We start from the raw sequence: 55,271 nt of genomic DNA, 5'->3' as shown, positions 1-55,271 counted from the left end.
TGCAGCGGCCGATGCCGCTGCTGCCGGGCTCGAACATGCTCGACAGCTACAAGGGCGCGCTCTTCGGCCGCGCGAGCAGCGCAGGCTCCAACGCCCCGGTGGCCCACATGATGTGGGTCAGCCTGGTGACGGCACTGGTCATCGCCATCGGCAAGATCGCCATCTCGCTGCTGTCAGCCTTCGCCATCGTCTACTTCCGCTTCCCCTTCAAGAAGATCTGCTTCTGGGCGATCTTCGTGACACTGATGCTGCCGGTGGAAGTGCGCATCCTGCCCACCTACAAGGTGCTGTCGGACCTGAGCATGCTGAACAGCTACGCGGGCCTCACGGTGCCGCTGATCGCGTCGGCCACGGCCACCTTCCTGTTCCGCCAATTCTTCCTGACCGTGCCCGAGGAACTCACCGAGGCATCGCGAATGGATGGCGCGAGCCCGATGCGCTTCTTCTTCGACGTGCTGCTGCCACTGTCGAAGACCAGCATTGCCGCGCTCTTCGTGATCCAGTTCATCTACGGCTGGAACCAGTACCTGTGGCCGCTGCTGGCGGTCACCAACGAGGACATGTACCCGATCGTGGTCGGTATCAAGCGGCTCATCGCCGGCGGTGACGGCCAGAACGAATGGAACGTCGTGATGGCCACCGCCATCCTCGCCATGCTGCCGCCCGCGCTGGTGGTTGTGCTGATGCAAAAGTGGTTCGTCAAGGGCCTTGTTGATACAGAGAAATAGGCTCGCCCCCAGGCTTCGCGCACTTCGTGTCGCTACGCCTTCCCCCCTACCGGGGGCACCACCAGCGGCCCGGCAAAGCCGGTTCCGCGGTGGTTTTGGAAATAACAGCGCCTCGTGGTCGAGGCCGAAATCGAGAAGAACATGGCTGCACTTTCCCTACGCAACGTCATCAAGCGCTACGGCCACGGGCCGAAAGCCAACCAGGTCATCCACGGCGTGAGCGCCGAGATCGCCAACCATGAATTCATCGTGATCGTCGGCCCCTCGGGATGCGGCAAGTCCACGCTGCTGCGCATGGTGGCCGGCCTGGAGGAAATCTCGGCCGGCGAGATCGCCATCGGCGGCAAGGTGGTGAACCAGCTCGAACCCTCCGAGCGCGACATCGCCATGGTGTTCCAGAACTACGCGCTGTACCCGCACATGAGCGTGTTCGCGAACATGGCCTACGGCCTGAAGATCGCCAAGGTACCGGTCGATGAGATCAAGGTGCGCGTCGACAAGGCCGCGAAGATCCTCGAACTCGGCCACCTGCTGGAGCGCAAGCCGCGCGAACTCTCCGGCGGCCAGCGCCAGCGCGTGGCCATGGGCCGCGCCATCGTGCGCCAGCCGCAGGTTTTCCTGTTCGACGAACCGCTGTCGAACCTCGACGCCAAGCTGCGCGCGCAGACGCGCCTCGAAATCCAGAAGCTGCACCGCGAACTCGGCATCACCTCGCTGTTCGTCACGCACGACCAGGTCGAGGCGATGACGCTGGCGCAGCGCATCATCGTGATGAACGGCGGCGTGATGGACCAGTTCGCGACGCCCGAAGAGGTGTACTCGCGTCCGGCGACCACCTTCGTGGCGAGCTTCATCGGCTCGCCGCCGATGAACCTGCTCAAGCATGCGCCGGGCGTGCGGCCCGGCCAGATCCTGGGCATCCGCCCCGAACACCTGAAGCTCGACGAGAGCGGCTGGACGGTGCAGGTCGAGCAGGTCGAGCTGCTGGGCGCCGAGCGCCTGGTGTACGGCCGCATCGGCGATGAGCAGATCATCATGCGCACTGACGAAGGCGACCATCCGCCGGTGGCAGGCGACACGGTGAAGATCGCCGCACGCGAAGACAAGCTGCACTGGTTCGACGCCGGCTCCGGCAAGCGCGCTGATTGATGCTCGCCCCCAGGCTGCGCGCACTTCGTGTCGCTTCGCCAACCCCCTACCGGGGGCGGCACCAGCGGCCCGGCAAAGCCGGTTCCGCGGTGCCCCACGAAGAAACCGGGGCCTCACTCAAAGAATGATCATGAATTCCTGGCCCTACCCCCGCTGGGTCGCGCATCGCGGCGCCGGCAAGCTGGCCCCCGAGAACACGCTGGCCGCGTTCCGGTTAGGCGCCTCGCACGGCTACCGCATGTTCGAGTGCGACGCCAAGCTCAGCGCCGACGGCGTGCCCTTCCTGATGCACGACGCCACACTGGACCGCACCACCAGCGGCCACGGCACCGGCGGCGCCCAGCCCTGGAGCGCACTGGCGCAGCTCGATGCGGGCAGCTGGCACTCACGCGCCCATGCGGGCGAACCGCTGCCCACGCTGGAGAACCTCGCGCGCTACTGCCTGGCGAACGGCCACCTGCTGAACATCGAGATCAAGCCGACGCCGGGCGTCGAGCGCGAAACCGGCGAGGTGGTGGCGCGTGAGGCTGCGCGCCTGTGGCAAGGCGCGGCCGTACCGCCGCTGCTCACGTCCTTCCAGGTCGAATCGCTGAAAGGCGCGCAAGCGGTGCAGCCAGAGCTGCCGCGCGGTCTGCTGCTCGACACGCTGTGGAACGGCTGGCTCGAAGCCGCGCAACAGTTGGGTTGCGTGGCCATCGTCTGCAATCACGCGCTGTGGGACGCCGCAGTAGTCGCGCAGGTGCACGGCGCCGGCATGCGCGCGCTGAGCTACACGGTGAACGACGAATGGGCGGCGCAGCGGCTGATCGGCCTGGGTACCGATGGCATCATCACTGACCGGGTCGACCTGTTCAGCCCGACCGGCTGAGGCGCACGTTTCTTACAGGCTCTTACCTCATGGCCGCTTCTATGATGCGGCCATGAATCGGACCTCTCGCCTGGCGGGCTTCGGCCTCGCCATCCTGCTGGCCCTGTCGGTGTGCGGCGCGTTCGCGCAGCCCGATGCCAGCATGAACGCCGGCACCGGCAATCCCAACAACAGCGCCAACACCGCCGCCGCGGCAGCCCCCGCGCCCACCGTGGCTGAACTGCGGGCGCAATTCAACAAGCTCACCGCCGACCCGGGCAAGGGCGGCGACGCCGAGGACGACCCGCGCAAGCAGATCGGGCAGATCAACGACATCGGCGCGCAGGCGGACAAATTCGTCGCCGCGCGCACCGGCGACCTCGCAGACCTCAACGCACGCCTGGGCGAGCTCGGCAACCCGCCCGCTGCCGGCAGCACCGAAGACCCCGGCATCACGCGCCAGCGCGCGCAGCTGACGAAGGAGCGCAACGCGCTCGACGCCGACATCCGGCTTGCGAAGCTTCTGTCCATCGACGTGCGCCAGCGCGGCGCCGACCTGGTCACGCAGCGGCGCGCACTGTTCGAGGCCCAGCTCACCGAGCGCGCGGCCTCGCCGCTCACCGAGGCCTTCTGGAACGACCTGCAGGAGGCCTGGCCCGACGACCTGGCACGGCTGCAGGCCATGGGCACGGCCCTCGGCAACGGCATCGAACAGGCGCTGGCACCCGCATCGCGCACGGCGGTGATCGCCGCGCTGATAGGCGCGCTGCTGTTGGCCTTCCTGGGCGTCTGGGGTGCCGAGCACCTGCTGGCGCGGCTCTCCATGCGGGTGCTGCCGGCCGGCAGGCTGCGCCGCTCGTTGCTGGTGATCGCCATCGTCGCGAGCCACGTGCTGCTGGTGGCGGTAGCCGCGCACGGCTTCGTGGAAGTGCTCAAGACCTACGCCACCTGGGACCCGCAGGCGCGCAAGGCGCTGCAATCGGCGGCGCAGGCGCTGACCTTCATGGCCTTCGTCATCGGCCTGGGCCGCGCGCTGCTGGCCACTTCGCGCCCCTCATGGCGGCTGCCGCCGATCCCCGACGCCACGGCCAGCCGGCTTGCCGCGCTGCCCTGGCTGGTGGCGCTGGTGGCGGCACTGGCCTGGACGCCGGCCGAGATCAATGCGCTGATCGACGCCAGCTTCGCCGCCGTGGTGACCACGCATGTGCTGACGGCGCTGGTGCTGACGGCCCTGGTGGGCACGGTGATCTACCGGCTCAAGGCGCTGCGCGCCGATGCGCCCGAGGCCGGCCTGCCCGAGCGGCCGATGTGGGTCGGCCTGCTGGTGGCGCTGATCGGCATGCTGATGATCGCCATCTGGGTGCTGGTGGCGCTGGGCTACGTGGCGCTGGGCAGCTTCCTGGCCTCGCAGCTGACCTGGAGCGGCATCGTGGCCGCTGCCTTCTACGTGCTGTTCAAGTTCGCCGACGACGTGTTCATGGCCAGCGTAGCCTCGCGCAGCACCTTCGGCCAGAAGCTGCAGAAGAGCTTCAGCCTCGCACCGCAGACGCTGGACCAGGCGGCCACGGTGCTGTCGGGCATCAGCCGCGTGGCGCTGTTCGTCTACATGCTGATCGCGCTGGCCGCGCCGCTGGGCACATCTCCGAGCGAAGTGTTCCAGCGCAGCGGCAAGCTCGGCACCGGCGTGAAGGTAGGCGAATTCCAACTGGTGCCGGGCGCGATCCTGAGCGCGGTGGCGGTGGCGGTGTTGGGCTTCATCGTCCTGCGCATCTTCAAGCGCTGGCTCACGCGCAGCTACCTGCCGAACACGCAGTTCGAGCCGGGCATGCAGAACTCGATCACCACGCTGCTGGGCTACGTGGGCGGCATCATGGTGATTGCGTTCTCCCTGTCGGCGCTGGGCATCGGCATCGAGCGCATCGCGTGGGTGGCGAGCGCGCTGTCGGTGGGCATCGGCTTCGGGCTGCAGGCGATCGTGCAGAACTTCATCTCCGGGCTGATCCTGCTGGCGGAGCAGCCGGTGAAGGTGGGCGACTGGGTGGTACTGGGCACGGCCGAGGGCGACGTGCGGCGCATCAACGTGCGCGCCACCGAGATCCAGCTTGGCGACCGTTCGACACTCATCGTGCCGAACTCGGAGTTCATCACCAAGACGGTTCGCAACATGACGCTGGCCAATGCCGAGGGCCGCGTGCTGATCCGCCTGCCGATGCCGCTGACCACCGACGCGCAGCGCGTGCGCGATCTGATCCTCGCGGCCTGCAGGGGGCACGAAGGCGTGCTGGAAACGCCGGCGCCGTCGCTCACGCTCGAGGGTATCGAGAACGGGCTGCTGATCTTCCAGGCGATCGCCTATGTGGCGAGCCCCCGGCTCGCGGGCGGCGTGCGCAGCGACCTGCTGTTCGTGATCCTCGACGAGCTCAGGAAAGCCGCGTTGCCGATGGCGACGCCGACCACCTTCATGATGGCGCCCTCCGAGCCGGCCGCGGCGGCGCCGGCACCCGCGACGTCCAACTCGCCGATCCCCGGCATGCCGACCTGAGCCTCGCTGCGGCGGCGGCGCCGCGGTGCACGCCGCCGCAGCCCGGAGTCGATCGGCCCTATCGGCGCCAGCCGCGCATCGCCAGCCACTGGACGGTGCCGCAGGCCACCACAAGCGCAGCGTAGGTCGCCATCATCCCGTCGCGCCCGAACACCACGAGGCCGATCACCGACACGCCGACACCCACGGCAAAGGTCAGCGCCCACTGCACCCACCAGCGCGGGACGCCGGCGCGCCCGCCGCCCAGGAACCGGCCGGCAAGAGCCAGCACCAGGGCCAGGAAGGCCGCCGGAGCGACGAAATTGAACAGGTGATCGAGGAGGGCCAGCAGGTCCATCGGAGGGAATTGCGCGTGCGCCGGGACATGCGGCGAAGGATATGGCTGTCATAGGGAAAGCCATTTGTCCCTCCGCAAGGCTCATGCGGCTGCTGATTTTATAATCACGGCCATGTCAGTCTGGGCTCTCGGCTTGAACCACACGACCGCGCCGCTCGACCTGCGCGGTCGTTTCGCGTTCGCGCTCGACCAAATCGCCCCCACGCTGCAGAGCCTGCGCAGTTCCTTTGCCTCCGGCCGCCACCCCCAGGTCGAGGCCGCGATCATCTCCACCTGCAATCGCACCGAGATCTATTGCGCCTCGGAACAGGCCGCACTCGACCACACCTTCGGCTGGCTGGCGCAAAGCGGCGGCGTGGCCCCGGCCCTGCTGCGATCGCACGCCTACACGCTTCAGGACGACGAAGCCGCCCGCCATGCCTTCCGCGTGGCCAGCGGGCTCGACTCGATGGTGCTCGGCGAAGCTCAGATCCTCGGCCAGATGAAAGATGCCGTGCGCGCGGCCGAAACCGCCGGCGCGCTCGGCAGCACGCTGAACCAGCTGTTCCAGCGCTCTTTCGCGGTGGCGAAGGAAGTCCGCACCGCCACCGAGATCGGCGCGCACTCCATCAGCATGGCCGCCGCGGCGGTCCGGCTCGCTGGCCAGCTCTTCGAAGACCTTCATCAAACGCGCGTGCTGTTCGTCGGCGCGGGCGAGATGATCGACCTCGCGGCCACGCACTTCGCAGCCAAGGAACCCAGGTCGATCGCCATTGCCAACCGCACGCTCGAGCGCGGCGAAAAACTGGCTTCGCGCTTCGGCGCCGAAGCGATGCGCCTGGCCGACCTGCCGGCGCGACTCGCCGAGTTCGACATCATCGTGAGCTGCACGGCGAGCACGCTGCCGATCATCGGCCTGGGCGCCGTGGAGCGCGCGCTCAAGGCACGCAAGCACCGCCCGATGTTCATGGTCGACCTGGCCGTGCCGCGCGACATCGAGCCCGAAGTGAAGGCGCTCGAGGACATCTACCTCTACACCGTCGACGACCTCGCACAGGTCGTGCAACAGGGCCAGGCCAACCGCCAGGCGGCTGTCGCGCAGGCCGAAGTCATCATCGACGCCGGCGTGCAGAGCTTCATGCACTGGCTGGGCCAGCGCGGCACCGTGCCGCTGATCCAGCAGCTCAATGCGCAGGCCGACGAATGGCGTGCCGCCGAGATGGCGCGCGCACGCAAGCTGCTGGCCAGGGGCGAATCGGTCGATGCCGTGCTCGAGGCCATGTCGCGCGGGCTCACGCAGAAGATCATGCACGGCGCCATGGCCGAACTGCACGCGGGCGATGCTGCCTCGCGCGAGCAGACGGCGCAGGCCATCTCGCGCCTGTTCCTGCGCAAAGAGCGTTAGCGACGCTCGTCGTCGCCAGGCCCGATCGGCCGCGGTCTTCATGCGCGCTGCCCTTTTGCGGCAGCACCTCCATATTTTTCGAGTCCCGTTCCTCCGTGAAATCCTTTCTGCGCCACCAACTCGAACGCTACGCCCAACGCCTCGGCGAGCTCGACTTCCTGCTCTCGCGCGAAGACATCATGAGCGACATGGCGCAGTACCGCACCATCTCGCGCGAGCATGCCGAAGTCACGCAGATCGCCGGCCGCTACGAGCGCTACAGGCAGCGCGAGGCCGACATCGCCGGTGCCAGGGAGATGCTCGACGACCCCGACATGGCCGAGATGGCAAAGGAAGAAATCGCGGGCGCCGAAGCCGAGCTGGTGCAGCTCGAAGAAGAACTGCAGCGCCTGCTGCTGCCGAAGGACCCCGACGACGCGCGCAACGCCTTCCTCGAAATCCGCGCCGGTACCGGCGGCGACGAATCGGCCCTGTTCGCGGGCGACCTGCTGCGCATGTACACGCGCTACTGCGAGCGCGCCGGCTGGCGCTGCGAGGTGGTGAGCGAGAGCGAAAGCGAGCTCGGCGGCTACAAGGAAGTGGTGATCCGCATCGTCGGCGACGAGGTGTTCGGCCACCTGCGCTTCGAGTCGGGCGGCCACCGCGTTCAGCGCGTGCCGGCGACCGAAACACAAGGCCGCATCCACACCAGCGCCTGCACGGTCGCCGTGCTGGCCGAGCCCGACGAAACCGTGGCCGTGCAGATCAACCCGGCCGACCTGCGCATCGACACCTACCGCGCAAGCGGCGCGGGCGGACAGCACATCAACAAGACCGACTCGGCCGTGCGCATCACGCACATCCCGACCGGCATCGTGGCCGAGTGCCAGGACGACCGCAGCCAGCACCGCAACAAGGCGAAGGCGCTGCAGGTGCTGTCGGCGCGCATCCAGGAGAAGGACCGCAGCGAGCGAGCGGCCAAGGACGCGGCCATGCGCAAGGGCCTGATCGGCAGCGGCGACCGCTCGGACCGCATCCGCACCTACAACTTTCCGCAGGGCCGGCTCACCGACCACCGCATCAACCTCACGCTCTACAAGCTGCTCGCGATCATGGAAGGCGACCTTGGCGACGTGCTCGACGCGCTGCGCGCCGCGCGTGAGGCCGAACAGCTGGCCGAGCTGGAATCGAGCCTGCCAGCGTGATGACCGCCGACGACCCGAAGCCGTCCACCGTGGCGCAGGCACTGGCCGCGGCCGTCGCGCTGGGCGTGGAGCGGCTCGACGCGCAGTTGCTGCTGCTGCACGCGCTGGGCCGGGCGCCGCATGACCGCGCCTGGCTGCTGGCGCACGACACCGATGCGATGCCCGACGCGGCGTGGGCCGCGCTCTGCGCGCAGTTGTCGCGCCGCCTCGCGGGCGAGCCGATCGCGTATCTGCTCGGCGAGAAGGAGTTCCACGGCCTCGCCCTGCACGTCGATCCACGCGTGCTGGTGCCGCGGCCCGACACCGAGACGCTGGTCGAATGGGCGCTGCAGTGCCTCGAAGGCCGTGTCGCCCCGCGCGTGCTTGATCTCGGCACGGGCAGCGGTGCGATCGCACTGGCCCTGCAACATGCCCGCCGCGATGCACAAGTCGACGCGGTCGACGCCAGCGCCGACGCATTGGCGGTCGCCCAGGCCAACGCGCAGCGCCTCGGCCTGCCGGTGTGCTTCACCGAAGCGAACTGGCTCGACGGCGCCAGCAGCGGCTACACGGTGATCGCGAGCAACCCGCCGTACATCGCCGCCGGCGACCCGCACCTGCCCGCCCTGCGCCACGAACCCGTTTCCGCATTGGTCGCGGGCGCCGACGGCCTCGACGACATCCGCCAGATCGTGCAGAACGCTCCCGGCCACCTCGCCGAAGGCGGCTGGCTGCTGCTCGAACACGGCCACGACCAGGCTGCGGCCGTGCGTCAACTGCTCGCCGCGCGCGGTTTCGCCGAAGTGCAAAGCCGCGACGACCTCGCCGGCATCCAGCGCTGCTCCGGCGGAATCTGGCGCACGGTGAAATAATCCCCCCAGCCCACTTTTCAGGAGTCCCCATGTCCGACGCCCAGCAACGCATCGACGACCTCGTCAAAACCAACGACCTCGTGCTCTTCATGAAGGGCAACGCCAGCTTCCCGATGTGCGGCTTCTCGGGCCGCGCGATCCAGATCCTGAAGGCGGTCGGCGTCGACACCCGAACGCTCAAGACCGTCAACGTGCTCGAAGACGACGGCATCCGCCAGGGCATCAAGGAATACAGCAACTGGCCCACGATTCCGCAGCTCTACGTGAAGGGCGAGTTCGTCGGCGGCTCGGACATCATGATGGAGATGTACGAATCAGGCGAACTGCAGCAGGTCATCGGCGGCGGCGCAGCCTGATTCCACGGGACCCGCAATGAGCCACGATCACGCGGATCACGGCCATTCGCATGAAGAAGGCGAGTCGGCCTGGAAGCACGATGGCGTGCGCGTGATCGCGGCCAACCAGCTCGACGCCAACACCGCCCAGACGCCCGGCATGAACCGGGCAGCGGCCATCAACTTCGCCCGCGTGGGCGCGCAGAAGCTCTGGGCCGGCACCGTGACCATCCACGCCGACGCCAAGACCGGCGCCCATCACCATGGGCATCTCGAATCGGTGATCTACGTCGTGCGCGGCCGGGCCCGCATGCGCTGGGGGGAAAAGCTCGAGTTCACGGCCGAGGCCGGACCGGGCGACTTCATCTACGTGCCGCCCTACGTGCCGCACCAGGAGATCAACGCCAGCGCGACCGAGACGCTCGAATGCGTGCTGTGCCGCAGCGATGGCGAAGCGGTGGCGGTCAACCTCGACATCGAACCCGTCGAAAAGCCCGAATCGGTACTCTGGGTCGACCCCACGCATCCGCAGGGCGGGGTCTGAGCACTTTTCGGGTGTCGAGTCATGGCACCATGGTGGCCGTCTTCGACGTGCCACCATGACCCTGACCCAAAGCCTGCTCATCATCGCCATGCTGATCGCGATGAGCGCGTTCTTCTCACTTGCCGAAATCACCCTGGCCGCCTCGCGCCGCCTGCGCCTGCGCCAGATGGCCGACGAGGGCGACCCCCGGGCCGAGAAGGTGCTGCGCGTGCAGGAGCAACCCGGCCACTACTTCACCGTGGTGCAGATCGGCCTGAACGCGGTGGCGATCCTCGGCGGCGTGGTCGGCGAGGGCTCGCTCAGCCCCTACTTCGCGGTGTTCTTCGAGAAATGGCTGAGCGTCGAGGCCTCCGCCAACGCGGCCTTCCTGTGCTCGTTCGTCATCATCATCGCGGTGTTCCTGGTGTTCGCCGACCTGTTCCCCAAGCGGCTGGGCATGAGCAACCCCGAGCAGTTGGCGGTGCGCATGGTCGGGCCGATGCAGGTGCTGATCACCACCTTCAAGCCTCTGGTGTGGTTCTTCACGCGCTGCACCGACCTGCTTTTCAAAGTGCTCGGCATGCCGATGGCGCGCGACGACAAGATCACCTCGGCCGACATCCTCGCGATGACCGAGGCCGGCGCACGGGCCGGCGTGCTCGCGGTGCGCGAGCAACAGGTGATCGCCAACGTGTTCGAACTGGAGACGCGCCTGGTCAGCAGCGTGATGACGGCGCGCGACAGCATCGCCTGGTTCCTGCACGACGACCCCGAGACGGTGCTGCGTGCGCGCATCGTGGCCGAGCCCTACTCGGCGTATCCGGTGTGCGACGGCGACATCGACCACGTGCTCGGCTACGTCGATGCCAAGGACATGTTCCAGCGTGTGCTGAGCGGCCAGCCGCTGGCCTTCGACCAGGGCCTGCCGCTGCACAAGGCGCTGGTGATTCCCGATCGCCTGTCGCTCACCGAGGTGCTCGAACAGTTCCAGCAGGCGCACGAGGACTTCGCGATCATCGTCAACGAATACAGCCTCGTGGTGGGCGTGATCACGCTCAACGACGTGATGAGCACGGTGATGGGCGACCTCGTCTCCATGCCCGACGAGGAGCAGATCGTGCAGCGCGACGAGAACTCGTGGCTGATCGATGGCATCACGCCCATCCAGGACGTGCAGCGCGCACTGCACATCGACGAACTGCCTCACTCGGAGGAGTACGAGACGCTGGCCGGCTTCCTGATGGTGATGCTGCGCCGCGTACCCAAGCGCACCGACAGCGTGACCTGGGGCGGCTACACCTTCGAGGTGATGGACGTGGACAGCTACCGCATTGACCAGGTGATGGTCACGAAGGGCTCGGCCACTGCCAAGGCGCCGGCCGGCTGACGGAGGCTCAGCCTGCGGAGGCGGGGTCCTTCTCGCGCTCGCGCTCCCTGTCGTTGAACACCCAGAGCCGCTGGTTGGCAAATACCGCGTTCGGGTACGGCGACTTGCCGCGGCTGCCGTTGTAGCGACCCAGCGTCATGTACAGGTCGCCGTTCTCGCGGTCGAGGTAGTGGCGAAGAATGACGCAGCCGAAGCGCAGGTTGGTCTGCATGTGAAACAGCTTGGCCGGGTCGGCGTCGCCGATCACGCGCGTCCAGAACGGCATGACCTGCATGTAGCCACGCGCACCGGCGCTCGACACCGCGAACTTGCGGAAATTGCTCTCGACCTGGACGAGCCCGAGCACCAGGCTCACGTCGAGCCCCGAGCGCTTGGCTTCGTACCAGGCGGTCTGCAGGAATTCGATGCGCGATGGCGCGTCGGCAACCTTCTTGCGCAGCCGCTCGCTCATCTCGCCCAACCAGCGCAGGTAGGCGAGCCGGGCCTCGGTGTTCGCGAACTGGGGCACCGGCGGTGCCTTGTTGTGGATGGCCGAGCTGAGCGCGGTGCGCACCGAGTCGATCAGCGGCTCCTCGATCTGCGCACCGGCCAGGGCGGTCTGTGGCAGCGACAGCATGGCGAGGGCGCTTGCCGTCACGGCGCCGCCCAGGCACTGGCGTCGCGAGAGGCCGCCCTCCACGCTCATTTCGCGAGCTTGCCGGTGATGAACTCCGCAATGCCGGCCGCAGGTACCTTGGTGGCCGCCGTGTCACGGCGGTGCTGGTATTCGAGCTGGCCTTCCTTCAGACCGCGGTCCGAGATCACTACGCGGTGCGGCACGCCGATGAGCTCCCAGTCGGCGAACATCGCGCCGGGGCGCTCGCCGCGGTCGTCGAGCAACACGTCGACGCCGGCAGCGAGCAGTTGCTCATACAGCGCTTCGGCGGCCACCTTGACCTCAGGGCTGCGGTCCATGCCGATCGGGCAGACCACCACCGTGAACGGTGCCAGCGCGTCGGGCCAGATGATGCCGCGCTCGTCGTGGTTCTGTTCGATGGCCGCCGCCGGCAGGCGCGTGATGCCGATGCCGTAGCAGCCCATCTCGAGGAACTGCGGCTTGCCACCTTCGTCGAGGTAGGTGGCGTTCATGTCCTTGCTGTACTTGGTGCCGAGCACGAACACGTGGCCGACCTCGATGCCGCGCTCGATGGCCAGCACGCCCTTGCCGTCGGGCGAGGCGTCGCCGGCGATCACGTTGCGCAGGTCGGCGACCAGGTCGGGCTCGGGCAGGTCGCGGCCCCAGTTGACGCCGGTCATGTGGAAGTCGATCTCGTTGGCGCCCGTGATCCAGTCGGCCATCACGGCCACCTCGCGGTCGGCCACCATCCTGACGGGCTTCTTGAGGTTCAGCGGGCCAAGGTAGCCTGGCTTGCAGCCGAAGTGCTCGTCGATCTCGGCCAGGGTCGCGAAGCGAAAGCCCTTGTCCAGGCCTGGCAGCTTGCCGACCTTGATCTCGTTCATCTCGTGGTCGCCGCGCAGCAGCAGCAGCCAGACCTGCGAGCCCTTGGGGTTGCCTGCGTCGTCGACAATGTCGGTGGCCAGCACGAGCGACTTGACCGTGGTCGACAGCGGCACGCCGAGCAGCACTGCAACGTCTTCGCAGGTGGCCTTGCCCGGAGTGGGCGTCTTCTCGAGCGCCTTGGCGGCGGCAGGGCGCGGGCCGGCCGGGGCCAGGGCCTCGGCCTTTTCCATGTTGGCGGCGTAATTGCTGTCGGGGCAGTAGACGATGGCGTCCTCGCCCGTGGCGGCGATCACCTGGAACTCTTCGCTCAGGTCCCCGCCGATGGCGCCGCTGTCGGCCGCCACGGCGCGATAGCGCAGGCCGAAGCGGTCGAAGATGTTGCGGTAGGCCTGCGCCATGACCTGGTAGCTGGCCTTGGCCGCGTCGAGGTCGCGGTCGAAGCTGTAGGCGTCCTTCATGATGAATTCGCGCCCGCGCATCAGGCCGAAGCGCGGGCGGCGCTCGTCGCGGAACTTGGTCTGGATCTGGTAGAAATTCTTCGGCAGCTGCTTGTAGCTGCGGATTTCCTGGCGCGCGATGTCCGTCACCACCTCTTCGCTGGTCGGCTGGATCACGAAGTCGCGGTCGTGCCGGTCCTTGATGCGCAGCAGCTCGGGGCCCATCTTCTCGAAGCGGCCGGTCTCCTGCCAGAACTCGGCAGGCTGCACCACGGGCATCGTCATCTCGACGGCGCCGGCGCGGTTCATCTCCTCGCGCACGATGGCTTCGACCTTGCGGATCACGCGCAGTCCCATGGGCATGTAGGTGTAGATGCCCGTGCCGAGCTTCTTGATCATGCCGGCGCGCATCATGAGCCGGTGGCTCGCGACCTCGGCGTCAGCGGGCGCTTCCTTGAGGGTGGAGACAAAAAATCGGGAAGCTTTCATCGGGATTGCGGTGATGGATTCGCTGGATTCGAAGTTTGGAAGTGGGGGACTGCTCCCCCGGAGAGACCCTGAGAGCCTGGCATCGGCAGCTTGCCGACGGCAACCCGGCATGCATAATCGACTCAGTTCAAAAATTGGGGTTTGATTATGCTCGACCGGGACGGCTTCAGGCCCAACGTCGGCATCATCCTGCTCAACCAGAGAAACCAGGTTTTCTGGGGCAAACGCATACGCACGCATTCCTGGCAGTTTCCGCAAGGCGGCATCGACCGCGGCGAAAGTCCCGAGCAAGCCATGTTCCGGGAACTGCACGAGGAAGTGGGGCTCCATCCGGAGCACGTGCGCATCGTGGCCCGTACCCGCGACTGGTTGCGCTACGAGGTGCCGGATCGGTTCATCCGCCGTGACGCACGGGGCCACTACAAGGGCCAGAAACAAATCTGGTATTTGCTGCAACTCACCGGCCACGACTGGGATCTCAACCTGCGTGCCACCGACCATCCCGAATTCGACGCCTGGCGCTGGCATGACTACTGGGTGCCGCTCGACGTGGTCGTCGAGTTCAAGCGCGGCGTCTATGAGATGGCGCTGACCGAGCTTGCTCGCTACCTGCCACGGCAGGATTTCCGCAACCGCTTCCTGCGCAGCAACGTGCGCGCCCGAGAATTCGAGCGCCATTCGCTGGACGCCGGGGCGCCTCCCGGACTGGACCTGCCGCCCGGCGGCAGTTTCGATCCGCATCCCGACATTCCTTCTGCGAGCGATGAACCTCCTGTCCACGACAACAAAGCGCCGTTCCTTCCGACGCAACGCTGAACGCGTCCTTCTTCTGGCCTGCTTCGGCATCCTTGCGGGATGCGCCTCGGGACCGCACGACACGGACAATCCCGACTGGGCCCAGGGGGGCATGCCGCTGCCGCCCAAGCGCTACGAGACGGACAAGGAGTGGGAGGAAACCGCAACGCCCCCACCGCCGGCCTTCAGCGAAAGCCGCCTGCTGCCGATCGAAATGCCGCCGTACATGAGCTTGAAGTTCGGCATCGACCCGAACACGATCGCGATCACGGGCGACGGCATCGTGCGCTACGTGGTGGTGGCGCACAACCGCAATGGCGGCGCCGTCAATGCCTTCTATGAAGGCGTGCGCTGCTCGACCGCGGAAATGAAGAGCTATGCGCGCTACAACAACGGCGCCTGGCAAGACGTCGCCAAGCCCGAGTGGAAGCGCCTGAACGACCTGAATTCGAGCTACACCCGGGCGCTGTCGCGCCAGGCCCTGTGCCGCGGCAATGCGCCGCGCGCCTCGATCGGGGAAATGGTCCAGAACATACGCAACCCGATACGGGAAGTGCAGTAGTCAATCCATCAACGGGGCCTTGCGCCCCGTTGTTGTTTTCATCAGTTGGGCATCAGCACCATGTTGTCGCGATGGACCATCTCCGGTTCCGCGACATAGCCCAGCAGGCGCTCGAATTCGCTCGAGGGCTTGCGGCACAGCAGGCGCGCTTCCACGCTCGAATAGTTGGCCAGGCCCCGGGCCAGTTCGACGCCATCGACGTCGCGCACCGCAATCACGTCGCCGCGCGAGAACTCGCCCGAGACGCTGGTCATGCCGATCGGCAGCAGGCTCTTGCCTTCGGCCCGCACCTTGGCGGCAGCGCCCGCGTCGACAACGACGGCGCCGCGCAGTTGCAGGTGATCGGCCATCCAGCGCTTGCGGGCCTGGTGCTTGGCTGTCTGCGCCACCAGTAGCGTACCGATGGACTCGCCTCGCGCCAGGCGCAGCAGAGCATCGGACTCGCGCCCCCAGGCGATGACGGTGGAGGCGCCCGAGCCGGCCGCGCGCTTGGCCGCAAGAATCTTGGTGATCATTCCGCCGCGGCCGATGCTGGAGCCGGCGCCGCCCGCCATGGCCTCGAGCGCCGGGTCGCCGGCGGCGGCTTCGTGCACGAACTTCGCGTCGACGTCCTTGCGCGGGTCGGCCGTGTACAGGCCCTTCTGGTCTGTGAGGATGACCAGTGCGTCGGCCTCGACGAGGTTCGCCACGAGCGCGCCGAGCGTGTCGTTGTCGCCGAACTTGATCTCGTCGTTGACGACGGTGTCGTTCTCGTTGATGACCGGCACCACGCCCAGCTTGAGCAGCGTGACCAGCGTCGAACGGGCATTGAGGTAGCGCTCGCGATCGGCCAGGTCGGCATGGGTCAGCAGCACCTGCGCACTGCCTATCTCGTTTTCGCGCAGCTTGGTTTCGTACATCTGGGCCAGGCCCATCTGCCCCACAGCCGCGGCGGCCTGCAGTTCATGGACCTCGTGCGGCCGGGTTCGCCAGCCGAGACGCTTCATGCCTTCGGCGATCGCTCCGCTCGACACCATGACGACCTCGCGACCCTCGCGCACCAGCGCGGCCAGTTGCCGGCACCATTCGCCGATGGCTGCCTCGTCGAGGCCGCGCCCCTCGTTGGTCACGAGGCTGGAGCCCACCTTGACGACGATACGGCGGGCATCCCGCAAGGCTGTGGATCCGGAGTTCGAGGTCATTTTGCGGTGAATGCTGCGAGGTTGCTTTTGTCTGTCTATCTGTCCGTTGGCAGCATCACGGGCAATGCTGCGGTGCCGCTAAGCGCCCTCGGGAGGCAGCGGCGTGAAGCGCGGGTCGACGACCACCGGCGCATGCTCGGCCACCTGCTGCGCCTTGACCTGCTGATAGATGGCCTGCACCAGATGTTCGCAGCCTTCGCGCGTGAGCGCCGAGATTTCGAACACCGGCCCCTTGAAGCGCAGGCGCTTCACGAAGTCCTTGACGCGCGCTGCGCGTTCTTCGGCCGGCACCATGTCGAGCTTGTTGAGCACGAGCCAGCGCGGCTTTTCGTAGAGTGCGGCGTCGTACTTCTTGAGCTCGCCGACGATGGCCTTGGCCTGTGCCACCGGGTCGACGTTGTCGTCGAACGGCGCCATGTCGATCACATGCAGCAGCAGGCGCGTGCGCTGCAGGTGCCGCAGGAAGAGATGGCCCAGGCCTGCGCCCTCGGAAGCGCCTTCGATCAGGCCGGGAAGGTCTGCCACCACGAAGCTCTGCTCCGGGCCCACGCGCACGACGCCCAGGTTCGGGTGCAGCGTGGTGAAGGGATAGTCCGCGATGCGCGGGCGGGCGTTCGAAATCGCGCTGATCAGCGTCGACTTGCCTGCGTTCGGCATGCCGAGCAGGCCGACATCGGCCAGAACCTTGAGTTCGAGCTTGAGGCTGCGCTTCTCGCCGGGCCAGCCCGGGGTCTTCTGGCGCGGCGCGCGGTTGATGGCGCTCTTGAAGCGCATGTTTCCGAAGCCGCCGTCGCCGCCCTTGGCGATGGTGATGACCTCGCCCTCCTTCAACAGCTCGAACAGCACTTCGCCCGTTTCGGCGTCGGAGATGATCGTGCCAACCGGCATCTTGAGCGTGATGTCGTCGCCAGCGGCACCGAACATGTCGGAGCCCATGCCGTGCTCGCCGCGCTTGGCTTCGTGCCGGCGCGAGTAGCGAAAGTCGACCAGGGTGTTGAGGTTCGAGTCGGCCACCGCGAACACGTGGCCGCCACGGCCGCCGTCGCCGCCGTTGGGGCCGCCGAATTCCTTGTACTTCTCATGACGGAACGACACGCAGCCGTTGCCGCCATCGCCCGCGGCGATGTCGATGAAGGCTTCGTCGACGAACTTCATGGGATGTCCAGTTTACAAATGAAGAAGCCCCGGCAATGCGGGGCCTCGGGCAGTTCGAAGTGACTCGAGGCTTACGCCGCGGGGGTCACGTTGACCGTGTGCTTGTTGAGTGCACCCTTGTGACCGAACGACACGTGGCCGTCGACCAGGGCAAACAGCGTGTGGTCCTTGCCCACGCCGACGTTCACGCCGGGATGGAACTGGGTGCCGCGCTGGCGCACGATGATCGAGCCTGCGCTGATCAGTTCGCCGCCGAAAGCCTTCACGCCGAGCATCTTGGGCTTGGAATCGCGCCCGTTTCGCGTTGAGCCGCCGCCTTTTTTCTGTGCCATGGAATGTGCTCCTTAGCCGGCGATCGCGCCGATTTGCAGTTCGGTGAACTGCTGGCGATGGCCTTGACGTTTCTGATAGTGCTTGCGACGGCGCATCTTGAAGATGTGCACCTTGTCGTGCTTGCCGTGCGACAGTACCGTGACTGTCACCGTTGCGCCGGACACCAGGGGCGTGCCAACCTTGATTTCAGCGCCGTTTCCGACGGCCAGAACCTGGTCGATCACGATTTCCTGGCCTACGTCCGCAGCAATCTGTTCTACTTTAATTTTTTCGCCGGAAGCAACGCGATACTGCTTGCCGCCGGTTTTTATGACCGCGTACATGTAAACCTCTTAGAAATGAGTCTCCGCAGCGAATTCCGCAGAGCCCAAGATTATAGCGCGGTTTGTGCTTGCTAACCACTCCCGACCCGAAGCGCTCCCGGCAAACCGTGGCGGCTCCCTATAATTTGCGCCTTCCGGCCCTTCCCCAGCCTGGGTCGCCCTCATCCTCCGCAGCGCTCCGCGCCTCCGCTTTGCCAGTTCCCGCCGCCGACACCTCCCCCACCGCCACCGTGCTGGACCTGATTGCCGGCGACATGGTCGAAGTCGACCGTGTGATCGCCCGCCGCCTCGACACGGGCGTGCCGCTGGTCAGCCAAGTTTCAAGATACATCATCTCGGCTGGCGGCAAGCGCCTGCGGCCGGCGCTCCTGCTGCTGATGTCGGGCGCCTTGGGCTATACGGGCGAGCAGCGCTTCAATCTGGCGGCCGTCGTGGAGTTCATCCACACAGCCACCCTGCTGCACGACGACGTGGTCGATGAATCGACCCTTCGGCGCGGCCGGGCGACTGCCAACGAATCGTTCGGCAACCCGGCCAGCGTGCTGGTCGGCGACTTTCTCTATTCGCGCGCGTTCCAGATGATGTTGGATGCCAACAACATGCGCGTCATGCAGATCCTGGCCGAAGCAACCAACGTGATCGCCGAGGGCGAGGTGCTCCAGCTGATGAACATGCACGACGCATCGCTGGATGAGGCCGCCTATCTGCGCGTGATCCGCTCCAAGACCGCGAAGCTGTTTGAAGCCAGCACCCGCCTGGCGGCCGTGCTGGCGGGCGCCACCGCCGAAGTGGAGGAAGCCTGCGCCACTTACGGACAGGCGCTCGGCACCGCCTTCCAGGTGATCGACGACGTACTGGACTACGCGGGCGATGCCAACGAGACAGGAAAGAACGTCGGCGACGACCTGCGCGAAGGCAAGACCACGCTGCCGCTCATCTTCGCGATGCAGCACGGAACCCCGGCGCAGAGCGAACTGGTGCGCGCCGCCATCCAAGCGGGCGACACCGCCCAGCTGGGCAAGATCGTCGAGATCGTGCGCGAAACCGGCGCCCTTGCTGCCTCGCGCGCCGCCGCCGCCGCCGAGGCACAGCGAGCAATTCATGCATTGAAGGACCTCCCGTCCAATTTGCATGCTTCAGGTTTGCTACAATTGGCGGCTCAGTTGCTTGAGCGACGTGCCTGAACACCTCACCTGAGTTGGCATCTAGGACGATTTCTCTTTTTTCTTGCAACCATCGGGGTGTAGCTTAGCCTGGTAGAGCGCTACGTTCGGGACGTAGAGGCCGGAGGTTCGAATCCTCTCACCCCGACCAGCCATTGGCTGGCATAAATAAATGGCCATGCCTGTTGCTGTGTAGCGATTTACAGCAAAGGACTGTTCAGCGATGATCGTGAAGCATTTTTTCACATCTTTTTCATCCGTTGAATGGCCGCAGCCGAACTTCCAGTTAAAGAAACCTCGCAGATTGCCCTCCCAGGGCTTGCACGCGCCCTGGTGTCGGCAGGCAAGCTTCCTGCCAGGGTGGCCGAGGACATCTACCAGAAGTCCCTGAGCGGCCGCACCAGCTTCATCGCGGAGCTGACCGGCTCTGGCGCCGTCTCGGCCGCCGATCTCGCCCACACCCTTTCCACCGCCTTCGGCGCCCCGCTGCTCGACCTCGACGCAATCGATCCCCAGCGCCTGCCCAAGGACCTGCTCGACCCGAAGCTGTGCCATGCGTACCGCATCGTCGTCCTCAGCAAGCGCAACAACCGTCTGATTGTTGCAACAGCCGACCCCTCGGACCAACAGGCGGCAGAGAAGATCAAGTTCGCTTCCCAGATGGGCGTCGACTGGGTCATCGCGGAATACGACAAGCTGTCGCGAATGATCGAAGCCGCCGCCGTCAGTGCAGCGGAAACGATCAACAACATCGTCGGCAGCGAGTTCGAGTTCGACGACGTCACGGCCGACACCTCGGGCGACAGCAACGAGCAGGCGGTCGCCGAAGTCGAAGACGCGCCGGTCGTGCGCTTTCTCCACAAGATGCTGCTCGACGCGATCGGCATGCGCGCATCGGACATCCATTTCGAGCCCTACGAGCACCAGTACCGCGTACGGTTCCGGATCGACGGCGAGCTGCGCGAAATCGCCAGCCCGCCCACCGTCATCAAGGACAAGCTGGCGTCGCGCATCAAGGTCATCTCGCGGCTCGACATCTCGGAGAAGCGCGTGCCGCAGGACGGCCGCATGAAGCTCAAGATCGGGCCCGATCGCGTCATCGACTTCCGCGTGAGCACTTTGCCCACGCTGTTCGGCGAGAAGATCGTCATTCGTGTCCTTGACCCCAGCAGCGCGCGCCTGGGCATCGACGCTCTGGGCTACGACGCAGACGAAAAGGAACGGCTCCTTCACGCCATCGGCCGGCCCTACGGCATGGTCCTGGTGACCGGTCCCACGGGCTCCGGCAAGACGGTGTCGCTCTACACCTGCCTGAACCTGCTGAACCAGCCGGGCGTCAACATCGCGACGGCGGAAGATCCGTCGGAAATCAACTTGCCCGGCGTCAACCAGGTCAACGTCAACGAACGGGCGGGACTGACCTTCGCGGCCGCACTGCGCGCCTTCCTGCGGCAGGATCCGGACATCATCATGGTCGGCGAAATCCGCGACCTCGAAACCGCCGACATCTCGATCAAGGCCGCGCAAACGGGCCACCTGGTGCTCTCCACGCTGCACACCAACGACGCGCCGACGACGCTCACGCGGATGCGCAACATGGGTATCGCGCCGTTCAACATCGCATCGAGCGTGATCCTGATTACCGCGCAGCGCCTGACCCGCCGGCTGTGCACCCTCTGCCGCATGCCGGCCGACGTTCCGCGCGAAACGCTGCTCGACGCAGGGTTCAGGGAAGAAGATCTGGACGGCACCTGGAAGCCCTACCGCCCCGTCGGCTGCTCCGCCTGCAACGGCGGCTACAAGGGCCGCGTGGGCATCTACCAGGTGATGCCGATCTCGGAAGCCATCCAGGAAATCATCCTGCGCGACGGCAGCGCGCTCGACATCGCTCAGCAGTCCGAAAAAGAAGGCGTGCGTTCGCTGCGCCAGTCGGGTCTGCGAAAAGTCATGCAAGGTCTCACTTCGCTGGAAGAAGTGGTGGCCTGCACCAACGAATAACGAACACACACTGAGAACCGGAGATCGAATGGCAACAGTGGCATCCACCCGCTCCCAGCCCACGCACAAGGAATTTGTCTTCGAATGGGAAGGCAAGGACCGCAACGGCAAGGCGGTGCGCGGCGAACTTCGGGCCGCCGGCGAAAACCAGGTACAGGCTGCACTGCGCCGCCAGGGCGTGCTCGCCTCCAAGATCAAGAAGCGCCGCATGCGCTCCGGCAAGGCGATCAAGCCCAAGGACATCGCCATCTTCACGCGCCAGCTGGCGACCATGATGAAGGCCGGCGTGCCCTTGATGCAGTCCTTCGACATCGTCGGGCGCGGCAATGCGAACGCGAGCGTGGCCAAGCTGCTCAACGACATCCGCAGCGACGTGGAAACCGGCACCTCGCTGTCGGCCGCCTTCCGCAAGTTCCCGAAGTATTTCGACAACCTCTACTGCAACCTGGTGGAGGCCGGCGAAGCGGCCGGTATTCTGGAAGACCTGCTGGACCGCCTTGCCACGTACATGGAGAAGACCGAGGCGATCAAATCCAAGATCAAGTCGGCGTTGATGTACCCGACCTCGGTGGTGGTCGTGGCCTTTGTGGTGGTCGCGATCATCATGATCTTCGTGATTCCCGCGTTCAAGCAGGTGTTCACCTCGTTCGGGGCCGACCTTCCCGCACCAACGCTGTTCGTGATGGCCATGAGCGAATTCTTCGTCTCGTATTGGTGGCTGATCTTCGGCGGCATCGGCGGCGGCCTCTACTTCTTCATGCAGGCGTGGAAGCGCAACGAGCGCGTGCAGAAGGTCATGGACCGCCTGCTGCTTCGCATTCCGATCTTCGGCACCTTGATCGAGAAATCCTGCGTTGCACGCTGGACACGAACGCTTGCGACGATGTTCGCGGCAGGCGTCCCCCTCGTCGAAGCCCTCGACTCGGTGGGCGGCGCCTCGGGCAACAGTGTCTATGGCGACGCCACGGCGAAGATCCAGCAGGAGGTTTCCACGGGCACCAGCCTGACCTCGGCCATGACCAACGCCAACCTGTTCCCGTCGATGGTGATCCAGATGACCGCGATTGGCGAGGAATCGGGCTCCATCGACCACATGCTGGGCAAGGCCGCCGACTTCTACGAATCGGAAGTGGACGACATGGTCGCGGGCCTCTCGAGCCTGATGGAACCCATCATCATCGTGTTCCTCGGCACCATCATCGGCGGCATCGTGGTGTCGATGTACCTGCCCATCTTCAAGCTCGGCCAGGTCGTCTGATGCTCGTTTCGAGGGAGTTCGACACCGCGTTCGCCGGTGTGCTGGGGCTATTGATCGGCAGTTTCATGAACGTCGTCATCTACCGCACGCCAGTGATGATGTATCGCGACTGGCTCGCCGATGCCGTTGCCAACCTCATGCCGTCGAAGGATGCGCCCTCGCTGTGGTCGCTGGCCTTCGGTCCAAAGGTGTCGCCTCCCGCGGGGCTGGAAGCGGCTGCCGACAAGGCCGCCGCAGTCCTCGAAGCGCAGCCCCCTTTCGACCTGACCCGTCCCGCATCGCGCTGCGGAAACTGCGGGCACAAGATCCGCTGGTACGAGAACATCCCCGTGCTGAGCTATCTCGTGCTGCGCGGGCGCTGCGCGTCTTGCAAGACTTCGATCAGTCCTCGCTACCCGCTGGTCGAACTGGTCACGGGCGCGCTGTTCGCGCTCTGCGCCTGGCGTTTCGGCATCACGCCGACCGGGGTGCTCTGGGCCGCATTCGGCGCCCTGCTGATCTGCCAGTTCCTGATCGATTTCGACACCCAGTTCCTGCCCGACTCGCTCAACTACCCCCTGCTCTGGCTCGGCCTGGTCGGTGCGGCCATGGGCTGGACCGGCGTGCCGCTGAGCTCCGCCGTCTGGGGTGCCGTGTTCGGCTACCTGAGCCTCTGGCTTGTGTACCATGGCTTTCGCCTGGTTACGGGCAAGGAAGGCATGGGCTATGGAGACTTCAAACTGCTCGCCGCGCTGGGCGCCTGGCTCGGCGCCGACTACCTCATCGCGATCATCCTCGTCTCTTCTCTGGTGGGCGCGGTGATCGGTGTGACGCTGCGCGTCGCCGGCAAACTGGCGCACAAGGACATTCCCATCGCCTTCGGCCCCTTCCTGGCCGGCGCGGGCCTCGTCTGCCTCGTGGCGGGCCCCGAAATCGTGAGGCAATGGATTCCGTTCGCCTTTCCCCTCGGCGCACTGATCCATTGATACACCGCATGGTGCGGCGCATCGGCCTGACGGGCGGCATCGGCAGCGGCAAGAGTACCGTCGCGGGGCTGTTGGTTGCCCAGGGGGCGGTGCTGGTGGACACCGACGCCATCGCGCGGGCCATCGCGCTCCCGGGCGGCATTGCCATGCCGGCCCTCGAAGCCGCTTTCGGCGCCGAAATCATTGCCCCCGACGGCGGCCTGGACAGGGCCGCCATGCGGCAGATCGTGTTCGCGGATGCAGGCGCCAAGGCCCGCCTCGAATCCATCCTCCACCCCTTGATCGGCGCCGAAACGCAGCGCCTGGCCGCGGCCGCCGGCGAGGACGCGGTCGTCGTGTTCGATGTTCCCCTGCTCGTTGAATCCGGCCGCTGGCGCGCCCTCGTCGACCGGGTGCTGGTGGTCGACGCCACCGAGGAAACGCAGCTGAAACGCGTCGTCGCACGCTCGGGTTGGGCACCCGAAGCGGTCAAGGCGGTGATTGCCCAGCAGGCCACGCGCCCGGCACGCCGGGCCGCCGCCGATGCGGTCATTTTCAACGAGTCCCTGACGCTGGAGGAACTCGGCCAGCAGGTTCAAGGTCTCTGGGAACGGTGGATTCGGGCAGGCACGCGATAATTTGGCGTTGACGCCGCGACGGCTACACGACGACCACGTCAAACGGCGCACGCCTCAGCGCCCCTCACGATGCTTTTCAATTCGTATTCCTTCATCTTCGTTTTCTTCCCGCTGGTCCTGATCGGCTTCTTCCTGATCGGTACGCGCAGCCCCCGGTCGGCGGCGGGTTTCCTGGCACTGGCATCACTGTTCTTCTACGGGTGGTGGAGCGTCAAGGCACTGCCCCTCCTGCTGGGGTCGATCTGCATCAACTACTGGTTCGGGCTGCGGCTGACGCCTTCTCCGGGCCGCGAGGACAAGCATCGCAAGGCCTTGCTGATCATCGCGCTGGTGGTCAACCTCGGGGTGCTGGCCGTCTTCAAGTACGCCAACTTCTTCCTGGAAAACGTCGATGCCGGCTTGGCGGCTGCGGGCTTCTCGCAGATCGATCTGGTGCACATCGTGCTGCCGATCGGCATCTCGTTCTACACGTTCACGCAGATCGCCTTTCTGGTCGACTGCTGGCAGGGCAAGGTGCACGAGCGCAGCTTTGTCCACTACGCGCTGTTCGTGACCTACTTCCCGCACCTGATCGCGGGCCCGGTGCTGCATCACGCGCAGATGATGCCGCAGTTCAACAATCCGGCCACCTACCGGTTCAACGCGAACAACGTGGCGCTCGGACTGGGCATCTTCGTCTTCGGCCTGGCCAAGAAGATGCTGATCGCCGACCCGCTGGGGCAGTACGCCGACATGATGTTCAAGGGCGTGCACGAAGGCGTGATGCCCTCGCTGTACACGGCCTGGTTCGGTGTGCTGGCCTACACGCTGCAGATCTATTTCGACTTCTCGGGCTACTCCGACATGGCGGTGGGCCTGTCGCTGTGCGTGGGCGTGCAGCTGCCGCTCAACTTCAGGTCGCCCTACAAGTCGACCAACATGATCGAGTTCTGGCGGCGCTGGCACATCTCGCTGTCGACTTTCCTGCGCGACTATCTCTACGTGCCGCTCGGCGGCAACCGCAAGGGCCCGGCGCGGCGCTACATCAATCTCTTTCTCACGATGCTGCTGGGCGGCCTGTGGCACGGCGCGGCCTGGACCTTCGTCATCTGGGGTGCACTGCACGGCGCGTACCTGATGGTCAACCACTTCTGGAACGCGAAGGTCCGGCGCGACAAGACCGGAAGCACGGTGCTCGGCCGCGTGGCCGGCTGGTTCATCACCTTCCTGTGCGTCATGATCGCCTGGGTTGTGTTCCGGGCCGACAGCATGACGGCCGCCGTCGAGATCTACAAGGGCATGCTGGGCCTGCACGGCGCGCCCGTGTCGGCCTTCAGCGAGTTCCGCGTGCCGTTCCGCAAGCCCGAGTTCTTCCAGACCGTCTTCGCCGGCCTGGTGATCTGCCTGGCGCTGCCGCCCACCATCACGCTCGACCGCTGGATTCCCAACGTCGCGGGCCTGGCCGGACGCCCCCGCCTCCAGCGCCTGGCCACCTGGGTCACGGGCCTGGGCTGCGTCTATCTTTTTGGCCTGTGCGTGTCGAAGTTCGGCAGCTACAGCCCGTTCCTCTATTTCCAGTTCTGAAATGAATCTCCCCCAGGCTTCGCGCACTTCGTGTCGCTTCTCCTACCCCCTCGCCGGGGGCGACGCCGGTGGCCCGGCAAAGCCGGTTCCACGGCGTCCCGCGAATGGAGCATGCCCGGTTCATGCGCTGGAGACCATTCGGAGTGCAGTGGAGAGCTGAGATGGAAGACACGAAATCGGCCAGGACCTGGCTTCGCATCTTCGCCGCGGGCTACCTGGTGTGCTGCGCGCTGCTGGTCGCCAGCCTCTTCACCCCCGTTCCCTACGGCGACCTGACCCGCATCGGCCGCATCTCGGAGCGCGAATTCGGCTGGCAAGTGCCACCGCCGCCGATTCCCGACGCCGACGTCAAGACCTGGCCAATCAACGAATCCGACATCCTGGTGATCGGCGACAGCTTCTCCGTGCGCTACGCCTGGCAGGCGTCCCTCGTGGGCGCAGGCTACAAGATGACGACCACCCACTGGGACAATCTCGGCGGCACGCTGTGCGACGACTTCCCGGGCTGGCTCGAGAAGTCGGGCTTCAAGGGCAAGGTCGTGATCGTCGAGAGCATCGAGCGCCTGCTGCAGGACCGCATCGAGAAGTCCGAGAGCTGCAAGGCGATGAAGCACGCCTTCAAGCCGACGCCGCCGCCGTTCGAGAACCCGGCCAGGCCCGCGCCCGGCTTCCAGCTCAACTGGGACGCCCAGCTGCTCAGCGGCTGGTTCACGTACCACAACACCAAGGCCATCCTGGCCTCCGACAGCTGGACCAACACGCCCGAGCGCTGGGGCCCGCTGATCGACGCGCGCGTGGTGCCCGATGGCTGCAAGCAGTTCAGCCACCGCGCCTGCGACAAGCTGCTGATGACCGCCGAAGACCGTGTCAACGCGGCGCTGACAGCCGAGTCCGCGCAATTCATGAAGCGCTTCGAGCGCACGGCCGCACCCTACAAGGTGATGTGGATGGTCGTGCCCAACAAGACCACCGTGTATTTGCAACAAAACCATGCCGATGCATTCCGCGCCGCATTCAACCCGCAAAATATCGGGCCGGACCTGTTTGCGCTGGCCGAGCAGAACCGATTCAAGGTGAAGGATCTTTTCCCCGCCAACGAGACCCACGTTTCGACCCGGGGTTACATTCTTTTTGGGCAGCGTATGCTGGAGGCTGTGCGCGAGGTGTTCCCGCCACCGGTCGCCAAATCGCAATGAGCCCGAACCCGACGTGAAAAACCGATACGCGTGATCCTCTACGAGTACCCCTTCAACGAGCGCATCCGCACGTACCTGCGGCTGGAGCACCTGTTTCGCCGCCTCGGCGAGCTGGTGCCCGCTGAATCGCCGCTGTCCCATCACTACGCCCTGGTCACGATCTTCGAGATCATGGACGTCGCCGCGCGCGCCGACCTCAAGGCCGACGTGCTGCGCGACCTCGACAAGCACAAGAACGTCTTCAACAGCTACCGGGGTAATCCGGCCATCGCCGAGGCCGTGCTCGACCAGGTCGTCGGCCAGCTCGAAGGCAACTTCACCGCCCTCAACAGCGTGGCCGGCAAGGCCGGCCAGGCGCTGACCGAGAACGAGTGGCTCATGAGCATTCGCAGCCGCGCCGGCATCCCGGGCGGCACCTGCGAGTTCGACCTGCCCGCCTACTACGCCTGGCAGCACCGCCCCGCCGCCAGCCGCCGCGCCGATCTCGAACGCTGGTCGAACACCCTCTCACCGCTGGCCTCGTCGATCTACCTGCTGCTCAAGCTGCTGCGCGACGCCGACGTGCCCTACAAGGTGATCGCCAGCAATGGCCAGTTCCAGCAGAACCTGCCGCAGGGCCGCAGCTTCCAGCTGCTGCGCCTGCGCATCGACCCCAAGCTCGGCCTGATCCCTGAAATCAGCGGCAACCGCCTCATGGTCTCGGTGCGCCTGATGCACCACGACGCGGACGACCGCCTTCATCAAAGCTCGAACGACGCGCCCTTCGAGCTGACCCTCTGCGCATGACAACGCGGTTGAACAGCAAGGGCGAGCGGATCGTCCGCTGCCCCACATGCGGCGGCGACAGCATCTACGCGCCGAGCAACGCCTACAGGCCCTTCTGCAGCGCGCGCTGCAAGGGCGTCGACCTGGGCGCCTGGGCCAGCGAAGAATTCCGCATGCCGGCCGAAGCGCCGCCGGACGACGAGCCTTTCGGCGACCCGAAGATCCAGTAGGCCGCCGCAGGGCTACTTGCCGCCGGCGTCCTCGTCGAGCAATGCAGGGTCGATGTACGTCGCAAAGCTGCGTGCATACCTGGGCCGGAGGTGGCCGATGTCCTTGTAGGCCGGCGACCCGTCGTCGGGCATGCTGCGAATGCACTGGCCATCGGCGCACAGGCTCGCAAAAGGCTCGATGACCCGTGCGCCGTTGGCCTCGGCCACCTGCTTCAGCCGCGCGTTGAGCACGGCCTGGTCTTGCGGCATCGGGGCCTTGAGCTGTCCGCCGGCGGCCGTCATGCCTCCGAGCCGGCTGCCCTGGATCTGCTTGAGCGGATCGAAATCCATCCCGACCGGATTGCCGAGCACGAGGTAGACCGTCTTGTGCGCCGACAGGCGCTTCAGCACCTCGCCCAGCGACTTCAGCGACAGCTCGATGCCGTCCCCGTTGAGGAACGGGTGCACGGCCTTCCGGTCGTCCAGGAAGTAGTTCACCGTGGGCCCGGCGCCGGTGAAATAGCAGCTCCAGCAGCCCCCGATCACCACCGAATCGATGTCCGGCTTGAGCGCCAGGTCGAGCACGGCCTGGCGCCGCTCCTCGCACCCCGTGTCGGCGCTGCTGAACAGGCCGGGCACGGGCGGGCACGAGCCCTTGGTCGCAAAGTACACCGTGCGGGCCCTGCCGGGCTGCGTGCGCACCAGCTCGAGCGCGCGCGGTGCGTATTGCTCGACGTGGCTGTCGCCGATCAGCAGCACGTTGTGCCTGCCGCTGCCGGCGCGGTAGACGAACTGCCCGCCCAGCGCGGTCTCCTCGAAGCCGCCGTAGTAGTTGTCTTCGCGCGTCGCGTCGGCCACCGCCTGCAGGGCCTGGCTGTCGTTGCGCGGAGGAGGCGTCCCCAGGAAGACCAGCGCGCCGGCCAGCGCCAGCGCCGCGCCGCCGCCCGCGAGTCCGCGCAGCATGCCTTGCGAGAGATGAAGCTTGACGAAGCGTTCCAGGAAACGATAAGTGGCCCAGGCCAGCACCACTGCCGCCACCACCAGCACGATGCGCACCTGCAGCGGCGGCTCCCCGCCCGCCACGATGCGCGCATACGAAAGCAGCGGCCAGTGCCAGAGGTACAGCGGATAGCTGATCAGCCCGATCCACACCATGACGCGGTTCGACAGCAGATACCGGTTGAGCACGCCGTTGGGACCGGCGGCGATGCAGCTCACCGCGCCCAGCACCGGCAGCAGCGCCCACCAGCCCGGAAACGCCTTGGTGCTGCGCGTCATGAAGAGGCCGAGCACGATCAGGCCCATGCCGACGACGGACTGCACATGCTTCGTCCACGGACGCGGCTGCGCCGAACCATTGCTGGCGGCCTGCAGCCGCATCGCCGCCAGCAGGCCGCCGGCCATCAGCTCCCACGCACGCGACAGCGGCGAATAGAACGCCGCCGCGCGGTGCGGCTGCACGGTCAGCACGTTGACCAGGAACGAGATCACCGCCACCGCCAGCGTCACGCGCAGCATCGGCCAGCGCCTGCGCCAGGCCAGCCCCAGCAGCAGGGGCCAGAAGATGTAGAACTGCTCCTCGATGCCCAGCGACCACAGATGCAACAGCGGCTTGGTCTCGGCCGTCGCATCGAAGTAGCCCGCCTCACCCAGGAAGACGAGGTTGGCAAAGAAGGCGGCCCCGCCGGTGGTCTGCTTGCCGAGCTGCGAGAACTCGCCCGGCAGCAGCACATACCAGCCGAAAGCCAGCGTCGCGAGCAGCACCAGCACCAGCGCAGGAAAGATGCGCCGGATGCGCCGCGCATAGAAATCGCGGTAGCTGAAATCGCCCGCGGCCAGGCTCTGCAGAAGAATGGTCGTGATCAGGAAGCCCGAGATCACGAAGAAGATGTCGACCCCGATGAAGCCGCCCGGCAGCAGGCTCGGAAAGGCGTGGTACGCCAGCACCGAGCCCACCGCGATGGCACGCAGGCCGTCGATGTCGGGGCGGTACTTGGGATGCATGGTTGGCGAAGGCCCGCTCAGCGCGACGGCTGCTGTGCGGCAGGCGCGGTGCGCACCGTGCGGTCGAAGTAGCTCGCCTCTTCCCGGGTGTAGCGTGGGCGCAGGTGGTCGGCGTCCTTGTAGGCGGGCGAACCGTCGGGCATCGTGCGCAAGCACTGGTCGGCCTTGCACAGCACCGCCATGGCGTCGATGGCTTCGGCCCCGCTCGCGGCTGCGATCGCGCGCAGCCGGTCATTGAGCTGCTTCTGGTCGGCCGGCAGCGGCGCCGTCGGCGTCGAGGTCATGACCTCCATGTGCGTCAGGCGGCTGCCCTCGATCAGGCGCTTCGGCGAAAACTCCGTGCCGGCAGGGTTGTCGAGCAGCAGGTAGACCTTCTTGTGGCGCGCCAGCTCGCGCAGCGTGGACTCCATCGAAGCCAGCGAACGCTCGATGCCGTCGCCGTTCTGGAACGGGTGGATCTTGTTGCTGCTGTCGCGGAAGTAGTAGTCGGTGGCGCCCTGGCCGACGAAGTAGCAGTTCCAGCAACCGCCGATCACCACCGAGTCGACCTCGGGGCCCAGCGCATAGGCCAGCATCGCGTCGCGCCGCTCGGCGCAGCCGATGTTCTTGTCCGCGTACACGCCGGGCACCGCGGGGCAGGCGCCCTGGGTCGCGAACCAGGCCGACTTGCCTTCCATCGCCAGCGTGCGTGCGAGTTCCATCACGCGCGGCGCGTACTGCTGCACGTGGCTGTCGCCCAGGAACAGCACCCGCCTAGGCCCGCCACCGACCTTGTAGATCAGTTGCTCGCCGATCTGGTCGAGCTTGAAGCCCCCGTAGTAATCGGCGTCCAGCGTGGCGTTGGCCACGGTCTGCAGCTTGGGGCTGCTGTTGCGCGGCTCGGGCACGCCCAGGAAGATGGCGGCGCCCGCCACGGCCACCAGCACCATGCCGGCGCCCAGCGCCTTCAACGTGCCTGCACCCGGACGATTCCTCGCGAAGCGCTCCACGAAGCGGTACGTCGCCCAGGCCAGCAGCACGCTCGCCACCAACGCGGCGGCGCGGTAGGCCGGCACCGGATGCAGCGGATCGGCTTCCACGATGCGCACGAACGCCAGCAGCGGCCAGTGCCACAGGTACAGCGGATAGCTGATGAGGCCGACCCACACCATCACGCGGTTCGACAGCAGGTACCTGTTCAGCACGCCGGCCGGCCCCGCCGCGATGCAGCTCACCGCGCCCAGCGTGGGCAGCAGCGGCCACCAGCCCGGGAACGCCTTGTTGCTGCGGATCATCACCAGACCGAGCACGATCAACCCGACGCCCAGCACCGACTGCACATGGCTGCGCCATGCGCTGGGCGCCGGCGGGCGCAGCCGCATGCAGGCCAGGATGCCGCCGACCATCAGCTCCCAGAAACGGGAGGCCGGCGAGTAGAACGACGCCGCCGGCAGCGGGTGCACCGTCGCCACGTTCACCACGAACGAGACCGCCGCCACCGCCAGCACCACGCGCACGATCGGCCAGCGCTTGCGCCATGCGAGCCCAAGCAGCAGCGGCCAGAAGATGTAGAACTGTTCCTCGATGCCCAACGACCACAGGTGCAGCAGCGGCTTGGTTTCGGCGGCCGTGTCGAAGTAGCCCGATTCACCCCAGAACACCAGGTTGGCGACGAACGTCGTGCCGCCCACGGACTGCCTGCCCAGCTCGGCGAACTCGTCGGACAGCAGCAGGTACCAGCCGGCAAGCAGCGTTGCCAGCAACACAACGATCAGTGCCGGAAAGATCCGCCGGATGCGCCGCTCGTAGAAGTCGCGGTAGGTGAAGTCGCCCGCCGCGAGGCTTTGGAGAATGATGGTCGTGATCAGGAAACCCGAGATCACGAAGAAGATGTCGACCCCGACGAAACCGCCCATCAGCGCCTTCGGGAAGGCGTGGTAAACCAGCACGGAGCTCACCGCGATGGCGCGCAGCCCGTCGATGTCCGGACGGTACTTGGGGTGCATCAATCAGGAAGCCGGCGCGACAACCGGCGGCGCCACGAACGGCAGGCCACGCTCTTCGCACAGCCATTGCAGCACCGGGAAGGCACCCGGCAGCACCGGCGCCACCTCCAGCGGCAGCTGTTGCCAGGCCATCTGCTGGCCCTCGCGCATCTCGAACTCGCCGCTCCAGGCCGTGACCTTGCACCAGTGCAGGCGCACCAGCGCATGCGGGTAGTCGTGCTCCGTGACCTTCCAGACTTCGGCGCCGTCGATGGTGATGCCGAGCTCTTCATGCAGCTCGCGCCGCAATGCCTGTTCGACCGTCTCGCCCGCCTCGATCTTGCCGCCGGGAAACTCCCAGTAGCCCGCATAGGCCTTGCCTTCGGGCCGGGTCGAGAGCAGCAGTGCGTCGTCGGACAGGCGGATCAGCACGCCAACCGCGACCTCGGTGTGCTTGCGCGCTTCGGTCACGCGTTGCTCCGGCCCGCGTAGTCGCGCGCGAACTGGTAGGCCACGCGGCCGCTGCGCGAGCCGCGCTCCAGCGCCCAGACCAGCGCCTCGGGCCGCGCGGCCTCGATGGCAGCCTTGTCCACGCCGAACGACGAGAGCCACTGCGCGACGATCGCCAGGTACTCGTTCTGGCTGAAGGGATAGAAACTCACCCAGAGGCCGAAGCGCTCCGACAGGGAGATCTTTTCCTCGATCACTTCGCCCGGATGCACCTCGCCATCCTCGGTGTGGGTGTACGAGAGGTTGTCCTTCATGTACTCGGGCAGCAGGTGGCGCCGGTTGCTGGTCGCGTAGATCAGCACGTTGGGCGTCGAGGCCGCGATCGAGCCGTCGAGGATCGACTTGAGCGCCTTGTAGCCCGGCTCGCCCTCGTCGAAGCTCAGGTCGTCGCTGAACACGATGAACTTCTCGGGCCGCTGCGAGACCACCTCGACGATGTCGGGCAGGTCGGTCAGTTCGGCCTTGTCGACCTCGATCAGGCGCAGGCCCTGCGGCGCGTAGGCCTGCAGGCAGGCGCGGATCAGCGACGACTTGCCCGTGCCACGCGCGCCCGTCAGCAGCACGTTGTTGGCCGGCTTGCCTTCGACGAACTGGCGGGTGTTGCGCTCGATCTTTTCCTTCTGGACGTCGATTTCCTTCAGGCTGTCGAGTGCCATCGCGGCCACGTGCTTCACGGGCTCGAGCACGCCGTGGCCCGAGCTGCGGCGGCGGTAGCGCCAGGCGATCGACGCGTTCCAGTCGGCGGGCGCGGCCAGGGGCAGCGGCAGGATCGACTCGATGCGGCCGATCAGCTGTTCGGCGCGCTCGAGCAGCTTCTGGAACTGCTCGTTCATCTGCGCCCGCCCGGCCGTCCGAAGGGCGTAGAGCGCCCCCTCGGGGGGCAGCGACGACACGAAGTGCGGAGCGTGGGGGTCATCAGGATCTGTAGTCGGCGTTGATCGTCACGTATTCGTGGCTGAAGTCGCAGGTCCACACGGTCTCGCTGGCATTGCCGCGGCCCAGGCCGATGCGCACAGTGATCTCGCTCTGCTTCATCACGCGCTGGCCGTCTTCCTCGCGGTACGACGGGTTGCGCCCGCCCTTGACCGCCACGTGCACGTCGTCGAGGAACAGGTCGATGCCGGTCTGGTCGAGGTCGGCAATGCCCGCGTAGCCCACAGCCGCGAGGATGCGGCCCAGGTTCGGGTCGCTGGCATAGAAGGCCGTCTTGACCAGCGGCGAATGCGCCACCGCGTACGCCACCTGCCTGCACTCGGCAGCGTCCTTGCCGCCGTCGACCTGGATGGTGATGAACTTGGTCGCGCCTTCGCCGTCGCGCACGATGGCCTGCGCCAGCTGGCGAGCCACATTCTGCATCGCGGCCACCAGCGCTTGGCCATCGGCCGAGTCGAGCGAGGTGATGGGGGCGTGCGCCGCCTTCTGCGTGGCGATGACCACGAACGAGTCGTTGGTCGAGGTGTCGCCGTCGATGGTCACGCGGTTGAACGAAGCATCGGCCAACAGCTTGGCCAGCGGCTGGATCAGCGAGGGATCGATCTTCGCGTCGGTCGCCATGAAGCCCAGCATGGTCGCCATGTTCGGGCGGATCATGCCGGCACCCTTGCTGATGCCGGTGATGGCGACCGTGGCACCGCCGATCTGCACCTGCTGGCTGAAGGCCTTGGGGATCGTGTCGGTGGTCATGATGCCCTCGGCCGCGCGCGCCCAGTGGTTCGCATCGGCATCGGCCAGTGCGGCCGGCAGGCCCGCCTCGATGCGGTCGACGGGCAGCGGCTCCATGATCACGCCGGTGGAAAACGGCAGGATCTGCTCGGGCGCGATCTCCAGCTTGCGCGCGAGCGCAATGCAGGTGGAGCGCGTGCGCATCAGGCCGTCTTCGCCCGTGCCGGCGTTCGCATTGCCGGTGTTGATCACCATCGCGCGGATGCCGTAGTTCGCGGCCAGGTGGTCGCGGCAGACCTGCACCGGCGCGGCGCAGAAACGGTTCTGGGTGAACACCCCGCCGACCGCCGAGCCTTCGTCGATCAGCACGACCGTCAGGTCCTTGCGGTTGGCCTTTCGTACGCCTGCTTCGGCCACGCCGATGCGGACGCCGGGCACCGCGAACAAGGCGGCAGGATCGGGAGCGGACAGGTTCACTGGCATGGCGATTTCTCTAACGAATGGGTTGCGGGGTCAGCTGAGCTTGCCGTGGCACTGCTTGTACTTCTTGCCACTGCCGCAGGGGCACGGATCGTTGCGGCCGACGCGCGCGAAAGCCGCGGCCTCCGCGCTGAGCGCGCCCAGGCCGGCAGCCGCGATGCGGCGCTGGTTTTCCTCGTCTACGCGGATCTCGACCTCGCCCGTCTCGGTCGGTGCCGAGTAGGTGATGTTCGAGACGTTCTCGCCACGGTTTTCCATCGCTTCCGCGGCTTCCTCGAGCTGCTCGCCCGACTGCACGCGCACTGTCATCAGCTGGCGCGTGACTTCGTTCTTCACCGAGTCGAGCAGCTGGCCGAAGAGCTCGAAGGCTTCGCGCTTGTATTCCTGCTTGGGCTGCTTCTGCGCATAGCCGCGCAGGTGAATGCCCTGGCGCAGGTAGTCGAGCGAGGCCAGGTGCTCGCGCCAGTGCGTGTCGATGCTCTGCAGCAGCACCATGCGCTCGAACTGGGTGAAGTTCTCCTGGCCGATCAGCGCGACCTTGGCGTCGAAGGTTTCGTTGGCGTTCTTGAGCACCTTCTCGACGATGTCATCGTCGGCGATGGCGTCCGAGGCTTCGACTTCCTTCTTGAGCGGCATGTCGATGCCCCACTCGTTGAACAGGCTCTTCTCGAGCCCGTCCAGGTCCCACTGCTCTTCGACCGATTCGCTGGGCACGTACTGGCGCACGAGGTCGGTGAAGCAGCCTTCGCGCAGCGCCGCGATCTGCGCCGTGAGGTCGCCCGCATCGAGGATGTCGTTGCGCTGCTGGTAGATCACCTTGCGCTGGTCGTTCGACACGTCGTCGTATTCGAGCAGCTGCTTGCGGATGTCGAAGTTGCGCGCCTCGACCTTGCGCTGCGCGCTCTCGATGCTGCGCGTGACGATGCCGGCCTCGATGGCTTCGCCGTCGGGCATCTTCAGGCGGTCCATGATCGCCTTCACGCGGTCGCCCGCGAAGATGCGCATCAGCGGATCGTCCAGGCTCAGGTAGAAGCGCGAGGAGCCCGGGTCGCCCTGGCGGCCCGAACGGCCGCGCAGCTGGTTGTCGATGCGGCGCGATTCGTGGCGCTCGGTCGCGATGATGCGCAGGCCGCCGAGCGACTTGACGAACTCGTGGTCCTTGGTCCACTCGGCACGCACGTGCTCGATGTCGGCCTGCTTGGTGGCTTCATCGCGGCCTTCGTCGTTCTCGATCGCCTCGATCATCTTCTCGATGTTGCCGCCCAGCACGATGTCGGTGCCGCGGCCGGCCATGTTGGTCGCGATGGTGATCATCTTCGTGCGGCCGGCCTGCGCCACGATGTCGGCTTCGCGCGCATGCTGCTTGGCATTCAGCACCTGGTGCGGCAGGCCCACCTGTGTAAGCAGGCCGTCGATGATTTCCGAGTTTTCGATGGACGAGGTGCCCACCAGCACCGGCTGGCCGCGCTCGTAGCACTCGCGGATGTCCTGGATGGCCGCCTCGTACTTCTCGCGCGTCGTCTTGTAGACGCGGTCGAGCTGGTCTTCGCGCTTGCTGACGCGGTTGGGCGGGATGATGACGGTCTCGAGGCCGTAGATCTCCTGGAACTCGTAGGCTTCGGTGTCCGCCGTGCCGGTCATGCCGGCCAGCTTGCCGTACAGGCGGAAGTAGTTCTGGAAGGTAATGGAAGCCAGCGTCTGGTTCTCGGCCTGGATCTCCACGCCTTCCTTGGCTTCCACGGCCTGGTGCAGGCCGTCGCTCCAGCGGCGGCCCGTCATCAGGCGGCCGGTGAATTCGTCGACGATGACCACCTCGCCCTGCTGCACCACGTAGTGCTGGTCGCGGTGGTACAGGTGGCGTGCACGCAGCGCCGCATTCAGGTGATGCATCAGCGTGATGTTGGCCGGGTCGTAGAGCGATGCGCCCTCGGGAATCAGCTTCAGCTCGCCCAGGATGCGCTCGGCATTCTCGTGGCCGTCTTCGGTCAGGAACACCTGGTGGGTCTTCTCGTCGACCGTGAAGTCGCCGGGCACCGTGACGCCCTCGCCCGTGCGCGGATCGGCTTCGCCTTCCTGCTTGGTGAGCAGCGGCACCACCTTGTTGATGGCAAGGTAAAGGTCGGTGTGGTCTTCGGCCTGGCCGCTGATGATCAGCGGCGTGCGGGCCTCGTCGATCAGGATCGAATCCACTTCGTCGACGATCGCATAGTTCAGCCCGCGCTGGACCCGGTCGCCTGGCTCGTAGACCATGTTGTCGCGCAGGTAGTCGAAGCCGTACTCGTTGTTCGTGCCGTACGTGATGTCGCTGCGGTAGGCCTCCTGCTTTTCCTCGCGCGGCATCTGCGGCAGGTTGATGCCCACCGAGAGGCCGAGGAAGTTGTAGAGGCGGCCCATCCAGGTCGCGTCGCGGTTGGCCAGGTAGTCGTTCACCGTGACCACGTGCACGCCCTGGCCCGACAGCGCATTCAGGTACACCGGCAGCGTGGCGGTCAGCGTCTTGCCTTCGCCGGTACGCATTTCGGAGATCTTGCCGTTGTGCAGCGCCATGCCGCCGAGCAGTTGGACGTCGAAGTGGCGCATCTTCATGACGCGCTTGGAGCCTTCGCGCACGGTGGCGAAGGCTTCCGGCAGCAGGTCGTCGAGCGTTTCGCCCTTGGCGATGCGGTCCTTGAACTCCTGTGTCTTGGCGCGCAGCGCATCGTCACTGAGCTTCTCGAACTCGGGTTCGAGCGCATTGATGCGTTCCACCGTCTTGCGATACTGCTTGAGGAGCCGGTCGTTGCGACTGCCGAAGATCTGGGTCAGGAAGTTGGTTGCCATTGGGTGGAGATGGGCGGGCGCCTGATACGGCAGGCACTGCGACCGGATTCCCTAAGATATGGTGAAAGCAGTTGGGCGCGCCCGCTTCAAAATCAAGCTTGAAAGCAAGCGGCCTTTTTCCGGCGCGAACGCCGGCAAACCGGGCATTTTAGCTGTCTTGTTTCTAACCCCTGGATTACCCATGTATCGCCGCACGCCCCCTCCCATCTCGCTGCAGGACGCAGCGGAAGGCTCGCCCACCCTGGGCAGCCTGATGGCGCGCGCACGCGACGCTGCGGAGCGGCTCAAGGCCGTCGAGGGATTGATCCCGCCGGCCATGCGCAGCGCCATCCAGGCCGGACCCGCAGAGGGCGACGTCTGGTGCCTGCTGGTCAAGGGCAGCGCCGCGGCCGCCAAGCTGCGCCAGCTGTCGCCGATGCTGGTGACGCGGCTCAAGAACCGGGGATGGGACGTGGCGACCATCCGGATCAAGGTTCACACCGGACGCTGACAGCCCGCCAATGCCCGGAGTTTGATGTTTTGTCTGGAAGTAGATAATATTTCCAAATGACATCCGCGATCGCGCCTTCCAATGCCCAGCTCCTGCTGCTCGACAAGCACCAGGTCGACACCCTCCTCTCCCCCGACGACGTGCTGCAGGCCGTGCGCGAGGCCTTCGTGCTGCACAGCGAACGCGAGGGCCGCGTCTTTCCGGTCGTGCGCGAGCCGCTGCGTACGGGTGGGGTGTTCGGCATCAAGTCCGGCGACGTGCAGGCCCAGGACCTGCTCGGCTTCAAGGCCGCCGGCTTCTGGCCAAACAACCGGCAGCGCGGCGGCGAGCCGCACCAGGCGACGATCCTGCTGATCGACCCCGCGACAGGCCGGCCGCTGTGCGTCATCGACGGCAACACGGTGACGACCGTGCGCACCGGCGCGGCAGGCGGGCTCGGCCTGCAGCAGCTCGCACGTGCCGACAGCACGCGGCTGTGCCTCTTCGGCACCGGCGTACAGGCGCGCATCCAGCTCGACTTCGCGCTGCGGCTGATGCCCTCGCTGCGCGAGGTTCTTTATGTGAGCGCAAACGGCCAGCGCAATGCGGCGTTCGAGGCGCATTTCGCCGGCCGCTGCAACATCGCGCCGGCCACCGACCGCAACGCTGCAGTCGCCCGGAGCGACATCGTGATCACCGCCACCCCGGGTGGCGGCGGCGCGCTCTTCGATCTCGAAGCCGTTCGGCCCGGCACGCACCTGAACTGCGTCGGCGCGGACACCCGGGGCAAGCGCGAACTTCCCGACGGCCTGCTGCCGCGCGTGCGGCTGTTCGTCGACGACCGGACGCAGGCGCAGCAGATCGGCGAAACCCAATGGGCGCCCGACACGGCATGCATCGAACTGGGCGACCTGCTGAGCGGCAAGACGCCCTTCGAGCGAGCCCTCGCCGACATCACCGTCTTCGACATGACCGGCCTCGCGCTGCAGGACCTGACCGTCGCTCGCCTGCTGCATGCGCGCGCCGACGAAACGGGAACGGGCACACGCATCGCGTGGCCCTGGTAGTGCTGACTACACGGCGACGGCGGCGCCGAACAGCTCGGTCATGAACTGCGTCGATTTCAGGCCAGTGCCTGTCAGCAACGCGACCGTCGTCTCGCTGGCCTTGATGTCGCCGCGCTGCGCCAGCACCTCGATGGCCGCCGCTGCCGAGGCGGACGTCGGCTCCGCGTAGAGCCCGCTCGCTGCCAGCCGGCGCACCGCCGCCGCGATCTGCTCCTCGGTCAGCGCCACCGTCTTGCCATCCGTCTCGCGCAGCGCCTGCAGGATTTCCTGCAGGCGCACGGGCCGCCTGATCGCCGTGCCTTCGGCAATCGTCGGCCGCACGATGCGCTCCACCAGCGTCTCGGCGCCCGCCATGAAACTCGCATCGATCGGCGAGCAGTTCAGCGGCTGCGCCACGAAGATGCGGGGCAGCTTCGCGATCTGCCCCGCCGCCAGCAGTTCCTTGAAGCCGATCCAGCAGCCGAGCACATTGCTGCCCGCGCCGGTCGGAATCACGACGTTGTCGGGCGCGGTGAAGCCCAGGTCTTCCCACAGCTCGTAGGCCAGCGTCTTCGTACCCTGCAGGAAGAACGGATGCCAGTTGTGGCTCGCGTAGAAGATCGATTCCGACTGGCGCACCGCCTCGTATTCGGACTCTTCGCGCGGCCCCGGCACCAGTTGTACCTCCGCGCCGAAGGCCCGGATCTGCGCCACCTTCGGCGCGGGCGTGTAGCTCGGCGCGAGCACCTTCACGCGCATGCCCGCCGCCGCGCCGGCCGCCGCAATCGCCGCGCCGCCATTGCCGGAGCTGTCTTCCAGCACCGCATCGACGCCGATCTGCCGCAGGAAAGACATCATCACCGCCGCGCCTCGGTCCTTGAAGCTGCAGGTCGGATTGAACCACTCGAGCTTGAAGTAGGGCTCGAAGCCGCCCCACCGCTTCTGCACCAGCGGCGTGCAGCCTTCGCCCATGCTCGCGGGCTGGTCGATCGCCACGGGCAGCGCCGCGCGGTAGCGCCACAGCGAGCGGACGCGCGAATCGATGTCGTCGCGCCCGATGCCGGGCAGCGGCGTGACCATCATCGGGTGGCCGTCGTCGGAGCGCCATCGGCGTTCGGACAGGTCGTAGTGCCTGCCGGTGCGGGGATCGACATAGCGTGCGCGTTCTCTCGCGGTCATTCGCGGGCTCCAGTACAAAATTAGATAATACATCCAACACTATACTTTTTGTATGAATTGGATTGTCCGTCCAGAGCTGGATACATTCCACGGCATGAAGAAGAAGCCGAACAAGCAGCTCCTGGACATGCTGCGCAACATGGCCGAAGGCCTGGGCCAGACCTTTGCGCCCTTCTGCGAAGTGGTGGTGCACGACCTGAGCAACCCGAAGAACGCGATCTACGCCATCGAGAACAGCCTGAGCGGCCGCGAGGTCGGCCAGCCGGTCACCGAGCTGGGCCTCGCTCGCATCCGCGACCCGGAGTTTCCGGCGGTGATCGCGAACTATGCCAACACCTTTCCCGACGGGCGCAAGGTCAAGAGCACGTCCATCGGCATCAAGGACGACAGCGGCGAATACGTGGCCGCGCTGTGCCTCAACGTCGACCTCACGCTGTTCCAGAGCTTCCAGGGCGCGATCTCGCAGTTCACGAAGATCGACGACAAGGATGTGCACGAGCACCTCGAGAGCGGCGGCAACCACTCGGACCGCATCCACGCGCGCATCGACGAGTTCGCGGCGTCGCGCGCGACCACGTCGCGCTCGCTGAAGCCCGCCGACCGCAAGCAGCTGGTGCAGGAACTGAAGAAGGCCGGCATGCTGGAGGTCCGCCGGGGCGCCGAGATTGCCGCGGCGCACATGGGCGTGTCGCGCGCCACGGTCTACAGCGATGCGAAGTAAGGGGCTCGCCTCCTACTGCGGCTGCAGGCCGAAGGCTAGACAGGACGGTCGGGCCAGCTCGGATCGCCGGCCGCGCTGGCGGTCAGCATCAGCACCACATGCGCGTCGGCCGCGACGGCGTTGCTCTCGCGCAGCTGCCGCAGGGCAGCCAGGCCGCCGGCCGCGCACAGCTCGGCGCTGATGCCGGACGCCGAGAGCAGCCGGCGCGCGGCGCGCGCTTCGTTGTCGCCCACGACCACCGCGCCGCCGCCCGTCGCGGCGGCGGCCTGCCACTGCAGGTAGGTGACGGTGGCTCCGGCGGTGGAGAACTGCGCGGTGTGGCCCGGGTAGCTGTCGTTGAGGGGGCCGCCCGCGAGCACGCGCGCCAGGCGCGGGAACGGCTCCACGAGCCAGAGCCTCGGCAGGCGTGCGATGCGCCCCGCGGCCAGCAGGTCGCGAAAGCCCGCGTAGATGCCCCAGGCCAGGTCGCCGCGCGCGGTGGGAATCACGATGTGGTCCGGCAACCCGCCATCGGCCACGCATTCGAGCGCGATCGGCTTGTAGCCTTCGATTGCCAGCGGCGCGCTGCCCAGCGCGGGCAGGCGGTAGTTGGTCAGCGCAAAGTAGCCGGGGTGCTGCGCACGCTCGCGCACGAAGGCCCAGCGGCCCGCGTTGTCGGCGAACACATAGCGCCGCGCGCCGAGTGCATCGAGCTGCCGCGCATAGGTGGCCGGCATGCCTTCGTAGGTGGCCACTTCGCAGCCCAGGCCCGCGGCCCATGCATAGTGCGCCGCCGACACGGCCGCGTTGCCCGACGAGGCCAGCACCAGCGTGTGGGCGTCGAAATCGAGCGCCTGCGCCACGCCCACCGCGGTCATGCGGTCCTTGTGCGAGCCGGTGGGATTGCAAGACTCGTCCTTGATGGCCAGCCGACCCACGTCGAACTGCCGCGCCAGCTCGGGCACGTCCTGCAGCGGCGTCTGCCCTTCGCCCAGCGCGAAGCCGGAGGTGTAGGGCATGGGCATCGCTTCGGCACTGCCGGACAGGTAGCTGGCGCGCAGCGCGACGTGAAGGCCTCCGCGCCTGCACGCGGGACATCCGTCGTGCGCCAGCGCGAGGGGGAAGAGCGCATCGCACCGCAGGCACTGCAGGCCGCGCAGGTTCGGGTTGCGCACGGGCCTGGGTGTCCGATTGCGTGCCGCCATGCCCAAGGGGTTGCCCGAAGGATGAGCCGCGGAATCGAGGGGAGGAGCAGCGAACTTGAAGTCCAGCACGGGCGATGTCGTCACGGGATCAGGCATGGGAGGTTGTCACCAAATCTTTTGCAGTCGGAATCAAAAATTGCGCAGGGCCGGATACTCGATCGACAACCAGGCCCATCGATGGGATTCGCGGAAATCGGATACAGCGCCTCCTGCGGCAGGCTCACTTCCAGGTGAATTCGTGGTTCAGCCCGATCGCGAAGCCGCGCACGCCCTGCGGCCCGGTGCGCGACGCGCTCACGTCCACGCTGATCAGCGGCGTGAGGCTGAAACGCCCGCCAATGCGCGAAGTCCAGACGCCCGCCGCACGGTTGCGTTCTGCGATGAGCGACACGGTGTCGTTCAGCGCCCATTCGACGCCCGCGCCGCCGCGCGGCGTGCGAAGGCCGGTGCCCAGCGCCCAGTCGGCACCGAAGTTGACATGCACCTGCAGGCTGCTGGCCGGGCGCCACGTCATCGGCACGACGAACTGCCCACCCATGCGGCCGCCGCGCCGCAGGTCCGAGACGATGCCGGCCGACACGGCGGCGCTGAACGGCGCATCCGCCGCCTGCCCGTAGAAATTCCATTTGACCTGCGGCCCGCCGGTGACCGAGTGCACGCCCTGCACCGAGGTGCGGTCGAAGTTCAGGCCCAGCTCGATGGGACCCACCCGGCAGGCGGGCCCGAGATGGAACCCCGTGACCGGCTCCGTGCCCGTGCGGCTCCACCAGGTCTCGTACTGGCATTGGCCCGGGTCGAGCGTGCTGGCGTCGTCCACGTCGAAATGGCCGGCGGCCCGAGCGCCAGGACTCGCGCCCAGGCTCACGAACAGGCAGGAAGCAGCAAGCATCCAGCCGCGGCATGTCGGTCGGGTTGTTGTCCTGTTGTGCCTGTTGTTCTTCATCGCGCGCGTCCGGTGGACCTTGAACCATTCTAGGGACGCTGCAAGCAGGCGCCATGACACGGCGCGGGGAACCGGCGGCCATCGAACCTCAGATCTCGAACTGCGGCTGCAGCTCGCGGATGCGCTTGATGGCCACGCCGGCCGCGGCCGTGCGCGTCTCCACGCCGAGCTTCACGTACACCCGCTCGAGGTGCTTCTTGGCGGTGGCCGGGCTGCTACCGAGGATCTCGCCGATGTCCTTGTTGGTCTTGCCCTTGACCACCCAGTACAGCACCTCGGCCTCGCGCGCCGTGAGCTTCAGGCTCAGGCTCATGGCCTCGATCACGCCGGTGTCGGACACCTCGCGCATGACGATCATCCACTCGTCGCCGTCGTCGTCGCTGCTGGTCTGCTGGTGCAGGCGCAGCGTGAGGCTGCTGGCGCCCTGCACGATGGACAGCGCCGGCGGCTCGATGCCGCGCTGGCGCGCGTCGGGCGTGTGGCTGCGCAGCCATTCGAGCACCGCGGGCGGCGTCTCGGGCGCGCGCGTGTCGCAGTAGCGCTGCAGCAGGTCGCGCGCGAGGGCCGTCTGCCAGATCAGCCGGCCTTCGGGCAGGCGCACGGTGATGCTCGCGTAGCCGAAGGCATCGAGCGCGTTGCGCGCCTGCCCGGCCTGCCGCGCGTCCTGCCGCGCGCGGCGCGCGCCCTGCAGGTGCACGTTCATGCGCGCGAGCACTTCCTTCGGCTTGATGGGCTTGGTGACGTAGTCGACGCCCCCGGCTTCCAGCGCGGCCACGAGGTGCTCGGTCTCGGTGAGCCCGGTCATGAACACGATGGGAATGTGCGACGTGGCCGCATCGGCCTTGAGCCGGCGCGCCACTTCGAAGCCGTCGATGCCCGGCATCATCGCGTCGAGCAGCACGATGTCGGGCCGCGCCTGGGCGGCGCGCTGCAGCGCCTGTTCGCCGTTGGTGGCGATGAGCACGGTATAGCCCGATTCGTCGAGCGCGTCGTGCAGCACGGCGAGGTTGTCGGGCACGTCGTCGACGATCAGCACGAGATCGCTGTTGGCGCCCTGCTGCTCGCGCAGCGTCCTGGCGAGCGGCGATGTTTCCGCGGCGGGAGGTGGCGTCTGTGTCATGCGGCGCTTTCGACGGCGTCGGCGAGCGCACGGCTCATGGCTTCGAACTGGAACTGGCGCGCCAGCGTGCGCTGGGCCTCAGTCCATGCACTGCATTCGGGCTGCGCCGCGTCGATGGCGTCGAGCTGGTTCATGATGCCGCGGAAGTAGCCCAGCCCCACTGCCTCCTCGAGCACGCGCAGGCGCTCCAGCGAAGGTGGCAGCAGCGGGCGCGCAACTGCAACCGGCGCAGGCCCGGCGGCGGTGTCGGTCCATTGCAGCCCGAGCCGGCGTTCGAGCCAGTCGAGCAGCTCCGAGTGGCGCACGGGCTTCACGAAGAAGTCTTCGGGCGCAATGCCCACGTCGTTGTCGAGCCCCTTGTCGAAGGCGTTGGCCGAGACGATGGCCACCGAGGCCTCGGTCAGCCCCAGCTTGCGCGCGCGGCGAATCGTCTCCCAGCCGTCGATGCCAGGCATCGCGAGGTCGACGAACATCGCGTCGGGCCGGTAGCCGGCGGCGATGAGGTCCAGCGCATCGTGCCCGCTGGCCGCGCTGCGCAGTTCGAAGCCCAGCGGCGCGAGCACATGCCCCAGAAGGTCGCGGTCGGCCTCCTCGTTGTCGACCACCAGCAGGCGGCGGCGCGGGCCTTCGTAGCCGCGCCGCCCGCGCTGCACCGGCAGCGGCCGGCCGGTGCCGGCCATGGCGTCGTGCACGCGCGGCAGGAACAGGCGCACGCAGAACAGCGAGCCCACGCCCGGCGTGCTCTGCACCTTCATCTCGCCGCCCATCAGGTCGGTCAGCATCTTGGCGATGGTGAGCCCCAGGCCCGCGCCCGGCGCGGCCGATGCGCCCGCTGCATTCCCGCGCGCAAACGGCTCGAAGATCCGCTCGATGTCCCCGGCCGGCATGCCCGGTCCGGTGTCCTCGATCTCCACCGACGCGAACTCGCGCGCATAGGCCAGCCGCAGCGTGACCTGCCCGGCCGCCGTGAACTTGATCGCGTTGCCCAGCAGGTTGATGAGGATCTGGCACACGCGCTTTTCATCCGCGCGCACCACCTCGGGCAACGCGCCTGCAGCATCGAAGTGGAACTGCAACCCCTTCTCCGCCGCCTGCAGCTCGAACATGTCGGCCAGTTCGCGCATCGTGTCGGCGAAGCGCATCGGCCGCGCATGCAGCGTGAGCTTGCCGGCCTCGATGTGCGCGATGGCGAGCGTGCCCTCGATGAGCGACAGCAGGTGCTCGCCGCCGCGCTTGATGACCGCTACCGCCTGCTGGCGGTGCGGCGGCACCGAATGGTCTTCGCCCATCAGCTGCGCATAGCCGAGGATGCTGTTGAGGGGCGTGCGCAGTTCGTGGCTGATGGCGCTGATGTAGCGGCTCTTGGCCTGGTTGGCCTGGTCGGCGGCCTGCTTGGCCTGCTCAGCCGCGAGCTTGGCCTGCTCCGCGATCTCGCGCGCCTCGTCGGCGGCCTGCTTGGCGGCCTGCAGCGCGCGGTCGGTCTCGCGGTGCAGTTCGATCTCGCGCACCAGCAGGTGGGTCTGCCGGTTCGATTCTTCCTGCGCCACCTTGCGGCTCTGGTGCGCCAGCACCAGCCACCACGCAACGATGCCCGCGATGACCAGCAGCGCCATGTACGCCTTGAGGAAGCCCGAGCGCAGCGACAGCTTCTGCACGCCTGCCAGCGCCGCAGCCACGTCGGCCTCGGAGGCCAGCTCCAGCGCGCCTTCGCCGAACGCGCGCAGCTCCTGCTGGTAGAGCACGCCGAACACCACGGCCAGCAGCGGCACGATGACCAGCATCAGCAGCAGGAAGTGGCCGAGCCCCGTGTCGAGGTAGCGCCAGCTGCGCCGCGGCAGTAGCCAGCGCAGCACGCCGGACCACTGCGACGAGAGGCTCGCATGCGGCTTGCACAGGTCGCCGCAGCGCGCATCGAGCGTACAGCACAGCGAACAGATCGCGCCCTGGTAGGCGGGGCAATGCGCCATGTCCGGCCCCTCGTACTCGCGCTCGCAGATCACGCAATGCTGCACCTTCAGGCGTTGGTAGCTGCCGGTCTCGACCTTGGCCCACCGCACCGTGCGCGAACCTCCGGCAGGCGCGAAAGCCACCGCACCGTGGTGTTCATCGGAGCCGCGCGCCAGGTAGTACTTGCCCCCCGTCGCCCAGGCCAGCAGCGGCGATGCCACCAGCGCCGTGCCGAGCGCGATCAACGCCGAGAAGGCCTGCGCCAGCGGACCGAACATGCCCAGGTGCGCGGTGATCGACAGCACCGAGGCCAGCGCCATCGCGCCCACGCCCACCGGGTTGATGTCCCACAGGTGCGCGCGCTTGAACTCGATGCCCGGCGGTGACAGCCCCAGCGGCTTGTTGATGACGAGGTCGGCCACCACGGCCATCATCCAGGCGATGGCGATGTTGGCGAACAGACCGAGCACGTCGCCCAGCGCCTCGAACACGTTCATCTCCATCAGCATGAAGGCGATCAGCGCGTTGAACACCACCCACACCACGCGCCCCGGGTGGCTGTGCGCCACGCGCGAGAAAAAATTGCTCCAGGCCAGCGAACCGGCATAGGCGTTGGTGACGTTGATCTTGAGCTGCGAGATCACCACGAACAGCGCCGTGGCCGCCACCGCCCAGCCGTAGTGCGGAAACACGTACTCGTAGGCCGCGAGGTACATCTGGTTCGGATCGACCGCACGGTCGGCCGGCACCATGTGCGTGAGCGCCAGGTAGGCCAGCAGCGCCCCGCCCAGCATCTTGAGCACGCCCAGCACCACCCAGCCCGGCCCTCCGGCCAGCACCGCGCCCCACCAGCGGCGCGCCGTGGCCGCGGTGCGGGCGGGCATGAAGCGCAGGTAGTCGGCCTGCTCGCCCATCTGCGTGATCAGCGCGATGCCGACCGTGAGCGCAGCGCCAAACAGGTGCAGATTGAAGCCACCCGCGCCCGAGCGAACCCCGTTGTAGTGCACGATGCCCGCAAATGCACCAGGATCGCGCACCAGCACGTAGGCAAAAGGCACCACCAGCATCAGCAGCCACAGCGGCTGCGTCCACAGCTGCAGCCGGCTGATGGCCGACACGCCGTGCGTGACCAGCGGGATCACCACCAGCGCGCACACCAGGTAGCCCCACACAGGCGGGATGCCCAGCGCCAGTTCCAGCGCATAGGCCATCACCGCCGCCTCGAGCGCGAAGAAGATGAAAGTGAAGCTCGCGTAGATCAGCGAGGTGAGCGTCGAGCCGATGTAGCCGAAGCCCGCGCCGCGCGTGAGCAAATCCATGTCGACGCCGTAGCGCGCCGCATACACGCTGATCGGCACGCCTGCCAGGAAGATGATGAGCCCCGTCGCCAGGATCGCCCAGAAGGCGTTGGCGAAGCCGTACTGCACCAGCAACGTGGCGCCCACCGCCTCCAGGATCAGGAACGACGCCGCCCCGAAGGCGGTGTTGGCCACCCGCCATTCGGACCACTTGCGAAAGCGCTGCGGCGTGTAGCGCAGCGCGTAGTCTTCCAGCGTCTCGCTGGCCACCCAGCTGTTGTAGTCGCGCCGCACCTTGACGATGCGCTGGGGGGCGTCGTCGGGGCTGGTGGGTGTGGCATCGGGATTCACACCGTTTCGGTGCATCTTTCGTGCCACCCGTACGACTTTTGGCGAACAGGGCACGACTGTTGCAACGAAGCCGGCTTGCCCATAATGGCCGCCACCCTCCGCCACCCGATGCCGATCCCATGGAACTGACTCCGCGCGAAAAAGACAAGCTGCTGATCTTCACCGCGGCGCTGCTCGCCGAACGCCGCAAGGCCCGCGGCCTGAAGCTCAACTACCCCGAGGCCATCGCCCTGATTTCGGCCGCCGTGATGGAAGGCGCCCGCGACGGCAAGAGCGTCGCCGAGCTCATGAGCGACGGGCGCGGCGTGCTGACCCGCGCCGACGTGATGGACGGCATCGCCGAGATGATCCCGGACATCCAGGTCGAAGCCACCTTCCCGGACGGCACCAAGCTGGTGACCGTCCACCAGCCGATCGTCTGACACACCCCGAACAAGAAGGATTCTTTCCATGCGCAAGACCACTGCTTCCAGAAGCTTCGCACTGTTCTCCGCCCTCGTGCTGCCCCTCGCAGCCAGCGCCCACACCGGCGTCGACGGCGGCCTGCACCACGGCTTCACCACGGGGTTCCTGCATCCGCTGACCGGCGCCGACCACCTCGCCGCCATGGTCGCGGTCGGCCTCTGGAGCGCGCTGGCCGCGCGCCGCGCCTGGCCCGACCTGCTCTGGGCGCCGCTGGCCTTCGCCGGCATGCTGCTGGTGGGCGCGCTGATGGGCCTGGCCGGCGTGCAGCTGCCGGCGGTCGAGCCGATGATCGCGGCCTCGCTGCTGGTGCTCGGCCTGCTGGTGGCCACGCGCGTTCACCTGCCGGCCGTGGTCGCCATGGCGGTCGTCGGCGTGTTCGCCGTTTTCCATGGCGTGGCCCACGGCCACGAACTGGCGAGCGAAGAAGGCGCGGCCCTCACGCTGGCCGGCATGGCCGGCGCGACCGTGCTGCTGCACCTCGCGGGCATCGCAGTAGGCTGGGCGCTGCGTCACGCCAACGCATGGCTGCCGCGCGTGGCCGGCGCCGCGGTCGTGGTGCTCGGTGCGTCGCTGCTGGCACAGGCCGTCTGAACATGATCCCCGGCGAACTCCTCACCGGCGACGGCGAGCACACGCTCAACCCCGGCCGCCGTACCCTCACGCTGGTGGTGCGCAACACCGCCGACCGGCCGATCCAGGTCGGCTCGCACTACCACTTCGCCGAGACCAACGGCGCGCTCGGCTTCGACCGCGAGGCCGCGCGCGGCATGCGGCTGAACATCGCATCGGGCGCCGCGGTGCGCTTCGAACCGGGCCAGCAGCGCACGGTCGAACTGGTCGATTTTTCGGGCGATCGCATCGTCTACGGCTTTCGCGGCCTGGTTCAAGGGAAGCTTTAAACATGGCCACCATCGGGCGACGTGCCTACGCAGAAATCTTCGGCCCCACCGTGGGCGACCGGGTCCGTCTTGCCGACACCGGCCTGCTGATCGAAGTCGAGGCTGACTACACCTTGCGCGCCGGCGGCTACGGCGAAGAGGTGAAGTTCGGCGGCGGCAAGACGATTCGCGACGGCATGGCGCAATCGCAGCGCACGCGTTTGCAGGGTGCTGTCGACACGGTACTGACCAACGCGCTCATCCTCGACCACTGGGGCATCGTCAAGGCCGACATCGGCCTGAAGGACGGCCGCATCGCCGCCATCGGCAAGGCCGGCAACCCCGACGTGCAGCCGGGCGTGGACATCGTCATCGGCCCGGGCACCGAGATCATCAGCTGCGAGGGCAACATCGTCACCGCCGGCGGCATCGACAGCCACATCCACTTCATCTGCCCGCAGCAGATCGAGGAGGCGCTGACCTCCGGCGTGACCACCATGCTCGGCGGCGGCACCGGCCCCGCCACCGGCACCTTCGCGACCACCGCCACGCCCGGCCCCTGGCACATCGAGCGCATGCTGCAGGCGGCCGATGCGTTCCCGATGAACCTGGGCTTCCTCGGCAAGGGCAATGCGAGCCTGCCTCACGCGCTGCACGAGCAGATCGAAGCCGGCGTCATCGGCCTGAAGCTGCACGAAGACTGGGGCACCACGCCCGCGGCCATCAGCAACTGCCTCGACGTGGCCGACGCCACCGACACGCAGGTGGCCATCCACAGCGACACGCTCAACGAATCGGGTTTTGTCGAGAACACTATCGCGGCCGTGGGCGGGCGCGCCATCTGCGCCTTCCACACCGAAGGTGCGGGCGGCGGCCATGCGCCCGACATCCTGCGCGTGGTGGGCGAGGCCAACTTCCTGCCCTCCTCCACCAACCCCACGATGCCCTACACCGTGAACACGCTCGACGAACACGTCGACATGCTCATGGTGTGCCACCACCTCGACGCCGGCATCGCCGAAGACCTGGCCTTTGCCGAATCGCGCATCCGCAAGGAAACGATTGCCGCCGAAGACGTGCTGCACGATCTCGGCGCGATCAGCATGTTCAGCTCCGACAGCCAGGCCATGGGGCGTGTGGGCGAAGTCATCATCCGCACCTGGCAGACCGCGCACAAGATGAAGCTGCAGCGCGGCACGCTGCCGGAGGACAACGAGCGCAACGACAACTTCCGCGCCAGGCGCTACGTCGCCAAGTACACGATCAACCCGGCCATTGCGCACGGCATCGCGCACGAGGTCGGCTCGCTCGAAGTCGGCAAGTGGGCCGACATCGTGATCTGGAAGCCGGCCTTCTTCGGCGTGAAGCCCTTCACCATCCTGAAGGGCGGCACCATCGCGATGGCTGCGATGGGCGACCCGAACGCGTCGATACCCACGCCACAGCCGGTGCACTATCGGCCGATGTTCGGCGCGTACGGCGGTTCCCTCGCGAAAAGCTCGCTGACCTTCGTCTCGCAGGCCGGTCTGGCCTCGGGCATCAAGGAACGCTACGGCCTGAGCAAGAACCTCAGCGCGGTGAAGAACATCCGCAACGTGCGCAAGAAGGATCTGATCCACAACGGCTACACGCCGAGGATGGAGATCGATGCGCAGACCTACGCGGTGCGCGCCGACGGGCACCTGCTGACCTGCGAGCCGGCGAAGCTGCTGCCGATGGCGCAGCGGTATTTCCTGTTTTGAATGTCAGGGGCTGCGCGGTGCGAGGTGCTCGCGAATCCATTGGGCAAAGGAGGCTTCGTCGATCTCCCCCGCCGCGAGGCCGAGCGTCTTCAGTACGCAGTCCTCGTCGGACGCGAGGAGCTCGAATCCGTTGAGATCGAGGAAAGTTTCCATCGCAACGAATGCGGTTCTCTTGTTGCCGTCCACGAACGGGTGGTTGCGGGCGATGCCGAATGCGTAGCTCGCGGCCAGCGTGGCCGCATCGGGAGATTCGTACATCGCGCGGTTCTGCGGTCGGCCCATGGCGGATGCAAGCATTCCCTCGTCACGCACACCGGCGGGACCACCATGCTCGGCGAGCTGTTCTTCATGGACCAACTGGATCACACTCAGGTTCAGCCAGACCCAGTGTTGGTTGGCGGCGTTCACTTGGCAAGCTCGCGCAGAACATTGCGCCGCTTCTTCATGACGCGGCGCGCCGCCTCCATCTGCCGCTCGAACTCGTCGTCGTACGGCGTGATCGTGACCCCGCCGTTGGCGGCCTGCGTGAGGTAGACGGTGTCGCCCTTGCCCACGTTCATGCTCGCCAGCACTTCCTTGGGCAGGATGATGCCGACAGAGTTACCGATCTGAGTCAGTTTGAGGGCGGACATTGAACGCTCCGTTGAACAGAAGTTATAACGAACGTTATATTAGCCCGCCTCATTTGGAGCCGCAAGCCACCATGCTCACCGCCAACAAACTCATGCCCCAGGGCCGCGGCCTTGCGCCCGTTCTGCTCAAGCGCGCCGCCACCATCGAGCTCGACTGGGACATTCGCCAGAAAAGCCGCTTCGACGCCACCGACTCGCAGGGCCGCCAGATCGGCGTGTTCCTGCCGCGCGGCACCGCCGTGCGGGGTGGCGATGTGCTGGTGGCCGAAGACGGCTCGCTGGTCCGCGTCATCGCCGCGCCGCAGCCCGTGCTGCGCATCACGCATTGCACGGCCCACGGCACGCCTTTCGACCTGACGCGCGCGGCCTATCACCTGGGCAACCGGCATGTGCCGATCGAGCTCAGGCCCGACCATCTCAAGATCGAGCCCGACCATGTGCTGGCCGACATGCTGCGTTCGATGCACCTGATCGTCGTGGCGGTGGAAGAAGCCTTCGAACCCGAGAACGGCGCCTATGGTTCGCATGAGCATTCGCACAGCGGGGGTCACAGCCACGGCCATGGGCACTCGCATGGCGGCAGCAAAGGCCCGAAGCCGCTCGTGCTCGCGCCGGAACTGCTCGACGAGCATGGCCATGCGTGATCCGGGGCGCGCTCACGCCGACGGGGGACATTCGCGGAGGGGAGCGCCCGGTGGCCTGTGCACGCGCCCCGAACAAAGTCGCGCAGTGAAAAACTGACATGCCCAACCCAGTCAGCGCCAACAGCTTGCTGCAGCTCATCTGGCTCGCCTCGCCGGCCTTGCCCGTGGGCGGCTTCTCGTATTCCGAAGGCATCGAGGCGGCAGTGGAATGGGCCGGCGTCGACTCGGAGGCCAAGGCCGCCGAATGGCTCGCCGACCAATTGCACCTGAGCTTCGCGCGCGGCGATCTCGCGGCCTTTGCGCAGGCCATCGCGGCCTGGCGCGCCAACGACATGCCGCGCATCCGCGAACTCAATCAGTGGGTGATGAGCACCCGCGAATCGGCCGAATTTTTCCTGCAGACCGAACAGATGGGCCGCTCCTTCGTCGAGTGGCTCAAGCTGCACCACGCCGACACGGCCGAAGTATTCACCGACCTGCCCGCGAGCTACCCCATCGCCTTCGCCTTCGCGGTCGGCCGCACCGGCGCCACGGTGCACGACGGCTGCCTGGCCTTCGCCTTCGGCTGGGCCGAGAACATGGTCGCCGCCGCCGTCAAGGCCGTGCCGCTCGGCCAGAGCGCGGGCCAGCGCATCCTGGGGCGGCTGGCGCAGGAAATCCCGGATGCCGTGGCCCGCGCCATGGCCCTCGGCGACGACCAGCGCCAGGCCTTCGCGCCCCTGCTGGCGGTGTTGTCGGCCCGTCATGAAACACAATATTCCCGCCTCTTCCGAAGCTGAACCGGACACCCCCTCCATGACCTCCGCCCTGCACCACATCCCCCGTCGCACCAAGAGACTGCCCCCGCTGCGCGTAGGCATCGGCGGCCCGGTCGGCTCGGGCAAGACCACGCTGCTCGAGATGCTCTGCAAGGCGATGCGCGACAAGTACGACCTGATCGCCATCACCAACGACATCTATACCAAGGAAGACCAGCGTCTGCTGACGGTGTCTGGCGCGCTGCCGGCTGAACGCATCATGGGCGTCGAGACGGGCGGTTGCCCGCACACCGCCATCCGCGAGGACGCGTCGATCAACCTCGAAGCCATCGACCGCATGCTCGAGGATTTTCCGGACGCCGACATCGTGTTCGTCGAATCCGGCGGCGACAACCTCGCGGCCACCTTCAGCCCCGAGCTGTCGGACCTCACGATCTACGTGATCGACGTGGCGGCCGGCGAAAAGATTCCGCGCAAGGGCGGCCCCGGCATCACCAAGAGCGACCTGTTCGTCATCAACAAGACCGACCTCGCCCCCTACGTGGGCGCGAACCTCGACGTGATGGAGCAGGACACGCAGCGCATGCGCCGCCAGCGGCCCTACGTGATGACGAACCTCAAGACGCTCACCGGCGTGGCCGAGGTGGTCGCGTTCATCGAGGAACGGGGCATGCTGGCCGCAGCCTGAAGCAGCTCGGCTGCAGCCGCTTCAGGGTAGCCCGAGGTAGACGCGCAGATCGTCCCTGCGCGTGCCGGCAGACGCCACGGCCGTGCGCAGGCGAGCCTCGGTCACGCCGAACCATTTTGTCCAGTAGTCGACCTCTTTCAGGTCGGTGACATCAATCTGCTCATCGTCCTGCGGAATGCGGACCTCGCTGGCCTCGGGCATCGTCGTCTCCATGAAGAATTTGGAGACGGCAGTCTCTCCGCCTGCCGGGCGCCGCCGGCCGGACGGATTCGAATCGGCTTGCAGGACAACTTCCCATGGCGCGGCGGCGCTCAGAGTTCGCTGCCGTCGCGCAGCTGCCGCGCCTTGTAGACCAGCCGCACGCTCGCGCGGCGCGGATCGCCGGCCTGCTGCTGCACGTAGACGTCGGTGTCGTTGCTCACCCATGCGGCGTACGCGCTGCCCGGGTCGTGCGATGCGAGTTCATTGCCGAACGCCCCTCGGCCCCATCGCACGAGCGCCGCGAAGGCCGCCGCGCCGTTGTCGGGCGTGGCCTGCGCCGTCGCCACGTATTCGACGCGGCGCAGCTCCGAGGCGGCGAAGAAGAAGGTCGGCTCGAACAGCAGCCCCGCCATCTCGACCGGGGCCGCGCGCCAGCTGCCGGCCAGTCCGCCGCTCAGCCGCTGCGGGCGCTGCACACGCTCGGCCGCGGGCAGCACGGCCCGCAGTTCCTCGGCCGACATGCCAAGGTGCACGCCCGCCGGCAAGGCCTGCGCATGCAGTGCACCGGCGGCGAGAAGGGCCGCGCTCGCGGCGAGCGCACGGAGAAAAGAGGTCGGAGAAGCAATGGATCGCACGTTCGGCATCGGGAAAGAAAGGCGGCGGCACCGTGGGACCGCGAGTATGGCGCGGAGTTCCAGGAGGTCCGTTTCGGCCGGCGTCGATCAGTCAGCCGGTCAATCCCTGAACGCGCTCGCCGGCCAGCAGCGGCAGGCGCAGCGTCAGCCCCAGCACGCCTCCTGCATGCGGCGCCGAGTAGATGCGTCCGCCATGGTGGCTGGCGATGCGCTCGCAGGTCCGGGCGCTGGCACCGACTGCCGCCGTGTGGGCGTTGTCGAAGAACCTCGCCAGCGGCGGCCGCACGTCGACGGCATCGAGGTCGCGCCAGTGGATCACCGCCTGCCCGCCCTCCGCCTGGGCGCAAACCTGCAGCGTCGCGCCCGCGCGCATCACGCTGGCCGCATATGCCGCGACCTTGGCGAGCAGATCGCGCAGCTCGTTCTCTATCGCCAGCACGGGAACAGCCTCTGGCGGCAATTGGATGTCGAGGCGGATGCCCCGGCAGGCCGGGGCGGCATCGAGCAGCGGCCGCAGGTCCTGCACGCGGCTCGCGCCCAGCCTTTGCTGCGCCTCGTCGCGGGCCTGCGCCGCGAGCTCGCGCGCCCTCGCGCCCTGCCGCAGGTTGGTGATGAACAGCGAAAACATCATGCAGGCCACGCCGGCCATGCCGAGGAGGATCACGCCGGCGATGACCGTGCCGAGGTTGCCGGAGTGCAATTGCGCCCCGGTCATCAACGGGCTCCTGGAGCCTGGGCGTCGGGTTGACCCGGCATGCCGCGCATGCAGCCGTCCCGCGCGCCGTAGTTCATCGGCGGCCCTTCGCCGCGAAAGCCCGGCGCGGGACCATGGAGCATGGGTGGAGGGGGCGGAGGCAGCATGATGCAGCCGGTCAAGCTGCAAGCCATCAGCACGCTCGCAAAGAGTCGGATTCGGTCCATTGGAAAACTCACTGCTGGCTGGACAAACAAGAGCCGTGCGGGAGAAAGGAGCACGCGCCCTTTTGTCCCGCGCGGCGTGCGCTCTGCATCAGAACGCGTGGCGGATACCGAAGTCGTAGCCGGTGGAAGAGCGCGGCAGGCCCGTGTAGCTCACGCCCGCGCTGCCGTAGCCCGTGGTGCTGGCCGACACCAGGCTGCCCGTGTAGTTCGCGTCGTTGCGGTTGTTCACGCG

54 protein-coding genes and 1 tRNA gene (1 of these 55 running past the window's edge) are annotated in these 55,271 nt (G+C 67.0%); 32 read left to right on the top strand and 23 right to left on the bottom strand.

Annotated features, from left to right (window positions below):
• The 4 genes from ugpE to AC1DFC_RS12080 form a co-directional block, all read left to right on the top strand.
• Positions 1-728: the 3' portion of a sn-glycerol-3-phosphate ABC transporter permease UgpE gene (gene ugpE, locus AC1DFC_RS12095; RefSeq protein WP_007837107.1), read on the top strand. Its footprint begins 124 nt before the window's first position; 728 of the gene's 852 nt are visible here — the last part of the coding sequence; its start codon lies beyond the left edge, outside the window; its stop codon occupies positions 726-728.
• Between the two features lie 141 nt (positions 729-869).
• Complete coding sequence (ugpC, locus tag AC1DFC_RS12090) at positions 870-1,877, top strand: sn-glycerol-3-phosphate ABC transporter ATP-binding protein UgpC (RefSeq protein ID WP_413334044.1); 1,008 nt, start codon at positions 870-872, stop codon at positions 1,875-1,877.
• Positions 1,878-2,001: 124 nt separating this feature from the next.
• The gene (gene ugpQ / locus AC1DFC_RS12085) at positions 2,002-2,745 is read left to right on the top strand and encodes a glycerophosphodiester phosphodiesterase (RefSeq protein WP_478179305.1); all 744 of its coding nucleotides are present in this window, start codon (positions 2,002-2,004) and stop codon (positions 2,743-2,745) included.
• 52 nt (positions 2,746-2,797) lie between these two features.
• Positions 2,798-5,266, top strand: coding sequence for a DUF3772 domain-containing protein (locus AC1DFC_RS12080; protein ID WP_478179304.1), 2,469 nt, complete (start codon positions 2,798-2,800; stop codon positions 5,264-5,266).
• A gap of 58 nt (positions 5,267-5,324) precedes the next feature.
• Here the strand turns inward: AC1DFC_RS12080 and AC1DFC_RS12075 are convergent, their stop codons facing one another.
• Positions 5,325-5,603 carry a hypothetical protein gene (locus AC1DFC_RS12075; protein WP_007833272.1) on the bottom strand — a complete coding sequence of 93 codons (279 nt, stop codon included), beginning with the start codon at positions 5,601-5,603 and terminating at the stop codon, positions 5,325-5,327.
• 112 nt (positions 5,604-5,715) lie between these two features.
• Between AC1DFC_RS12075 and hemA the strand changes: the two genes are divergently transcribed.
• The 6 genes from hemA to paeA all read left to right on the top strand — a co-directional run bounded on the left by hemA (position 5,716) and on the right by paeA (position 11,267).
• Positions 5,716-6,987 carry a glutamyl-tRNA reductase gene (hemA, locus tag AC1DFC_RS12070; RefSeq protein WP_007833271.1) on the top strand — a complete coding sequence of 424 codons (1,272 nt, stop codon included), beginning with the start codon at positions 5,716-5,718 and terminating at the stop codon, positions 6,985-6,987.
• Between the two features lie 95 nt (positions 6,988-7,082).
• Positions 7,083-8,171, top strand: a complete 1,089-nt coding sequence (gene prfA, locus AC1DFC_RS12065; protein WP_007833268.1) for a peptide chain release factor 1 — start codon at positions 7,083-7,085, stop codon at positions 8,169-8,171.
• Entirely contained in the window at positions 8,171-9,022 is an 852-nt protein-coding gene (gene prmC / locus AC1DFC_RS12060) for a peptide chain release factor N(5)-glutamine methyltransferase (protein ID WP_478179303.1), read from the top strand. The genes prfA and prmC overlap by 1 nt, the downstream gene beginning before the upstream one ends.
• A gap of 29 nt (positions 9,023-9,051) precedes the next feature.
• Positions 9,052-9,378, top strand: coding sequence for a Grx4 family monothiol glutaredoxin (gene grxD / locus AC1DFC_RS12055; protein WP_007833264.1), 327 nt, complete (start codon positions 9,052-9,054; stop codon positions 9,376-9,378).
• Positions 9,379-9,394: 16 nt separating this feature from the next.
• Positions 9,395-9,901, top strand: a complete 507-nt coding sequence (locus AC1DFC_RS12050; protein ID WP_007833262.1) for a cupin domain-containing protein — start codon at positions 9,395-9,397, stop codon at positions 9,899-9,901.
• Between the two features lie 55 nt (positions 9,902-9,956).
• The gene (gene paeA, locus AC1DFC_RS12045; RefSeq protein WP_007833260.1) at positions 9,957-11,267 is read left to right on the top strand and encodes a polyamine export protein PaeA; all 1,311 of its coding nucleotides are present in this window, start codon (positions 9,957-9,959) and stop codon (positions 11,265-11,267) included.
• A gap of 7 nt (positions 11,268-11,274) precedes the next feature.
• Here paeA and AC1DFC_RS12040 read toward each other — a convergent pair whose 3' ends face one another.
• Together AC1DFC_RS12040 and AC1DFC_RS12035 are read right to left on the bottom strand one after the other, a co-directional pair.
• Entirely contained in the window at positions 11,275-11,952 is a 678-nt protein-coding gene (locus AC1DFC_RS12040) for a lytic transglycosylase domain-containing protein (RefSeq protein WP_007833257.1), read from the bottom strand.
• Positions 11,949-13,694, bottom strand: a complete 1,746-nt coding sequence (locus AC1DFC_RS12035) for a proline--tRNA ligase (RefSeq protein ID WP_413334054.1) — start codon at positions 13,692-13,694, stop codon at positions 11,949-11,951. Before AC1DFC_RS12035 ends, AC1DFC_RS12040 begins: the two co-directional genes overlap by 4 nt.
• A 147-nt stretch (positions 13,695-13,841) precedes the next feature.
• Between AC1DFC_RS12035 and AC1DFC_RS12030 the strand changes: the two genes are divergently transcribed.
• Complete coding sequence (locus AC1DFC_RS12030) at positions 13,842-14,510, top strand: RNA pyrophosphohydrolase (RefSeq protein WP_007833253.1); 669 nt, start codon at positions 13,842-13,844, stop codon at positions 14,508-14,510.
• A gap of 91 nt (positions 14,511-14,601) precedes the next feature.
• Entirely contained in the window at positions 14,602-15,051 is a 450-nt protein-coding gene (locus AC1DFC_RS12025) for a CNP1-like family protein (RefSeq protein ID WP_237726091.1), read from the top strand.
• A 41-nt stretch (positions 15,052-15,092) separates the two neighbouring features.
• Here AC1DFC_RS12025 and proB read toward each other — a convergent pair whose 3' ends face one another.
• The 4 genes from proB to rplU form a co-directional block, all read right to left on the bottom strand.
• Positions 15,093-16,232: a glutamate 5-kinase gene (gene proB / locus AC1DFC_RS12020; RefSeq protein ID WP_413334056.1), complete on the bottom strand. Its 1,140-nt coding sequence runs from the start codon at positions 16,230-16,232 to the stop codon at positions 15,093-15,095.
• Positions 16,233-16,310: 78 nt separating this feature from the next.
• On the bottom strand, positions 16,311-17,387 hold the full coding sequence (gene cgtA / locus AC1DFC_RS12015) for an Obg family GTPase CgtA (RefSeq protein WP_007833246.1): 1,077 nt from the start codon (positions 17,385-17,387) through the stop codon (positions 16,311-16,313).
• Between the two features lie 71 nt (positions 17,388-17,458).
• The gene (gene rpmA / locus AC1DFC_RS12010) at positions 17,459-17,719 is read right to left on the bottom strand and encodes a 50S ribosomal protein L27 (protein WP_007833244.1); all 261 of its coding nucleotides are present in this window, start codon (positions 17,717-17,719) and stop codon (positions 17,459-17,461) included.
• A gap of 12 nt (positions 17,720-17,731) precedes the next feature.
• Positions 17,732-18,043 (bottom strand): 50S ribosomal protein L21, encoded by a 312-nt coding sequence (rplU, locus tag AC1DFC_RS12005; protein WP_007833243.1) that lies wholly within the window; start codon positions 18,041-18,043, stop codon positions 17,732-17,734.
• Positions 18,044-18,234: 191 nt separating this feature from the next.
• Between rplU and AC1DFC_RS12000 the strand changes: the two genes are divergently transcribed.
• The 10 genes from AC1DFC_RS12000 (at position 18,235) to AC1DFC_RS11955 (ending at position 27,798) form a co-directional block, all read left to right on the top strand.
• Positions 18,235-19,227: a polyprenyl synthetase family protein gene (locus tag AC1DFC_RS12000; RefSeq protein WP_478179353.1), complete on the top strand. Its 993-nt coding sequence runs from the start codon at positions 18,235-18,237 to the stop codon at positions 19,225-19,227.
• A 53-nt stretch (positions 19,228-19,280) separates the two neighbouring features.
• Positions 19,281-19,357: transfer RNA gene (locus tag AC1DFC_RS11995), tRNA-Pro, on the top strand.
• A 113-nt stretch (positions 19,358-19,470) separates the two neighbouring features.
• Positions 19,471-21,204, top strand: a complete 1,734-nt coding sequence (gene pilB / locus AC1DFC_RS11990; protein ID WP_413314776.1) for a type IV-A pilus assembly ATPase PilB — start codon at positions 19,471-19,473, stop codon at positions 21,202-21,204.
• A gap of 28 nt (positions 21,205-21,232) precedes the next feature.
• Positions 21,233-22,462 carry a type II secretion system F family protein gene (locus AC1DFC_RS11985; protein WP_007833240.1) on the top strand — a complete coding sequence of 410 codons (1,230 nt, stop codon included), beginning with the start codon at positions 21,233-21,235 and terminating at the stop codon, positions 22,460-22,462.
• The gene (locus AC1DFC_RS11980) at positions 22,462-23,427 is read left to right on the top strand and encodes a prepilin peptidase (protein ID WP_478179302.1); all 966 of its coding nucleotides are present in this window, start codon (positions 22,462-22,464) and stop codon (positions 23,425-23,427) included. The genes AC1DFC_RS11985 and AC1DFC_RS11980 overlap by 1 nt, the downstream gene beginning before the upstream one ends.
• Before the next feature lie 8 nt (positions 23,428-23,435).
• Positions 23,436-24,044, top strand: coding sequence for a dephospho-CoA kinase (gene coaE, locus AC1DFC_RS11975; RefSeq protein ID WP_007833238.1), 609 nt, complete (start codon positions 23,436-23,438; stop codon positions 24,042-24,044).
• Positions 24,045-24,113: 69 nt separating this feature from the next.
• Positions 24,114-25,607: an MBOAT family O-acyltransferase gene (locus tag AC1DFC_RS11970; RefSeq protein ID WP_478179301.1), complete on the top strand. Its 1,494-nt coding sequence runs from the start codon at positions 24,114-24,116 to the stop codon at positions 25,605-25,607.
• Positions 25,608-25,768: 161 nt separating this feature from the next.
• Complete coding sequence (locus AC1DFC_RS11965) at positions 25,769-26,803, top strand: hypothetical protein (protein WP_007833234.1); 1,035 nt, start codon at positions 25,769-25,771, stop codon at positions 26,801-26,803.
• Positions 26,804-26,833: 30 nt separating this feature from the next.
• Positions 26,834-27,589: a cell division protein ZapD gene (gene zapD / locus AC1DFC_RS11960; RefSeq protein WP_007833232.1), complete on the top strand. Its 756-nt coding sequence runs from the start codon at positions 26,834-26,836 to the stop codon at positions 27,587-27,589.
• Entirely contained in the window at positions 27,586-27,798 is a 213-nt protein-coding gene (locus tag AC1DFC_RS11955; protein ID WP_007833230.1) for a DNA gyrase inhibitor YacG, read from the top strand. The genes zapD and AC1DFC_RS11955 overlap by 4 nt, the downstream gene beginning before the upstream one ends.
• A 12-nt stretch (positions 27,799-27,810) precedes the next feature.
• Here AC1DFC_RS11955 and AC1DFC_RS11950 read toward each other — a convergent pair whose 3' ends face one another.
• From AC1DFC_RS11950 to secA, 6 genes are all read right to left on the bottom strand, one after another.
• Positions 27,811-29,781: an acyltransferase family protein gene (locus AC1DFC_RS11950; protein ID WP_413335219.1), complete on the bottom strand. Its 1,971-nt coding sequence runs from the start codon at positions 29,779-29,781 to the stop codon at positions 27,811-27,813.
• A gap of 17 nt (positions 29,782-29,798) precedes the next feature.
• Positions 29,799-31,766, bottom strand: coding sequence for an acyltransferase family protein (locus AC1DFC_RS11945; protein WP_478179300.1), 1,968 nt, complete (start codon positions 31,764-31,766; stop codon positions 29,799-29,801).
• 3 nt (positions 31,767-31,769) lie between these two features.
• Positions 31,770-32,216, bottom strand: a complete 447-nt coding sequence (locus AC1DFC_RS11940; protein WP_007833225.1) for an NUDIX domain-containing protein — start codon at positions 32,214-32,216, stop codon at positions 31,770-31,772.
• Positions 32,213-33,088 (bottom strand): ATP-binding protein, encoded by an 876-nt coding sequence (locus AC1DFC_RS11935; protein ID WP_478179352.1) that lies wholly within the window; start codon positions 33,086-33,088, stop codon positions 32,213-32,215. Before AC1DFC_RS11935 ends, AC1DFC_RS11940 begins: the two co-directional genes overlap by 4 nt.
• An 82-nt stretch (positions 33,089-33,170) precedes the next feature.
• Positions 33,171-34,400 carry a bifunctional glutamate N-acetyltransferase/amino-acid acetyltransferase ArgJ gene (gene argJ, locus AC1DFC_RS11930; protein WP_413335221.1) on the bottom strand — a complete coding sequence of 410 codons (1,230 nt, stop codon included), beginning with the start codon at positions 34,398-34,400 and terminating at the stop codon, positions 33,171-33,173.
• Positions 34,401-34,430: 30 nt separating this feature from the next.
• Complete coding sequence (gene secA, locus AC1DFC_RS11925) at positions 34,431-37,217, bottom strand: preprotein translocase subunit SecA (RefSeq protein ID WP_413314768.1); 2,787 nt, start codon at positions 37,215-37,217, stop codon at positions 34,431-34,433.
• Between the two features lie 181 nt (positions 37,218-37,398).
• Between secA and AC1DFC_RS11920 the strand changes: the two genes are divergently transcribed.
• Both AC1DFC_RS11920 and AC1DFC_RS11915 read left to right on the top strand, forming a co-directional pair.
• Positions 37,399-37,707, top strand: coding sequence for a hypothetical protein (locus AC1DFC_RS11920; RefSeq protein ID WP_007833220.1), 309 nt, complete (start codon positions 37,399-37,401; stop codon positions 37,705-37,707).
• A 56-nt stretch (positions 37,708-37,763) separates the two neighbouring features.
• Positions 37,764-38,753 carry an ornithine cyclodeaminase family protein gene (locus AC1DFC_RS11915; RefSeq protein ID WP_478179299.1) on the top strand — a complete coding sequence of 330 codons (990 nt, stop codon included), beginning with the start codon at positions 37,764-37,766 and terminating at the stop codon, positions 38,751-38,753.
• Positions 38,754-38,759: 6 nt separating this feature from the next.
• Here AC1DFC_RS11915 and AC1DFC_RS11910 read toward each other — a convergent pair whose 3' ends face one another.
• Positions 38,760-39,911: a threonine synthase gene (locus tag AC1DFC_RS11910; protein WP_007833215.1), complete on the bottom strand. Its 1,152-nt coding sequence runs from the start codon at positions 39,909-39,911 to the stop codon at positions 38,760-38,762.
• Positions 39,912-40,005: 94 nt separating this feature from the next.
• Between AC1DFC_RS11910 and AC1DFC_RS11905 the strand changes: the two genes are divergently transcribed.
• Positions 40,006-40,632: a helix-turn-helix transcriptional regulator gene (locus AC1DFC_RS11905; protein WP_413314765.1), complete on the top strand. Its 627-nt coding sequence runs from the start codon at positions 40,006-40,008 to the stop codon at positions 40,630-40,632.
• Between the two features lie 35 nt (positions 40,633-40,667).
• Here AC1DFC_RS11905 and AC1DFC_RS11900 read toward each other — a convergent pair whose 3' ends face one another.
• The 4 genes from AC1DFC_RS11900 to AC1DFC_RS11885 all read right to left on the bottom strand — a co-directional run bounded on the left by AC1DFC_RS11900 (position 40,668) and on the right by AC1DFC_RS11885 (position 47,490).
• Complete coding sequence (locus AC1DFC_RS11900) at positions 40,668-41,912, bottom strand: threonine synthase (RefSeq protein WP_478179298.1); 1,245 nt, start codon at positions 41,910-41,912, stop codon at positions 40,668-40,670.
• A gap of 124 nt (positions 41,913-42,036) precedes the next feature.
• Positions 42,037-42,705 (bottom strand): hypothetical protein, encoded by a 669-nt coding sequence (locus tag AC1DFC_RS11895; protein WP_413335229.1) that lies wholly within the window; start codon positions 42,703-42,705, stop codon positions 42,037-42,039.
• Positions 42,706-42,847: 142 nt separating this feature from the next.
• Complete coding sequence (locus AC1DFC_RS11890; RefSeq protein ID WP_007833205.1) at positions 42,848-43,879, bottom strand: response regulator transcription factor; 1,032 nt, start codon at positions 43,877-43,879, stop codon at positions 42,848-42,850.
• The gene (locus AC1DFC_RS11885; protein ID WP_478179297.1) at positions 43,876-47,490 is read right to left on the bottom strand and encodes a hybrid sensor histidine kinase/response regulator; all 3,615 of its coding nucleotides are present in this window, start codon (positions 47,488-47,490) and stop codon (positions 43,876-43,878) included. The genes AC1DFC_RS11890 and AC1DFC_RS11885 overlap by 4 nt, the downstream gene beginning before the upstream one ends.
• Before the next feature lie 104 nt (positions 47,491-47,594).
• Between AC1DFC_RS11885 and AC1DFC_RS11880 the strand changes: the two genes are divergently transcribed.
• From AC1DFC_RS11880 to ureC, 4 genes are read left to right on the top strand one after another with little or no spacing between them, the layout of a single operon-like run.
• Entirely contained in the window at positions 47,595-47,897 is a 303-nt protein-coding gene (locus AC1DFC_RS11880) for an urease subunit gamma (RefSeq protein ID WP_007833203.1), read from the top strand.
• A gap of 28 nt (positions 47,898-47,925) precedes the next feature.
• Positions 47,926-48,531 (top strand): HupE/UreJ family protein, encoded by a 606-nt coding sequence (locus AC1DFC_RS11875; protein WP_007833202.1) that lies wholly within the window; start codon positions 47,926-47,928, stop codon positions 48,529-48,531.
• Between the two features lie 2 nt (positions 48,532-48,533).
• Positions 48,534-48,839 carry an urease subunit beta gene (locus tag AC1DFC_RS11870; RefSeq protein ID WP_007833201.1) on the top strand — a complete coding sequence of 102 codons (306 nt, stop codon included), beginning with the start codon at positions 48,534-48,536 and terminating at the stop codon, positions 48,837-48,839.
• A gap of 2 nt (positions 48,840-48,841) precedes the next feature.
• Positions 48,842-50,560 (top strand): urease subunit alpha, encoded by a 1,719-nt coding sequence (gene ureC / locus AC1DFC_RS11865; protein ID WP_007833200.1) that lies wholly within the window; start codon positions 48,842-48,844, stop codon positions 50,558-50,560.
• Between the two features lie 3 nt (positions 50,561-50,563).
• Here the strand turns inward: ureC and AC1DFC_RS11860 are convergent, their stop codons facing one another.
• Positions 50,564-50,968: a type II toxin-antitoxin system death-on-curing family toxin gene (locus tag AC1DFC_RS11860; protein ID WP_007833199.1), complete on the bottom strand. Its 405-nt coding sequence runs from the start codon at positions 50,966-50,968 to the stop codon at positions 50,564-50,566.
• A complete protein-coding gene (locus AC1DFC_RS11855) occupies positions 50,965-51,192 on the bottom strand; it encodes an AbrB/MazE/SpoVT family DNA-binding domain-containing protein (protein WP_007833196.1) in 228 nt (75 codons plus the stop codon). The genes AC1DFC_RS11860 and AC1DFC_RS11855 overlap by 4 nt, the downstream gene beginning before the upstream one ends.
• A 71-nt stretch (positions 51,193-51,263) precedes the next feature.
• Here AC1DFC_RS11855 and ureE point away from each other — a divergent pair, with 71 nt between their 5' ends.
• The 3 genes from ureE (at position 51,264) to ureG (ending at position 53,282) form a co-directional block, all read left to right on the top strand.
• Positions 51,264-51,836, top strand: a complete 573-nt coding sequence (gene ureE / locus AC1DFC_RS11850) for an urease accessory protein UreE (RefSeq protein ID WP_007833194.1) — start codon at positions 51,264-51,266, stop codon at positions 51,834-51,836.
• 98 nt (positions 51,837-51,934) lie between these two features.
• Positions 51,935-52,615, top strand: coding sequence for an urease accessory protein UreF (locus tag AC1DFC_RS11845; protein ID WP_007833192.1), 681 nt, complete (start codon positions 51,935-51,937; stop codon positions 52,613-52,615).
• A 16-nt stretch (positions 52,616-52,631) separates the two neighbouring features.
• Positions 52,632-53,282 (top strand): urease accessory protein UreG, encoded by a 651-nt coding sequence (gene ureG, locus AC1DFC_RS11840; RefSeq protein ID WP_478179296.1) that lies wholly within the window; start codon positions 52,632-52,634, stop codon positions 53,280-53,282.
• A 21-nt stretch (positions 53,283-53,303) separates the two neighbouring features.
• On the opposite strand, the gene AC1DFC_RS11835 is transcribed toward ureG, so the two are convergent.
• The 3 genes from AC1DFC_RS11835 to AC1DFC_RS11825 form a co-directional block, all read right to left on the bottom strand.
• Positions 53,304-53,495, bottom strand: a complete 192-nt coding sequence (locus AC1DFC_RS11835) for a DUF3606 domain-containing protein (RefSeq protein WP_235507977.1) — start codon at positions 53,493-53,495, stop codon at positions 53,304-53,306.
• 98 nt (positions 53,496-53,593) lie between these two features.
• Positions 53,594-54,127: a hypothetical protein gene (locus AC1DFC_RS11830; RefSeq protein WP_042673368.1), complete on the bottom strand. Its 534-nt coding sequence runs from the start codon at positions 54,125-54,127 to the stop codon at positions 53,594-53,596.
• An 82-nt stretch (positions 54,128-54,209) separates the two neighbouring features.
• The gene (locus AC1DFC_RS11825; RefSeq protein ID WP_007833180.1) at positions 54,210-54,833 is read right to left on the bottom strand and encodes an ATP-binding protein; all 624 of its coding nucleotides are present in this window, start codon (positions 54,831-54,833) and stop codon (positions 54,210-54,212) included.
• Between the last annotated feature and the right edge of the window lie 438 nt (positions 54,834-55,271).

Source organism: Variovorax sp. 10L421 (assembly GCF_056395365.1).
The sequence above is the reverse complement of the archived record's forward strand: the minus strand, read 5'-3'. Positions and strand labels throughout refer to the sequence as shown.

Excerpts from the sequence above, each read along its gene's own strand:
- ugpC (WP_413334044.1), top strand. The coding sequence starts at position 870 with ATGGCTGCACTTTCCCTACGCAACGTCATCAAGCGCTACGGCCACGGG.
- ugpQ (WP_478179305.1), top strand. The coding sequence starts at position 2,002 with ATGATCATGAATTCCTGGCCCTACCCCCGCTGGGTCGCGCATCGCGGC.
- AC1DFC_RS12080 (WP_478179304.1), top strand. The coding sequence starts at position 2,798 with ATGAATCGGACCTCTCGCCTGGCGGGCTTCGGCCTCGCCATCCTGCTG.
- AC1DFC_RS12075 (WP_007833272.1), bottom strand. The coding sequence starts at position 5,603 with ATGGACCTGCTGGCCCTCCTCGATCACCTGTTCAATTTCGTCGCTCCG.
- hemA (WP_007833271.1), top strand. The coding sequence starts at position 5,716 with ATGTCAGTCTGGGCTCTCGGCTTGAACCACACGACCGCGCCGCTCGAC.
- prmC (WP_478179303.1), top strand. The coding sequence starts at position 8,171 with ATGACCGCCGACGACCCGAAGCCGTCCACCGTGGCGCAGGCACTGGCC.
- grxD (WP_007833264.1), top strand. The coding sequence starts at position 9,052 with ATGTCCGACGCCCAGCAACGCATCGACGACCTCGTCAAAACCAACGAC.
- AC1DFC_RS12050 (WP_007833262.1), top strand. The coding sequence starts at position 9,395 with ATGAGCCACGATCACGCGGATCACGGCCATTCGCATGAAGAAGGCGAG.
- paeA (WP_007833260.1), top strand. The coding sequence starts at position 9,957 with ATGACCCTGACCCAAAGCCTGCTCATCATCGCCATGCTGATCGCGATG.
- AC1DFC_RS12040 (WP_007833257.1), bottom strand. The coding sequence starts at position 11,952 with ATGAGCGTGGAGGGCGGCCTCTCGCGACGCCAGTGCCTGGGCGGCGCC.
- AC1DFC_RS12035 (WP_413334054.1), bottom strand. The coding sequence starts at position 13,694 with ATGAAAGCTTCCCGATTTTTTGTCTCCACCCTCAAGGAAGCGCCCGCT.
- AC1DFC_RS12030 (WP_007833253.1), top strand. The coding sequence starts at position 13,842 with ATGCTCGACCGGGACGGCTTCAGGCCCAACGTCGGCATCATCCTGCTC.
- AC1DFC_RS12025 (WP_237726091.1), top strand. The coding sequence starts at position 14,602 with ATGCCGCTGCCGCCCAAGCGCTACGAGACGGACAAGGAGTGGGAGGAA.
- proB (WP_413334056.1), bottom strand. The coding sequence starts at position 16,232 with ATGACCTCGAACTCCGGATCCACAGCCTTGCGGGATGCCCGCCGTATC.
- cgtA (WP_007833246.1), bottom strand. The coding sequence starts at position 17,387 with ATGAAGTTCGTCGACGAAGCCTTCATCGACATCGCCGCGGGCGATGGC.
- rpmA (WP_007833244.1), bottom strand. The coding sequence starts at position 17,719 with ATGGCACAGAAAAAAGGCGGCGGCTCAACGCGAAACGGGCGCGATTCC.
- rplU (WP_007833243.1), bottom strand. The coding sequence starts at position 18,043 with ATGTACGCGGTCATAAAAACCGGCGGCAAGCAGTATCGCGTTGCTTCC.
- pilB (WP_413314776.1), top strand. The coding sequence starts at position 19,471 with ATGGCCGCAGCCGAACTTCCAGTTAAAGAAACCTCGCAGATTGCCCTC.
- AC1DFC_RS11985 (WP_007833240.1), top strand. The coding sequence starts at position 21,233 with ATGGCAACAGTGGCATCCACCCGCTCCCAGCCCACGCACAAGGAATTT.
- AC1DFC_RS11980 (WP_478179302.1), top strand. The coding sequence starts at position 22,462 with ATGCTCGTTTCGAGGGAGTTCGACACCGCGTTCGCCGGTGTGCTGGGG.
- coaE (WP_007833238.1), top strand. The coding sequence starts at position 23,436 with ATGGTGCGGCGCATCGGCCTGACGGGCGGCATCGGCAGCGGCAAGAGT.
- AC1DFC_RS11970 (WP_478179301.1), top strand. The coding sequence starts at position 24,114 with ATGCTTTTCAATTCGTATTCCTTCATCTTCGTTTTCTTCCCGCTGGTC.
- AC1DFC_RS11965 (WP_007833234.1), top strand. The coding sequence starts at position 25,769 with ATGGAAGACACGAAATCGGCCAGGACCTGGCTTCGCATCTTCGCCGCG.
- AC1DFC_RS11955 (WP_007833230.1), top strand. The coding sequence starts at position 27,586 with ATGACAACGCGGTTGAACAGCAAGGGCGAGCGGATCGTCCGCTGCCCC.
- AC1DFC_RS11950 (WP_413335219.1), bottom strand. The coding sequence starts at position 29,781 with ATGCATCCCAAGTACCGCCCCGACATCGACGGCCTGCGTGCCATCGCG.
- AC1DFC_RS11945 (WP_478179300.1), bottom strand. The coding sequence starts at position 31,766 with ATGCACCCCAAGTACCGTCCGGACATCGACGGGCTGCGCGCCATCGCG.
- AC1DFC_RS11935 (WP_478179352.1), bottom strand. The coding sequence starts at position 33,088 with ATGAACGAGCAGTTCCAGAAGCTGCTCGAGCGCGCCGAACAGCTGATC.
- argJ (WP_413335221.1), bottom strand. The coding sequence starts at position 34,400 with ATGCCAGTGAACCTGTCCGCTCCCGATCCTGCCGCCTTGTTCGCGGTG.
- secA (WP_413314768.1), bottom strand. The coding sequence starts at position 37,217 with ATGGCAACCAACTTCCTGACCCAGATCTTCGGCAGTCGCAACGACCGG.
- AC1DFC_RS11920 (WP_007833220.1), top strand. The coding sequence starts at position 37,399 with ATGTATCGCCGCACGCCCCCTCCCATCTCGCTGCAGGACGCAGCGGAA.
- AC1DFC_RS11915 (WP_478179299.1), top strand. The coding sequence starts at position 37,764 with ATGACATCCGCGATCGCGCCTTCCAATGCCCAGCTCCTGCTGCTCGAC.
- AC1DFC_RS11910 (WP_007833215.1), bottom strand. The coding sequence starts at position 39,911 with ATGACCGCGAGAGAACGCGCACGCTATGTCGATCCCCGCACCGGCAGG.
- AC1DFC_RS11905 (WP_413314765.1), top strand. The coding sequence starts at position 40,006 with ATGAAGAAGAAGCCGAACAAGCAGCTCCTGGACATGCTGCGCAACATG.
- AC1DFC_RS11900 (WP_478179298.1), bottom strand. The coding sequence starts at position 41,912 with ATGCCTGATCCCGTGACGACATCGCCCGTGCTGGACTTCAAGTTCGCT.
- AC1DFC_RS11895 (WP_413335229.1), bottom strand. The coding sequence starts at position 42,705 with ATGCTTGCTGCTTCCTGCCTGTTCGTGAGCCTGGGCGCGAGTCCTGGC.
- AC1DFC_RS11890 (WP_007833205.1), bottom strand. The coding sequence starts at position 43,879 with ATGACACAGACGCCACCTCCCGCCGCGGAAACATCGCCGCTCGCCAGG.
- AC1DFC_RS11885 (WP_478179297.1), bottom strand. The coding sequence starts at position 47,490 with ATGCACCGAAACGGTGTGAATCCCGATGCCACACCCACCAGCCCCGAC.
- AC1DFC_RS11880 (WP_007833203.1), top strand. The coding sequence starts at position 47,595 with ATGGAACTGACTCCGCGCGAAAAAGACAAGCTGCTGATCTTCACCGCG.
- AC1DFC_RS11875 (WP_007833202.1), top strand. The coding sequence starts at position 47,926 with ATGCGCAAGACCACTGCTTCCAGAAGCTTCGCACTGTTCTCCGCCCTC.
- AC1DFC_RS11870 (WP_007833201.1), top strand. The coding sequence starts at position 48,534 with ATGATCCCCGGCGAACTCCTCACCGGCGACGGCGAGCACACGCTCAAC.
- ureC (WP_007833200.1), top strand. The coding sequence starts at position 48,842 with ATGGCCACCATCGGGCGACGTGCCTACGCAGAAATCTTCGGCCCCACC.
- AC1DFC_RS11855 (WP_007833196.1), bottom strand. The coding sequence starts at position 51,192 with ATGTCCGCCCTCAAACTGACTCAGATCGGTAACTCTGTCGGCATCATC.
- ureE (WP_007833194.1), top strand. The coding sequence starts at position 51,264 with ATGCTCACCGCCAACAAACTCATGCCCCAGGGCCGCGGCCTTGCGCCC.
- AC1DFC_RS11845 (WP_007833192.1), top strand. The coding sequence starts at position 51,935 with ATGCCCAACCCAGTCAGCGCCAACAGCTTGCTGCAGCTCATCTGGCTC.
- ureG (WP_478179296.1), top strand. The coding sequence starts at position 52,632 with ATGACCTCCGCCCTGCACCACATCCCCCGTCGCACCAAGAGACTGCCC.
- AC1DFC_RS11835 (WP_235507977.1), bottom strand. The coding sequence starts at position 53,495 with ATGGAGACGACGATGCCCGAGGCCAGCGAGGTCCGCATTCCGCAGGAC.
- AC1DFC_RS11830 (WP_042673368.1), bottom strand. The coding sequence starts at position 54,127 with ATGCCGAACGTGCGATCCATTGCTTCTCCGACCTCTTTTCTCCGTGCG.
- AC1DFC_RS11825 (WP_007833180.1), bottom strand. The coding sequence starts at position 54,833 with ATGACCGGGGCGCAATTGCACTCCGGCAACCTCGGCACGGTCATCGCC.